The organism is Peribacillus sp. TH27 (assembly GCF_016650915.1).
Taxonomy (GTDB): domain Bacteria; phylum Bacillota; class Bacilli; order Bacillales; family DSM-1321; genus Peribacillus; species Peribacillus butanolivorans.
The window spans coordinates 980,418-1,038,088 of the sequence record NZ_JAEKEV010000002.1 but is presented as its reverse complement, the minus strand read 5'-3'; the positions used below and the strand labels follow the sequence as shown (position 1 = coordinate 1,038,088).

Annotated in this window: 53 protein-coding genes and 3 pseudogenes (2 of these 56 cut by a window edge); 43 read left to right on the top strand and 13 right to left on the bottom strand. The window is 36.6% G+C overall.

Going from position 1 to position 57,671, the window contains the following annotated elements:
• Window positions 1-903, top strand: the 3' portion of a protein-coding gene (locus tag JFU24_RS06305) for an esterase/lipase family protein (RefSeq protein WP_397444178.1). It extends 630 nt beyond the left edge of the window; only the last 903 of its 1,533 coding nucleotides appear in the window; the start codon falls outside the window, past its left edge; the stop codon is at window positions 901-903.
• Window positions 904-1,161: 258 nt separating this feature from the next.
• Here the strand turns inward: JFU24_RS06305 and JFU24_RS06300 are convergent, their stop codons facing one another.
• Together JFU24_RS06300 and lexA are read right to left on the bottom strand one after the other, a co-directional pair.
• Window positions 1,162-1,449 (bottom strand): hypothetical protein, encoded by a 288-nt coding sequence (locus JFU24_RS06300; RefSeq protein ID WP_098174826.1) that lies wholly within the window; start codon window positions 1,447-1,449, stop codon window positions 1,162-1,164.
• Window positions 1,450-2,257: 808 nt separating this feature from the next.
• Window positions 2,258-2,881 (bottom strand): transcriptional repressor LexA, encoded by a 624-nt coding sequence (gene lexA, locus JFU24_RS06295; protein ID WP_053345509.1) that lies wholly within the window; start codon window positions 2,879-2,881, stop codon window positions 2,258-2,260.
• Window positions 2,882-3,036: 155 nt separating this feature from the next.
• Here lexA and yneA point away from each other — a divergent pair, with 155 nt between their 5' ends.
• The 7 genes from yneA (at window position 3,037) to JFU24_RS06260 (ending at window position 8,528) form a co-directional block, all read left to right on the top strand.
• Window positions 3,037-3,348 carry a cell division suppressor protein YneA gene (yneA, locus tag JFU24_RS06290; RefSeq protein WP_201181210.1) on the top strand — a complete coding sequence of 104 codons (312 nt, stop codon included), beginning with the start codon at window positions 3,037-3,039 and terminating at the stop codon, window positions 3,346-3,348.
• 19 nt (window positions 3,349-3,367) lie between these two features.
• A complete protein-coding gene (locus JFU24_RS06285) occupies window positions 3,368-4,024 on the top strand; it encodes a YneB family resolvase-like protein (RefSeq protein WP_201181209.1) in 657 nt (218 codons plus the stop codon).
• A 64-nt stretch (window positions 4,025-4,088) separates the two neighbouring features.
• Window positions 4,089-4,322, top strand: coding sequence for a DUF896 domain-containing protein (locus JFU24_RS06280; RefSeq protein WP_201181208.1), 234 nt, complete (start codon window positions 4,089-4,091; stop codon window positions 4,320-4,322).
• 233 nt (window positions 4,323-4,555) lie between these two features.
• Window positions 4,556-6,559 (top strand): transketolase, encoded by a 2,004-nt coding sequence (gene tkt, locus JFU24_RS06275; protein ID WP_201181206.1) that lies wholly within the window; start codon window positions 4,556-4,558, stop codon window positions 6,557-6,559.
• A gap of 296 nt (window positions 6,560-6,855) precedes the next feature.
• The gene (sirA, locus tag JFU24_RS06270; protein ID WP_201249729.1) at window positions 6,856-7,296 is read left to right on the top strand and encodes a sporulation inhibitor of replication protein SirA; all 441 of its coding nucleotides are present in this window, start codon (window positions 6,856-6,858) and stop codon (window positions 7,294-7,296) included.
• An 84-nt stretch (window positions 7,297-7,380) separates the two neighbouring features.
• Complete coding sequence (locus JFU24_RS06265) at window positions 7,381-7,596, top strand: YneF family protein (RefSeq protein WP_034312934.1); 216 nt, start codon at window positions 7,381-7,383, stop codon at window positions 7,594-7,596.
• A gap of 776 nt (window positions 7,597-8,372) precedes the next feature.
• On the top strand, window positions 8,373-8,528 hold the full coding sequence (locus JFU24_RS06260) for a hypothetical protein (RefSeq protein WP_201181202.1): 156 nt from the start codon (window positions 8,373-8,375) through the stop codon (window positions 8,526-8,528).
• An 849-nt stretch (window positions 8,529-9,377) separates the two neighbouring features.
• Here JFU24_RS06260 and JFU24_RS06255 read toward each other — a convergent pair.
• Entirely contained in the window at window positions 9,378-10,139 is a 762-nt protein-coding gene (locus tag JFU24_RS06255; protein WP_056523817.1) for a GTP cyclohydrolase II, read from the bottom strand.
• 837 nt (window positions 10,140-10,976) lie between these two features.
• Between JFU24_RS06255 and JFU24_RS06250 the strand changes: the two are divergent.
• Window positions 10,977-12,274: pseudogene (locus JFU24_RS06250) on the top strand (MFS transporter).
• Between the two features lie 21 nt (window positions 12,275-12,295).
• Window positions 12,296-13,282: a 2-hydroxyacid dehydrogenase gene (locus JFU24_RS06245; protein ID WP_201249728.1), complete on the top strand. Its 987-nt coding sequence runs from the start codon at window positions 12,296-12,298 to the stop codon at window positions 13,280-13,282.
• Window positions 13,283-13,900: 618 nt separating this feature from the next.
• Here JFU24_RS06245 and JFU24_RS06240 read toward each other — a convergent pair.
• Window positions 13,901-14,461: pseudogene (locus JFU24_RS06240) on the bottom strand (MsnO8 family LLM class oxidoreductase); the annotation flags it as partial.
• 310 nt (window positions 14,462-14,771) lie between these two features.
• Between JFU24_RS06240 and JFU24_RS06235 the strand changes: the two are divergent.
• The 4 genes from JFU24_RS06235 (at window position 14,772) to JFU24_RS06220 (ending at window position 17,308) form a co-directional block, all read left to right on the top strand.
• Complete coding sequence (locus tag JFU24_RS06235; protein ID WP_056523814.1) at window positions 14,772-15,191, top strand: RrF2 family transcriptional regulator; 420 nt, start codon at window positions 14,772-14,774, stop codon at window positions 15,189-15,191.
• Window positions 15,192-15,296: 105 nt separating this feature from the next.
• Window positions 15,297-15,683: an IDEAL domain-containing protein gene (locus tag JFU24_RS06230; protein WP_201224941.1), complete on the top strand. Its 387-nt coding sequence runs from the start codon at window positions 15,297-15,299 to the stop codon at window positions 15,681-15,683.
• Between the two features lie 57 nt (window positions 15,684-15,740).
• Window positions 15,741-16,055 carry a thioredoxin gene (gene trxA, locus JFU24_RS06225; RefSeq protein WP_098174818.1) on the top strand — a complete coding sequence of 105 codons (315 nt, stop codon included), beginning with the start codon at window positions 15,741-15,743 and terminating at the stop codon, window positions 16,053-16,055.
• 128 nt (window positions 16,056-16,183) lie between these two features.
• Entirely contained in the window at window positions 16,184-17,308 is a 1,125-nt protein-coding gene (locus JFU24_RS06220) for an NADH-dependent flavin oxidoreductase (RefSeq protein ID WP_201249727.1), read from the top strand.
• Window positions 17,309-17,604: 296 nt separating this feature from the next.
• Here the strand turns inward: JFU24_RS06220 and JFU24_RS06215 are convergent, their stop codons facing one another.
• The 7 genes and pseudogenes from JFU24_RS06215 to JFU24_RS06185 form a co-directional block, all read right to left on the bottom strand.
• Entirely contained in the window at window positions 17,605-19,266 is a 1,662-nt protein-coding gene (locus JFU24_RS06215; RefSeq protein ID WP_342214673.1) for a LamG-like jellyroll fold domain-containing protein, read from the bottom strand.
• Window positions 19,267-20,549: 1,283 nt separating this feature from the next.
• Entirely contained in the window at window positions 20,550-21,041 is a 492-nt protein-coding gene (locus JFU24_RS06210; RefSeq protein ID WP_201181188.1) for a DinB family protein, read from the bottom strand.
• A gap of 150 nt (window positions 21,042-21,191) precedes the next feature.
• Window positions 21,192-22,242, bottom strand: a pseudogene (locus JFU24_RS06205) (IS1595 family transposase).
• Window positions 22,243-22,645: 403 nt separating this feature from the next.
• Window positions 22,646-23,044 (bottom strand): DoxX family protein, encoded by a 399-nt coding sequence (locus JFU24_RS06200; RefSeq protein ID WP_201181186.1) that lies wholly within the window; start codon window positions 23,042-23,044, stop codon window positions 22,646-22,648.
• 734 nt (window positions 23,045-23,778) lie between these two features.
• Complete coding sequence (locus tag JFU24_RS31240) at window positions 23,779-23,943, bottom strand: NlpC/P60 family protein (RefSeq protein WP_446728195.1); 165 nt, start codon at window positions 23,941-23,943, stop codon at window positions 23,779-23,781.
• Window positions 23,944-23,984: 41 nt separating this feature from the next.
• On the bottom strand, window positions 23,985-24,707 hold the full coding sequence (locus JFU24_RS06190) for a polysaccharide deacetylase family protein (RefSeq protein ID WP_201225209.1): 723 nt from the start codon (window positions 24,705-24,707) through the stop codon (window positions 23,985-23,987).
• Between the two features lie 480 nt (window positions 24,708-25,187).
• On the bottom strand, window positions 25,188-25,361 hold the full coding sequence (locus tag JFU24_RS06185; protein WP_082527497.1) for an aspartyl-phosphate phosphatase Spo0E family protein: 174 nt from the start codon (window positions 25,359-25,361) through the stop codon (window positions 25,188-25,190).
• Window positions 25,362-25,619: 258 nt separating this feature from the next.
• Here JFU24_RS06185 and JFU24_RS06180 point away from each other — a divergent pair, with 258 nt between their 5' ends.
• From JFU24_RS06180 to JFU24_RS06150, 7 genes are all read left to right on the top strand, one after another.
• Entirely contained in the window at window positions 25,620-26,327 is a 708-nt protein-coding gene (locus JFU24_RS06180) for a cytochrome c biogenesis protein CcdA (RefSeq protein WP_053345525.1), read from the top strand.
• A 215-nt stretch (window positions 26,328-26,542) separates the two neighbouring features.
• Window positions 26,543-26,902, top strand: coding sequence for a response regulator (locus JFU24_RS06175; RefSeq protein WP_201181183.1), 360 nt, complete (start codon window positions 26,543-26,545; stop codon window positions 26,900-26,902).
• A gap of 107 nt (window positions 26,903-27,009) precedes the next feature.
• Entirely contained in the window at window positions 27,010-27,489 is a 480-nt protein-coding gene (locus JFU24_RS06170; protein WP_223305315.1) for a CcdC family protein, read from the top strand.
• A gap of 215 nt (window positions 27,490-27,704) precedes the next feature.
• Entirely contained in the window at window positions 27,705-28,010 is a 306-nt protein-coding gene (locus tag JFU24_RS06165) for a DUF3219 family protein (protein WP_201249726.1), read from the top strand.
• A gap of 81 nt (window positions 28,011-28,091) precedes the next feature.
• Window positions 28,092-28,520: a DUF2621 domain-containing protein gene (locus tag JFU24_RS06160; RefSeq protein ID WP_053345530.1), complete on the top strand. Its 429-nt coding sequence runs from the start codon at window positions 28,092-28,094 to the stop codon at window positions 28,518-28,520.
• Between the two features lie 160 nt (window positions 28,521-28,680).
• Window positions 28,681-29,826: an exonuclease SbcCD subunit D gene (locus tag JFU24_RS06155; RefSeq protein WP_201181181.1), complete on the top strand. Its 1,146-nt coding sequence runs from the start codon at window positions 28,681-28,683 to the stop codon at window positions 29,824-29,826.
• Window positions 29,823-32,954 (top strand): AAA family ATPase, encoded by a 3,132-nt coding sequence (locus tag JFU24_RS06150; protein WP_201249725.1) that lies wholly within the window; start codon window positions 29,823-29,825, stop codon window positions 32,952-32,954. The genes JFU24_RS06155 and JFU24_RS06150 overlap by 4 nt, the downstream gene beginning before the upstream one ends.
• Before the next feature lie 73 nt (window positions 32,955-33,027).
• Here JFU24_RS06150 and JFU24_RS06145 read toward each other — a convergent pair whose 3' ends face one another.
• The gene (locus tag JFU24_RS06145) at window positions 33,028-33,435 is read right to left on the bottom strand and encodes an Hsp20/alpha crystallin family protein (protein WP_201181177.1); all 408 of its coding nucleotides are present in this window, start codon (window positions 33,433-33,435) and stop codon (window positions 33,028-33,030) included.
• A gap of 348 nt (window positions 33,436-33,783) precedes the next feature.
• Window positions 33,784-34,554, bottom strand: coding sequence for an IclR family transcriptional regulator (locus tag JFU24_RS06140; protein ID WP_201181175.1), 771 nt, complete (start codon window positions 34,552-34,554; stop codon window positions 33,784-33,786).
• A 255-nt stretch (window positions 34,555-34,809) separates the two neighbouring features.
• Between JFU24_RS06140 and JFU24_RS06135 the strand changes: the two genes are divergently transcribed.
• The 22 genes from JFU24_RS06135 to JFU24_RS06030 all read left to right on the top strand — a co-directional run.
• Entirely contained in the window at window positions 34,810-35,571 is a 762-nt protein-coding gene (locus tag JFU24_RS06135) for a dimethylarginine dimethylaminohydrolase family protein (protein WP_201249724.1), read from the top strand.
• Window positions 35,572-35,651: 80 nt separating this feature from the next.
• Window positions 35,652-37,268 (top strand): M20/M25/M40 family metallo-hydrolase, encoded by a 1,617-nt coding sequence (locus JFU24_RS06130; protein ID WP_201249723.1) that lies wholly within the window; start codon window positions 35,652-35,654, stop codon window positions 37,266-37,268.
• A 102-nt stretch (window positions 37,269-37,370) separates the two neighbouring features.
• Window positions 37,371-38,825, top strand: a complete 1,455-nt coding sequence (locus JFU24_RS06125) for a YfcC family protein (RefSeq protein ID WP_201249722.1) — start codon at window positions 37,371-37,373, stop codon at window positions 38,823-38,825.
• Between the two features lie 56 nt (window positions 38,826-38,881).
• Window positions 38,882-40,057 carry an amidohydrolase gene (locus JFU24_RS06120; protein ID WP_446728299.1) on the top strand — a complete coding sequence of 392 codons (1,176 nt, stop codon included), beginning with the start codon at window positions 38,882-38,884 and terminating at the stop codon, window positions 40,055-40,057.
• A gap of 339 nt (window positions 40,058-40,396) precedes the next feature.
• The gene (locus JFU24_RS06115; protein ID WP_056523504.1) at window positions 40,397-41,200 is read left to right on the top strand and encodes an enoyl-CoA hydratase/isomerase family protein; all 804 of its coding nucleotides are present in this window, start codon (window positions 40,397-40,399) and stop codon (window positions 41,198-41,200) included.
• Between the two features lie 88 nt (window positions 41,201-41,288).
• Window positions 41,289-41,717, top strand: coding sequence for an acyl-CoA thioesterase (locus JFU24_RS06110; protein ID WP_057219234.1), 429 nt, complete (start codon window positions 41,289-41,291; stop codon window positions 41,715-41,717).
• A 96-nt stretch (window positions 41,718-41,813) separates the two neighbouring features.
• Complete coding sequence (locus JFU24_RS06105; RefSeq protein WP_056523501.1) at window positions 41,814-42,695, top strand: PaaX family transcriptional regulator; 882 nt, start codon at window positions 41,814-41,816, stop codon at window positions 42,693-42,695.
• A gap of 17 nt (window positions 42,696-42,712) precedes the next feature.
• Window positions 42,713-43,492: an enoyl-CoA hydratase-related protein gene (locus JFU24_RS06100; RefSeq protein ID WP_201224934.1), complete on the top strand. Its 780-nt coding sequence runs from the start codon at window positions 42,713-42,715 to the stop codon at window positions 43,490-43,492.
• Between the two features lie 2 nt (window positions 43,493-43,494).
• The gene (locus tag JFU24_RS06095) at window positions 43,495-44,475 is read left to right on the top strand and encodes an MBL fold metallo-hydrolase (protein WP_201181165.1); all 981 of its coding nucleotides are present in this window, start codon (window positions 43,495-43,497) and stop codon (window positions 44,473-44,475) included.
• Window positions 44,476-44,622: 147 nt separating this feature from the next.
• Window positions 44,623-45,561, top strand: a complete 939-nt coding sequence (locus tag JFU24_RS06090) for a Phenylacetic acid catabolic protein (RefSeq protein ID WP_116821863.1) — start codon at window positions 44,623-44,625, stop codon at window positions 45,559-45,561.
• Window positions 45,562-45,888, top strand: a complete 327-nt coding sequence (locus JFU24_RS06085; RefSeq protein WP_057217669.1) for a metal-sulfur cluster assembly factor — start codon at window positions 45,562-45,564, stop codon at window positions 45,886-45,888.
• Window positions 45,885-46,115: a hypothetical protein gene (locus JFU24_RS06080; RefSeq protein WP_057217666.1), complete on the top strand. Its 231-nt coding sequence runs from the start codon at window positions 45,885-45,887 to the stop codon at window positions 46,113-46,115. The genes JFU24_RS06085 and JFU24_RS06080 overlap by 4 nt, the downstream gene beginning before the upstream one ends.
• A gap of 1 nt (window position 46,116) precedes the next feature.
• Window positions 46,117-46,767, top strand: a complete 651-nt coding sequence (locus tag JFU24_RS06075) for a Phenylacetic acid catabolic protein (protein WP_201181161.1) — start codon at window positions 46,117-46,119, stop codon at window positions 46,765-46,767.
• On the top strand, window positions 46,757-47,785 hold the full coding sequence (locus tag JFU24_RS06070; protein WP_201249721.1) for a 3-hydroxyacyl-CoA dehydrogenase family protein: 1,029 nt from the start codon (window positions 46,757-46,759) through the stop codon (window positions 47,783-47,785). The genes JFU24_RS06075 and JFU24_RS06070 overlap by 11 nt, the downstream gene beginning before the upstream one ends.
• The gene (locus JFU24_RS06065) at window positions 47,778-48,569 is read left to right on the top strand and encodes a 3-hydroxyacyl-CoA dehydrogenase family protein (protein ID WP_201224931.1); all 792 of its coding nucleotides are present in this window, start codon (window positions 47,778-47,780) and stop codon (window positions 48,567-48,569) included. Before JFU24_RS06070 ends, JFU24_RS06065 begins: the two co-directional genes overlap by 8 nt.
• 150 nt (window positions 48,570-48,719) lie before the next feature.
• Window positions 48,720-50,198 carry an aldehyde dehydrogenase family protein gene (locus JFU24_RS06060; protein WP_201249720.1) on the top strand — a complete coding sequence of 493 codons (1,479 nt, stop codon included), beginning with the start codon at window positions 48,720-48,722 and terminating at the stop codon, window positions 50,196-50,198.
• Between the two features lie 91 nt (window positions 50,199-50,289).
• The gene (locus tag JFU24_RS06055; RefSeq protein WP_201224929.1) at window positions 50,290-51,870 is read left to right on the top strand and encodes a benzoate-CoA ligase family protein; all 1,581 of its coding nucleotides are present in this window, start codon (window positions 50,290-50,292) and stop codon (window positions 51,868-51,870) included.
• A gap of 203 nt (window positions 51,871-52,073) precedes the next feature.
• Window positions 52,074-53,864, top strand: a complete 1,791-nt coding sequence (locus tag JFU24_RS06050; protein ID WP_201183328.1) for an adenine deaminase C-terminal domain-containing protein — start codon at window positions 52,074-52,076, stop codon at window positions 53,862-53,864.
• A 230-nt stretch (window positions 53,865-54,094) separates the two neighbouring features.
• Window positions 54,095-54,520 (top strand): SRPBCC family protein, encoded by a 426-nt coding sequence (locus tag JFU24_RS06045; RefSeq protein WP_201224928.1) that lies wholly within the window; start codon window positions 54,095-54,097, stop codon window positions 54,518-54,520.
• 19 nt (window positions 54,521-54,539) lie between these two features.
• On the top strand, window positions 54,540-54,653 hold the full coding sequence (locus JFU24_RS31005; RefSeq protein ID WP_342214671.1) for a thiolase family protein: 114 nt from the start codon (window positions 54,540-54,542) through the stop codon (window positions 54,651-54,653).
• Window positions 54,654-55,124: 471 nt separating this feature from the next.
• Window positions 55,125-56,735 (top strand): long-chain-fatty-acid--CoA ligase, encoded by a 1,611-nt coding sequence (locus tag JFU24_RS06035; protein ID WP_342214670.1) that lies wholly within the window; start codon window positions 55,125-55,127, stop codon window positions 56,733-56,735.
• Between the two features lie 232 nt (window positions 56,736-56,967).
• A protein-coding gene (locus JFU24_RS06030) for an MFS transporter (RefSeq protein WP_056523475.1) crosses the window boundary here: on the top strand, window positions 56,968-57,671 show its 5' portion. 568 nt of this gene lie beyond the right edge of the window; only the first 704 of its 1,272 coding nucleotides appear in the window; it begins with the start codon at window positions 56,968-56,970; its stop codon lies beyond the right edge, outside the window.

Sequence of the window (57,671 nt, the reverse complement as noted above, 5' to 3'; positions counted from 1 at the left end):
AATAGAGGTCCAGCTCTTTCCGCTTTATCAATGGGAGGACAATATTTATCTTCTTATGGAGAAAATGATGGTCTAGTAAATGTATGGAGTGCAAAATTACCTTATGCTTTCCATTTGTTTACTGATCCAAACTTAGATCACGACAACATACGCATAGGTTCTGCTGTCTTTTCAAGAATTGAACCATACTTAAGAAGTGATTCAATTGCTGGAGTTCCAAGTTTAAATACTAAGTCAACACAACAAGTTCAAGATGAGATTATTAAAACTGATATTTCTCAAACAGTTCATGGAGGAATGCTGCAACAACATGCCTGGATCGAGCAAACCTTCAATGTTAATGAACCAACCTCTGGTAATGTAACGATATACACAGCCTCAGATGATGTAGAGGTGGAATTAATTTCTCCATCTGATCAAACATATTTACCCTCCTTACAAGTAATCTCTACTGAGAATAAATCATCCTTTTTTTCTGGTGCAACTATCCAAACATTTAAAAGAAATAGCCTTGAAGTTGGAAACTGGAAGGTACGAATGAAGACTAAGTCACCAAAAGATGCATTCCTGTTAACAGCACAATTTAATGAAATGGATCCCATTACATTAAGTATGTCCGGGAAAGTAAAACAAAAGGATGCAAAATTCTTAATAAAGACTCCGATGAAAAATAAATATAAGTCAACTAGCACCACCTTTACTGTTCATCTTATTGATGAAGATGGAAATGAAATTGCTAAAAATAGCTCAATAAAAGAAATTGATACAGAGAATTTTTCGGGTGCCTTTCCAGAAGTGCCTAAATCAGGTGTTTATAATATAACGATTGATGTAAAAGAAAAAAATATAGATGGTACTGAAAGAACTCGTACTTTGATTCGCTCAGTCTATATTGAAAAATAGAATAAAAAAATTAGGAAATAGCCCTCTCTTTATTGAGAGGGCATCTTGTTTAGGGGATACAGGGAGAAGAGCGTTATGCAGAAGCAATAAGGCTCTCTTTATTTTATTTAAAGATTTCTACTTAGGAAAATTTGTTAATAAAACAATTCGATGTGTGTATTTTTAGGAATTAACTATGTAGCTTAAACTTGAATTCAAAAGGAGAATAAGGTTTAAGAATACTTGCATCTGCAGAAAAAGCTGCAAACCGCTGTTTACTTAATCCTTATTTTGATTAGAATCTCTATATGACAAAATGGCAGTTTTGAGCGCAGCATAATTGCCTATGCTTGCGTAACCATAGAACCAGCCCATGAAAATGCCTGCTACAAAGTGATGACGATGGCTAATGAAAATGGAAATGATTAATCCTAGAACTATAGCAATTGTAGGTATGAATTTTGGAGGGATATGAAACATGATCTTCAAAATTTGAGTCAAGATTATGATAGTTGGGATGGCTATTACTGCATCCCAAAAGTTTGTATGGATGGTTGGGAAATCCAAATAATAACACCACTTTCACGAGAAAGTAAAGGAAGGTTTATTTAATTAATTTTTACCATCAATAAAGTATTTATACCTTAAGATTTAGACCGATTAAGAGGAATGTTTAAATGCTCTTGATTTGACTTGGTTTGAGGGTTTTTCATGGTTCAAAATAAAAAACTTTGAATCCATTACATAATGGTGGATTCAAAGTTTTTTTTGATGTAAGTCATCCCAAAGTTCTTCCATTAAACCATCCATTTCTTTTCTTTATTTATATTGTTCTTCCTAGGATACCTCGATAGTAATACCTTCAAAAGTCAATACGTCTCCGACTTGAGTATTTTTCGGAAGTGAGTTTCTGGACAGTCTTTCCTTTCCCCGTTTACTTGAGCTAGTTCACCTACAAAACGTTCAATTATCTCATAAATCATCCTTTTTCACCGTCTTTACTCTTAAAGATTTAAAGATTGCCCGATACACCTTTTGGACAGTTATTAAACGTTTAACTACAGTAGAAGTAGGAGAGCAGTAAAAAAATGAGTAGGGAGCAAGATTTGGTTTTATGAGTAAAAACTTTCCTTAAGCACTTTCATCCGTACTGAAAGATCGAAACGAGGTATTTTGCCTTTTTAATACATAGGTACTGTTAACTGAAATATGAAGTCAAAGATCGCTTGATAGATTAAAGAGAAAAAGTAGATACTCCTATTAAAAACGATTTCTACTAAAAAATAAAAAATTCACAAAAACATAGTCTTCCATATGCATATTGATGGAATATGGGACATAAATTAGACAAACAAAAAAAGCGCAGTTAGCGCTTTTAGTGTATTTGTCTATACAGGCCTATTACTTTTCCAAGTATCGTGACACCTCTTAAAATAATTGGTTCCATATTTGAATTTTCAGGCTGAAGCCGTATGTAATCCGGTTCCTTAAAGAATCGTTTTACCGTGGCTTCATCATCTTCAGTCATGGCTACTACGATATCTCCATTATTGGCATTGCTCTGTTGTTTCACGATGACATAATCCCCATCATGAATTCCTGCTTCAATCATACTTTCTCCCATGATTTCGAGCATGAATACATGATCATCATGAGGAACCATACTTTCGGGAAGTGGGAAGTATTCTTCTATGTTCTCAATGGCGGTTATCGGCATGCCTGCTGTTACTTTCCCAAGCAACGGCACGTTAACGACATTAGTCTTAGGTATAGTGTTGGCTTCCTCTATGTTTAAGATTTCAATGGCCCTCGGCTTAGTAGGATCACGTCTGATTAGTCCTTTACTTTCCAAACGAGATAAATGTCCATGTACCGTTGAACTTGATGCAAGTCCCACTGCTTCGCCAATCTCTCTTACGGAAGGTGGATACCCTTTTTGGCGAACCTCTTCTTTAATGAAATCAAGAATATCTTGCTGCCGTTTTGATAGTTTAGTCATATGTGCACCTCTTCTCCAAAGTTCTTTGCTTTATTATAGCATGGCCCCTATTTCTATACAAACATAAGTTCGAATTTTGTTGTTGACTGAAACAAACGTTCGTACTATAATCTGGGTATAAGATACGAACGAACATTCGCCTTGGAGGGATATTTATGAAAAAGTTGTACAAAAATTATATTTATACGATTCTATTAGCGGGATCAGTATTTATCTTTTCAATTTTATTCTCCTGCACATTAGACAAAAATCAAAAAAATAATTTTCTTTCAATAGAAGTAAATGAAGGTGATACCTTATGGGAGATTGCAGAAAAATATGAAGAAGCTGATTTGACAAAAAAAGAATTCATTGGTTGGATAGAAGAGCACAACGAAGTCAGTGCAGATTCAATTAAACCTGGTCAAGTCATCGTCATTCCGGTTAAAAGTGAAAAGCTTGTTCAGAATTTGGCAAGTCAGCAGTAAGTAGTAAAGGTAGGGTATTATGAAAGCAGTAATTTATTGTAGAGTAAGTACGGAAAAAGAGTCGCAGGAAACATCGTTAGCTAGGCAGGAAGATGAATTAGTCAAATTGGCTGAGAAAATGGATATGGATGTAGTATCTATTATAAAAGAGCAAGCAAGCGGTTACGAATTAAACCGTGATGGTATTTTTGACATGCTGGATCTATTTAAAACTAAAGAGGCTGAAGTTCTATTAATTCAAGACGAAACGAGACTAGGCAGAGGAAATGCAAAAATTGCTCTGTTTCATGTTGTTCTTAAAGAAGGCGTTAAAATCTATACACTTTCCCATGATGGGGAACTTGAGCTATCGGATTCAGATGCTATGGTTATCCAAATAGTCGGCATTGTAGAAGAATATCAAAGGAAACTACATAATTTAAAAATTAAACGCGGGATGTTACGAGCAGTGGAAAAGGGATATCGCCCTCAAAAAAACCTTCAAAACCAGAGTAATTCTACTGGAAGAGACCGTAAGGAGATACCTATTGAAGAAATTGTTAAACTTCGGGTAAATGGATTGACGTTTGCAGAAATCGCAGCCACGTTAAGGGGCTTTGGCTATAATGTATCCAAAGCTACAGTTCACAGGCGCTTTCTTGAATATCAACAGAATACACCTGAAAGTCAATCATAGAACTTGTAATTTCGCTTTTTTTTTAATACGATGTCAATATCCGTACATTAGAAGGAGCGAAATTATGCTATCAAAAGAAAAACTAGCCCGTATTAATGAACTTTCTAAAAAGGCTAAGGCAGAAGGCTTAACAGAAGTTGAGTCTAAAGAGCAAACCCAATTGAGAAGTGAGTACTTGGAAACATTCAGACGTTCTATGTCCGATACGCTGGAACATGTGAAAGTTGTTGATCCGGAAGGAAATGATGTCACACCTCAAAAAATTAAAAATATAAAGGAAAAAAGAAACTTACATTAATGAATGGGGCTATCTGATGGAACTTTTCATTGGCGGGCCTTCTTATGGTCTTTAGAATTAAAAGGAGAATGCATTCATGTATGTATTCTCCTTTTTAGCTTAACCTAAATAGTGGACTTCTCTAGTTACTAGAAAATTGAAATATTGGGGAAGGATTTAGTGATTTTAGTTGTGATATTAAGCAGGTCACTATAATATAAAGAGGTACATTACAGGAAGGGATGTTTTACAATATGTTAGATAAATTAGATGCACTTTCTATCAATACAATTCGTACATTATCGATTGATGCAATTGAAAAGGCTAATTCTGGTCATCCGGGAATGCCAATGGGTGCAGCCCCGATGGCGTATAAACTTTGGACTGAATATATGAATCATAACCCTAAAAACCCTGATTGGTTTAATAGAGACCGTTTTGTTCTTTCTGCTGGTCATGGATCTATGCTGTTATACAGCCTTCTTCATTTGTCAGGGTATGGCTTATCCATCGATGATTTGAAGAATTTCCGCCAATGGGGTAGCAAAACTCCTGGACATCCGGAGTTCGGTCATACAGCTGGAGTTGATGCGACCACAGGACCACTAGGACAAGGGATTGCAATGGCAGTAGGGATGGCGATGGCAGAACGTCACTTGGCTGAAAGTTACAACCGTGATTCTTATAATGTGGTTGATCATTATACATATAGCATTTGTGGAGATGGAGATTTAATGGAAGGCGTATCTGCAGAAGCCGCTTCATTAGCTGGACATCTTCAGCTTGGAAGACTTGTTGTTTTATATGATTCAAACGATATTTCACTTGACGGCGATTTAAGCCAATCATTTAGTGAAAGTGTAGCTAACCGTTTCAAATCGTATGGCTGGCAATATCTGCGCGTAGAAGATGGAAACGATCTTCAGGAAATTGCGAAGGCAATTGAAGAAGCAAAGACTGACGATGCACGTCCAACATTAATAGAAGTGAAAACCGTAATCGGTTATGGTTCACCAAACCGTTCTGGTAAGTCTGCTGTTCATGGTGCGCCGCTTGGTGCAGATGAGTTGAAACTGACTAAGGAAGCATACAAATGGACATTTGAAGAGGATTTCTATGTTCCTGAAGAAGTGTACTCCCACTTTAATGAAGCTTGCGTCGAAGCAGGCAGTAAAAAAGAAGAAGCTTGGAACGAACTGTTTAAAAATTACAAAGAAGCACATCCTGAGTTAGCTGAACAATTAGAGCTGGCTATAAAAGGTGAATTACCTCTGGAGTGGGACCAGGAAATTCCGGTCTACGAAGAAGGAAAAACATTAGCTTCCCGAGCTTCAAGTGGAGAAGTCTTAAATGCGATTGCCAAAAAGGTTCCTAGCTTTATTGGTGGTTCAGCAGATTTAGCCGGATCTAATAATACAGCCATTAAAGGTGAGACAGATCTATTACCGGGTAATTATAGTGGACGTAACATTTGGTTCGGTGTTCGTGAATTCGCTATGGGAGCAGCTTTGAATGGGATGACCCTTCATGGTGGTTTAAAAGTGTATGGCGGAACTTTCTTCGTATTCTCTGATTATTTACGCCCGGCTATACGTATGGCAGCATTGATGGGTCTTCCTGTTACGTATGTATTTACTCATGACAGTATTGCTGTAGGGGAAGACGGACCGACACATGAGCCTATTGAACAATTAGCTTCATTGCGGGCAATGCCGAACCTTGGGGTAATCCGTCCGGCTGATGGTAATGAAACAGCAGCAGCTTGGAAAGTGGCGATGGAGTCAACTAACAAACCGACTGCCCTTGTTCTAACACGTCAAGGATTGCCAACGATAAAAAACACTTCTGAAACTGCTTATGAAGGTGTTTCAAAAGGGGCTTACATTATATCTGCTTCTAATAAAGATGAAGCGGATGCATTACTTCTTGCGACTGGCTCTGAAGTAAACCTGGCTGTTGAAGCACAGAAAGCATTAGCATCAGAAGGAATTGAAGTTTCTGTTATCAGCATGCCATCATGGGATCGTTTCGAAACTCAATCTAAAGAATATAAACAAAGTGTAATCAACCCGGCTGTTAAGAAACGTCTAGCAATCGAAGTGGCTTCACCGTTTGGTTGGGATCGTTATACTGGCGATGAAGGCGAAATCTTGGCAATTAATCATTTCGGTGCCTCTGCACCAGGTGGTAAGATCATGCAAGAGTTCGGATTCACTGTAGAAAATGTAGTTGCTCGTGTGAAAGAAATGCTTAAATAAAATTCGGAACTGACACCAAACTAGTTTGGTGTCAGTTTTTTTATCGAATCTTCTTAAAGCATGTTGAAAGTGCCCATTATTTACGGTAAATCTTCTATTCGACAAAAAAAGAAAAATATTTCTCCAGCAAACAACATATCTTGTTGGTTTGTCAATATATAATAAGAATAAATAATTTTCGTTTAAATATGTCAATTAAAGGGGAGTAGCCATTATAATATAGAAAATAATGGCGGGTTATCGAAAAATAAAAATGTTCTGGTTTCCAAAATAGGAATGCTAGGAGGCATTGGCTAATGAGAACCTATCAAATTTTTTTAATCGAAGATGAATTTGCCCATCATTATTATGGAAGAGAAAAGCTATTTTTCAATTTGTTTTTGGAGTATATTCAAGCAAGGGGCAGACTGAAGAGTATTTTGCAAAAACAAATCGAATTTGTCACCAAGACAGTCCCTATTATCCAATTGCAGGTAGCCATTGAACAGCGTTTGCAAAAAAAGATGAATTTTTGGTCTCAGAATGGAAAATACTATCTAGAAAAAACGAGTGGATCAAGCAAAGCAGTATTAACCATCCATGATGATTCTATTACCCTTAAAGCTGATGGAGACTATGAAGCGGAGACAGCATTCTTTGAATGTATTCGCAAATACGAAGCGAGTTTTCTGGCCATTGATTTTGAACACGAAAAATATGGTTGGTTAAAACCGATAAAAGAAAGAAAATTTGTCTAAATGGGGGACTTTTCAGTAGCGGGTATTGTATAATAACCTTTGGTCTAGTACACTGATGTTAGACAACATGAAGGAGGAAATAGTATGTGGGTTTACATTCTAGTTGGCGTACTGGCATTGATTGCTGGAGTAGTGCTGGGATTTTTCATCGCTCGTAAATACATGATGGATTACTTAAAGAAAAATCCGCCAATTAACGAACAAATGTTGAAAATGATGATGATGCAAATGGGTATGAAACCATCCCAAAAGAAAATTAATCAAATGATGAGCGCCATGAATAAACAACAAACAAAGTAAACCTTTAGCTTTAGGGTTTATCAATTGATTGATAGCAATTATAAGATAAGCAAATCATAAACTACCTTATAGAGTGAAACTTTCATCATAAATGGCTATTGTTTTTGCTTTATCTTTTATCAGACTAATTCGAAACCTCTTTCTCTGACTGAAACTAAACCAGAGAGAGGGGTTTTTTGTGTTGTTCGTGGAATATGCCAAGAAAGGGTTTACCGAGAAAATCTTGAAGAACAAAAAGCAAGAGATTAAACAGTTGAAGAATTTCCTGTAAAAGAGCTATTACTGAATTAGAAAGTATAACTACTCATGACTTAAAGGCATATATAAGGGTGAAACAAAAAGCAGGTTACAACCTCAAAGTATCGTTTCTATGTTTAAGATGATTAAGGCATTTTTGAGTTGGTGTGAGCGAGAGGAATATATAAAGGTAAACGTTGCGACAAAGGTTGAAGCTCCAAAAGTACCACGGAAATTGTTGAAGGGTTTCACTGCTAAAGAAATGGAGGCGACGATGGAGGCCTCTTTCTATAAAAAAACTATCTGGAAACTAGAAACAAAGCCATACTAGCAGGCTGTGGACTGAGGTCAATGGAGATTAAAGGTTTGCGGTCAGAGAATGTACGAGAAACATTTATCTTAGTTAATGGTAAAGGGCAAGGAAAGAATGGTTTTGATCAGTCCTAATCTTAATTAAATACGAAAGGATCAAGAAGGAATAATTCGATGATAGTGATACCACTAATATTTATTTTTTATCCTACACAGGGGTGTCTCATGTGGCTTTAGACAATGTAAATGGAGATAGTGATACAACTTTTAAGAAACTGAAAATTATTATTAATGAAGGAGCAACCATTGTTAAGCCAACCTCATGCAAGGGATGTCTACTAACTGATGAAAGTAAACCTATAAGTGTAACCATTTCACTTTAGGGGGAGTTACAGGTTGCATTTCATGCTTTCAGTCTCAATTTAAAATTAGTTAATCCTAAAATAATCCAAATTTCATCAACTGTATTTACACTCAAGTTGCCTAGCAAAACAACATACGGTTGTCAGTCTATCAAAATTCTTAAAAAATGAGATGCCCAAAGAAACTTATTTAAGTCTGTGGAGAAAAAGCTAAATGAGAGCATGATTCAGCGGGAAGGGAGTATTCGCAAGGCTGCAAGGTATTGGGCGTTACTATAAGACATTAATCCGCAAAATGAAAAAACACGGTCTTAAACCTCTAGTCAGGGGGGAAGTCTCGCCTGCAACCCTGCCATTCACACTGAAGAAAGCTAGTTCCTTATTTGGACTATAGCTAATATCGATTTCATCTTTGCAACTCAAAAATATTATCCAGGCAATAGCTTCAACACAAGATGATGGTAAGGCTAAGAAAGCAAGAATGTATGCGGGTTTCCTTGTAATTACCCATTGGTATCATTGCAGCCTTGATTGGGATGAATGCCTCAATCGTTTTTCAAAACATCTCGCTAACAGAAGAAACGCTGCTGTCTTTGGGACAGTTGCAGTTTCAACAATTTGGTCGGCAATCCCATTTTTAATAAAGATAATAATGACAAGGAATCTCTGAATTTTCACGATTTGCTACAATTTTTATGGGACTGATTCCAATCCCATTATCGATCTTTGCACGAGAAATATTAAGTACGATCTTCATTGCTAGACTCTGATTCCAACAATTCGGTAAACAATCACAATGACATATACATCAAGGGGATTTGAAACGGTTTTGCCATTCATTAGTACAGCCAATTTCATATAAAAATCAAGTCACTCATTTAGATATACATCTTTTAAATGACCGGAACGTACGACTTTAGTTTCTAAATATTTTTCATTATACTCGGAGATATCTCCCCATAACGGAACTCTCCCTGCAACATTGGCACCTGACTTTTGAAGGGCTGCTAATTTTCTCGGATTGTTGGTGATAAGAGTCACTGGATTGGACCGCAGTTTTTTTAACACTCGAATGGCGTCATCATAGTTACGAGCATCATCAACAAACCCAAGCTCCAAGTTCGCTTCCACCGTATCCAATCCATTTTCTTGAAGAACATAAGCCATGGCTTTACTAAATAAGCCGATGCCTCTTCCTTCGTGATTCGCTAAATAAAATAAAGCACCGGTTCCTTGAGCCGCAATCATTTTCATAGCCTGCTTTAATTGAAATCCACAATCACACCGTTTGCTGCCAAAAATATCGCCAGTATGGCAAATACTATGCATACGGATAAGGGCATCGGCAGAATGCTGAAAATCTCCATACAGTAACACACTGGATTGCTGCATTTCCGCTAAATTGGAAGAGGCCAAAGTTTCAATGATCTTTTCCGTATTATAAGAGCCGTCATCACAAAAATGACCTGCCATATTCTCACAACGTAACCAGCAATACCATTGGAATATGGTTGTTTCGCCTTCTAAGTTAACGGGTAATTTGATAGGGCCTACTAAATAAATGGATTTTTCACCACTTTTAATAACGTTAATTTTATCTTCTAATATCAAAGCCACTTTTTCATTAATCATATAAACTTCCTCCTGATGCTTCAAAATATTATTTTGGGCAATTTATACTACGCTTAACAGTTCTGTTCATATTGTACCCAATCCATTCTTTTGTGAATCTTTTGTTTTAATAAGAGGCAGGAAAGAATAATCTAACCGTTTAAAAGGTTTTTGGATGCTTTCTTTCCGAATTGTTTGAGCATATAGGCATCATCTACAAGTTGAAATAAACCCACGGGGCTGAGAAATAGAAAGAACACCTATGCTACGTGTTCAGACATGTAGTTTAATTTTGCAAAGAATGCTTATTTCGGAATAATAATACATCCATGGATTTACTATGGCCACTCTTTTACAATTAGAGAGAGATGATCTTCTTTGAGCTTTGAATCCTTCCGACTTTTGCGCGGAGTGAAGGATCCTATTTCAGACATTTCCATGACAGTTTCCCTTACGGTATATGCTCTAATCATGCCTTTTTCTTATCCAGGCTATGCCCTACCGGTAGTAGAGAAAGTATCTAGAGGTGAAATGGATTGTGATTTTAGTTAGTTTATAAACAATTATCACTTAAAGTAAAAATGGGCGATCAATTCCCCATTGATATAAAATCTTTTCTGGGAATATAATCCTAAAAATAAGAATAAAGATTGACAATCATCCATCATCATAATACGATATTTTACAGAATAAAAAGAATTATTCGTTTATTTTTTGTTGCAATTCCAAAACCGGGTTTTATATTATAAAACAAAAACCTCCTTGTATATACATATTATCCAAGCGTTAGCTCTGGCTTTTTCTTATTTTGGAAGCGCTGCCAATTATGGCGTTTTAAATATCAAGGAGGGATAAGGTATGGAAGCAAGAATAGAAACAAAGCAAGAAAAGCCATTAAATATTGGCCGGAAATTTCGCTGGACCGTCGTCATCTGGTTATTGATCGGAGGAATAATAAACTATCTAGATCGGGCTAACCTCTCCATTGCAGCTCCTGAAATGATGAAAGAACTCGGACTAAGCGTAACCGAAATCGGGTTATTGGGAACCTTTTTTTCTTGGAGTTATGCATTAATGCAGCTTCCTTCCGGCTGGCTGATCGATCGGTTCGGTACAAAAAAGTGTATACAATCGCGCTTATTTGGTGGAGTGGTGCGACCATTTTAACGGGAGCTGTTCATAAAATGAGTTCATTTATTGCTGTACGGATTTTACTTGGAGTAGGTGAAGCACCTTGTTTTCCGACGATGGCTAAGATCACATCGTATTGGTTCCCTAAAAAGGAACGAGGCTTGGCGACTGGAATTTGGGATTCTTCGTCCAAATGGGGCCCAGCCATTGCACCGCCACTGCTCGTTTTCATTATGGTGACTTTTGGGTGGAGAGCACTGTTTTATATAACTGGTGTGATCGGTATTATATTCGCGATCGGTTTTGTGATTTTTTATAAAAATCCTGAAAAAAGTCAAAGACTTTCCAAGGAGGAATTTGAATACATTAAGTCGGAAGGAGGTGGAGTGGAGCAAGGCATTCAATCATCAAAAATCAAATGGGGTTCGTTATTTAAATATCGAAGCGTATGGGGAATGATTCTGGGCTTCTTCTGTACCATCTGGATCTGGAATATTTTCCTTGTCTTCTTGCCCCTTTATTTGTTCGATGTCCATCATGTCTCACTAAAAGAAATGGGTATATATGCTGGTATCCCCTGGCTTGGCGGAATCTTTGGTAATATTTTCGGAGGATATCTTACTAAAAAATGGGTGGACAAGGGAATTACTACACCTATTAAAGCAAAGCGTGCCTTAATTAGTATATGTGCCATCTCGGCCGCCATTGTTGTATGTGCAGTTCCTCTTGTCAAAGGACTCGCTATTACCTTAACATTACTGACCCTTGCTCTTTGTTTTATTTCTGCCATTACAGGTAGTGCGTGGGCACTTGCTGGTGACATTGCCCCTCCTTCTATGGTTGCTTCCGTAGGTGCCATTCAGAATTTTGGCGGTTATTTTGGTGGAGCCTTTTCCCCCGTTGTGGCAGGCATGATTGTGGATGCAACTGGATCTTACTCCCTTGCCTTTATATCTGGCGGTTTAATCGCCGGATGCGCCGCAATCTGTTATTGGTTTATTGTAAAACATCCTATTCAAGAATAGTGTAACGAAGGAGGACATAAATTGATTCCAAAAGTGTATATAGCAAGACAAGTACCGGCTGAGGTGGAAGCATATATTTCGCAGTATTGCCAGTGTGAAAAATGGAATGGCCCTGAACCGATTACCCGAAGCCAGCTGTTAAAGCAAATTTCCGATGCTGACGGACTGCTCATCACCGGGGAAAAAATTGATGATGAATTTCTGGACCATGCACCAAACCTAAAGGCTGTCAGCAATATCTCAGTAGGCTATAACAACTATGATCTAGAGGCAATGAAAAAGAGAAACGTAATCGGTACGAATACACCGGATGTGCTCGATGAAACCGTGGCCGATTTAGCTTTAGCCTTAATGCTCTCAGCAGCCCGCCGCCTTCCGGAACTGGACAAGCTTGTAAAGGACGGCAAGTGGGGAAGTAAAGGCGATGAACCCCTCTTTGGCGTTGATGTTCATGGAAAAACATTGGGCATCATAGGTATGGGTAGGATTGGAGAATCTATTGCAAGACGAGGGAAATTCGGTTTTAACATGGAGATTTTGTATCATAACCGGCGAAGAAAACCAGAAGTAGAGAAAACGGTATGTGCAACCTATGCCTCTCTAGAGCACCTTTTGCGGGAATCAGATTTCGTTCTTTTAATGGTTCCTTATACCCCTGAGACGAAGAAGCTAATAGGACGGGAGCAATTCGCACTGATGAAAAAATCTGCAATCTTTATTAATACATCACGCGGCCAGACGGTGGACGAAAAGGCCCTAATCGAAGCACTGCAAAATAAGGAAATCCTTGCAGCTGGTTTGGATGTATTTGATCAGGAACCCGTAGCGCCTGACAATCCGCTCTTAACCATGCCAAACGTGGTAACACTGCCGCATATAGGTTCAGCTACTCATCAAACACGATATGATATGGCTATGCTAGCAGCGAAGAACCTTGTAGCAGCGGTTACAGGAAGGGAGATAGTGAATGTCGTTCCTGAATTGAAAGGACTTCAGTCACTTAAATAGTAAAATTGGTGCAAGGCACCAAAATGGAAATAGGAGATGTCCTCACAGGTATCTCTCATACCATTTATTATCCAATCTATTAGGCCACTTGGGATTTTTGAAATATATCCAATTTATTACGCATCGTTTTAAACGATCTTCCCGGCTCTTTATTACATGTAAGGATCGCGGTAATGATTAATGAGAAATACTGTTTTTCTAAGTTTCTCGAATGTTGGAACAAATTGGTCCACCTTGAAAAAATCGATAAATCAGCAAATAATGAGAAGACTTTAGATGGTGTTATAAAATGATTTTTTCTGATTGGACAGAGGAACCTTCCAGCTACTAATCTATTCTAGTAGGTAAATAATTGTAGTAAAGCATTAAAAGAAGATATTTGCTTATACACCATGATTTATTAATGGTGTATTTTTTTGCATGAGTGCAATATTAATCATTGATTAAACGAAATTAATAAGAGTAGGTTTGTCTGTTGCATCAAGCATTATTCTCAAAAATAACATAGAAGATTTCGAAGGAGATGATCAATGAAAAGAATGAAATACGTAGTAGACAAATTCTCTAATTCCATCATTAGTTATTCGTAATAGTTGCGGATATTGAGAAAAAAGCTTATATCTCTAGATCAGGGAGTGTTCCTTCAGGGGAAAAATGGCTTGCAAACGCAAAAGTCAATCCAAGCATCCCAGCTAGTTGCGAACTGAAGCCGCTAGAGCCAAATAACCAAATCGGAATGTTTAAGCCATTTCCCGGTATAGCTTTTACATACATTTTTTCAGAAGCTAAAGCTGGATTACGCTGCCAGTTGTTCTGAAAACTCTTGACCATTACTTTGACGGACACGTCTTAGAGCATATGCAGTACGTTGATCAGTACCAGGAGCTCGCCCAAGTCCCAAATCAATTCGACCAGGAAACAAGGATTCGAGCGTTCCAAATTGTTCTGCAATAACTAATGGAGCATAATTCCTCCTGAACCTACACGAATCTTTGAAGTACCTGCTGCTACATGTCCAATCACTACCGATGTAGCGGAACAAGCGATAAAGGGCATATTATGATGTTCAGCCAGCCAGAAACGATTATACCCTAAGTTCTCACATGTCTTGCAAGATTAAGTGTATTTCTTTAAGATTGAGCAGTATTTCCTCCAAGTACAATGGGAGAAAGATCGCATGGAAAAGGGAATATCTTTTATTCGTTTCGAACGAATATTATTAGAGTCACTCAATAAATTCAACTTCTTTCTATAAAAAAACTTGATGTTACGGAGGATGGAAGGGTGTTACTCATTCAGCCCCCCGAAACAAAAAAACATTCTAACAGTTATTCTTATTGTTTCAAAAAAAAACGATTTGATTAAATAAAAACCTGATAAAATAAAGTTAGGCATAAAATAGAGATAATCATTAGTGAGTTTTTTAGTTGACATAGTTAACTGTAAATATTAAAATTACAGTAATCTTCTTGAGGAGGATGCGAAAAAAGTGAATAGTGATTTTACAATAGCTGTGCATAGTTTAGTCTATTTAGCATATTTACCAGATCATATGGCAAGCAGTGAGTCTATCGCAGAAAACGTTTGTACAAACTCAGCTAGAATACGTAAAATGATGAGTTGCTTACGAAATAATGGATTTGTTAAGACAAAAGAAGGTGTGGGCGGCGGCTATATTCTTGACTGTAACCCTCAAGAGATAAGTTTGGCTGATATTTATATTGCAGTCTCACATGGAACCCTGAAACCAAATTGGTGTACAGGTGATCCGAAAAAAAAATGTGTTATATCGTCTAATACCCAGATGGTTATGGATCAAATATTCGATGAAGCTGAATTATATTTTGAAAAATATTTAGAGAATATTACCCTTAGCACTTTTTTGGAAAAAATTAAACAATGTCCTTGATATTGATTTAGTTTTTTCTTTTATGCTTACTGTATATTTTATTTTTACAGTTAAAAGCTTTTAAATTGAACTGTGACTAAACATTTAAGGGGTGTATTTATAGAGATGGCCGATAAAATTCGATTTGAAAATGGGGATTGGGTACAGGGAAGGTCCAGAGAAGGAGAACTTATCCACGGCTTTGTTGAAATAGTTAACTCTAATCGAGAAATTGTAAAAGTGAATGTGGTGGAAAGTGACAATGAAAAAGCGGTTGGAAAATCGATTTGGATTCCAAGTAAATGGACTGAAAAGCTTCCCGATTTATCAATTAGTAACGAAGCTCATCTTTTAACATTAATTGATTTGGCCTTACTTTCAAAAGATGAGGCGTGGTTTATGGAATTGTCCGAAAAATTAGCATCTATTAAAAAACATCCAAAAATGATTACTAGAAAATCTGAGGTTCTTATCCCAGAAAATAGGATTGGAAATCTGGATGTAAATAGATAAAGTAATTAAAAATATAGATTGATATTTTAATGGATAATATTAGAGGGGGAAATGATTATGTCAATAATGCATGTAACAGATCAAACTTTTGCTAGTGAAATTAAAGAAGGTTTAGTGTTAGTTGATTTTTGGGCTCCTTGGTGCGGACCTTGTAAAATGATTGCGCCAGTGCTTAATGATATCGATGTTGAAATGGGTGATCAAGTTAAGATTGTTAAGCTTAATGTAGATGAAAATGGAGATACTACAAGAAAGTATGGAGTCATGGGTATTCCAGCACTTATTCTTTTCAAAGATGGAGAAATAGTGGATCAGGTAGTAGGCTATCAGCCTAAAGAAGCTTTAACAGAATTAATTGCAAAGCATGCATAATTTGATTCTGATATACAAGTTATTACCTGGATCTGTTCATTCCACTGCACAAGAAAAAAATATAGCCAATCTTAACCAATACCTGTCACATGGTGAGATAACATAATTAAAATGGAGGAATACAACTAATGAATTCTAAATTTACACCATTATTTGAATCGTTTAATTTAGGAAAAGAGGTACATTTAAAGAATCGATTGGTTATGGCACCAATGACAAACTTCTCTTCGAATCCTGACGGTACAGTTACCGATGCTGAAATTAACTATTATGAACGCAGGTCAAGCGGCGTGGGTATGGTTATTACAGCATGTACCTATGTCACGGCAAATGGTAAAGGATTTCATGGTGAATTTGGCGGTGATCGGGATGATTTGATTCCGAGCTTACGACGCTTAGCTACAGCGATTAAAGCGAAAGGGGCAAAAGCAATTTTACAAATTTTCCATGGCGGCCGCGAGGTTCCACGTGAATTAGTACCAAATGGCGATGTTGTAAGTGCCAGTAATATTCCTTCACAAGGCGATGGTAAACCTGTTCCACGTCCACTATCTGAAACAGAAATTAAATCGATTATTACTGATTTTGGAGAATCCACTCGACGTGCTATTGAAGCAGGTTTTGATGGTGTCGAAATTCATGGTGCCAATGGATACTTACTTCAGCAATTCTTTTCACCGCATTCTAACCGTCGAGAAGATATGTGGGGTGGAACTCTAGAAAAACGTCTAACTTTTCCAATAGCGGTTGTAGATGAAGTGAAAAAGGCAGTTGCTAAACATGCCAAAGAGCCGTTCATTGTAGGATATCGCTTTTCACCAGAAGAGCCAGAAACACCTGGAATCACTATGGATGATACACTGGTATTAATAGATGCCCTCGCAAAAAAAGATCTTGATTATCTTCATGTTTCATTAATGGATTTCTGGTCAACAGCTAGACGAGGAGCCGAGGCTAACCGTCCTCGAATAGAAATCATAAAAGATCGTGTAGGGGATCGAGTTCCTGTCATAGGTGTTGGTTCCATCTATACAGCAGATGATGCGATCAAAGCTCTTGAAACAGGTGTTCCTTTAATCGCATTAGCCCGTGAACTCATTATTGATCCTGAATGGGTTCAAAAAGTGGAGCAAGGCAGAGAAACAGAAATTGTTACTAAAATAAACAAGAATAATCAGCAGCAACTTGATATTCCAGATCCATTATGGCAAGTGATTATCAATTCTCCAGGATGGTTTCCAGGTGTTGAATAAAGCATAGTGGTATACCGAGTTACCAATTCATATAGCTAAACAAAAAGGCTGTCGTAAATACACGACAGCCTTTTTGTTTAGCGGAAAACCAGATGAGAGTAGGGATTTTTATACAGAAATTATCCCCAATACATTATTGAAATTGTGCCAAAAAGTATAGTGTGGACAAAAAATTAAAATTAATATAAAAATAAGAATAACTCAAAACAAACAATCTCCTCAGGCTGATGTTATAGCGGTAGGAAATAAATATTGGCTATGGGAAGTTAGTTCTTATGAGTTATCCTCATATTTGATTAATTGAAATTAAATCTCTCTTTAAAATGGAAATCTAATTCAAATAGATTGTTTTCATCTGTTAAATATTTATAATCGATATAGGTTTTTTCTTTCTTTGGCATTTCATCTACAAAAGGCGAGTAAGTACGGAAAAACATTTTGTTTTTCTTTTCATCGAATTCTACAAGTCTCAGCCAGCCATTTCCTCCTCGGTAATTTGCTTGATAATTGACTAGCATTTGAATGACATCGTTCCCCGCTGCGTTTTGTTTGACTTGGTGTGCTATCCCAAAATAATGTCCATTAACCGTCATAAACACTTGGTTGTAATCCTTTATAAGTTCATCCCAGATCAGTCGGCCGTTAGTCGACTCAACGGCAACAGTTTTATTATTTTCAACCTCAGGATAAATAACATCATGAGAAACGATAATAGTCGGTTTATCTTTATGTTGATTTAAAACATCTTTTGACCATTGCAAGTCTTTTTGAAGATTTTTCATATCAACTATTAAGACTAAGTATTCATAGCTTCCTGCTTTAACAATTGCATAAGAGCCATATCCCGAATCAGAAGAGCCCTTATAGTATTTTTTATTCGCAAAACGTTGCGGTCCATAATATGTTAAGAATGGATCTCCGTCAGCATAGTCATGATTCCCTGCAGCCATCATATAAGGAATTTCTTTTTTATCTATATAGGAAATGGCTCTGAGGGAATTCTGCCATTGCACTTTTGAATTACTATCGACAATGTCTCCAACAAATGTGTTCATTACAATATTGTTCTTCTTAGTGTTTTTTGCAATCCAATTCATTTGGCTATTAAATATCTCTGGATTCTGGCTAGAATATTTTTGCGTATCTGGGACAAAAAGAAAATTATAATTATTTTTGTTTGTTAGAAATGGAATTCTATCATTTGTTCCTTTGAATGGTTCATCGTCTCGAGCACCTTGAACAAGCCATTCTTTTTCAGTCAAAGCCTCATTAGCAATTCGTATTTCTTGGATGTTACCTGCAAATAGTGCATCTAATTCATTTCCCCACTCAGATGCCCCGATATTCCAGCCTTTACCTTCTACAGCTGCAATGCCTACTACCTTTTCTGACTTTCCATAATCACTAATGCCATTTACAGTTAAAGTGGTCGTTTTACCGTCATTAACAACCGCCAAATGATACCATTCATCAGCATTTAAAGAACGAGACCAGTTTCCCACGTTATAGTTTAGATTAGAGGGATGACTTGTCCATTGAATTTCTTTATCACTAGATATAGATAATGTAGTAAGGATTTCTTTCTCGCCTTCCACTTTATTAAGATCAGCAGCCTGCCCTTGTCTTGTTAAAATTCCCATCCAGCTATGTAAACGGTCTTCAAAATTATATGGTAATTTAATTACAGCCTCGATTGTAAATCCTTTATCAAATTGCTCCTTATTAATAGGTGCTTCCTTTATTGTTTTGAAATATCTTCCTGAAGGGGCATTTTTGTAATTAGCGAATTGCAAGCTATCAACTTTTTCTTGATTATGATAATCTTCTTCAGACCATTTAATCATATTGTTTAATTCTGGCGTGGCTTGATCTCCAATCGTTACTAACTCTAAATCATTTCCTTGTTTACTTGCATCTTCAATAATTAAATTGCCTTTATCGATTGAACCGCTTTTCACATGTTGTTTCGAAAATTTCCAATCTGCCACGATATTACTTCGATCTTTTTCAGCAACAGAATTTGAGGCATTGCCGAATTAGCAAAACCAGGAGCAATCATACATAAGAGCGATAAACCAATAAATGCTTTTTTCATTCTCATAAAACATTCACCTCATTAAATTTTTATAACATAATAAAGGATATCAATTATAAATTTATTCTTTTATGAAAATAAGTAAACGTTTTGTAAAAAAAAAGCTGGTTCAGAAGGTTCTGCTTTTTACTGCCATCTGTGATAGTCCACTTAGTTCTTTATAACTTATTAGATGGAATGAATAAAATAATGAAAACTATAGGATTAAAAAAGACAGGTGATGAGAAGAAAGTCAAAGGAGACAAGGAATTATAAAGAAATATAGAGAAATTTAATATCAAATTTAGTTGCGACTTTGGAAGAAAAATATAAGAAGTCAAATTAGCATTTGATTTGATTTTTTATTACAAAATAAGTAAGTTTAATGGCTAAGATGCACCAAACTGCCATCTATCATTCAGGGATATAAATAATATAAATAAAAATAATTAGAAGCAAAAACAGGGAGCGGGTTATTCCCCCACTCCGTTTTCTTATTGTAAAGAATGAATAGTGCATAGCCTAGAAGTTCAATGCATTATGGATTCTCTGCTTAATTCCTATATCCTTACAATTTCTATACTCTTAATCGTTCAACTTCTTTAATGGAAAAAGGTATTCATTGTTATATATATCTTTGCAAACCCTCTTAATCATAATTGTTAATATAATGTACAAAAAAAGCAAAATAACAATTGGTTATTTTTTCTGCTTCAGGTAACAAGCGTAATGTCGTATCTAAACGAATTGGTTTGCAACATTATTGATCCATTAAGCGAGGAAGTCGAGGGTAGTCCAATAGTACAGTTAGCGAATGACACTTTTCTAGAATTTATTGAAAAGATTGTGATACATAGTACACGTTCGAGAAAAAGAATAATGGTTAAATACAAAAAGGCCATAGAGTGTATTACATAATCAATGAATGATCTGTTTGTAATCACTAAACAAAATAAATGAAGAGGAGGAGATGACGGGATGCAGCCATTCAAACCAGGAACGAAAGTTGAAACAAATGAAGCTTATTACAATCATTTAAAAGAAAGGCTTTGTTAAGTAGTATTGTTTTTCAGGTATAAAATATGGGAACGTCCGATTTGGACGTTCCCGTTCTTATTCCATTAAAGCCCCCTATAATGGAATAACTGTAAAGCTAATGAAGCTTTTTTAAAAACTGCGTTTCCCTGCCCAAGCTCCTTGCATTTTACTTAGGAATACAATTTGCCCAATATGATATGCGTCGTGCAATGCTAAACTCTTCAGTTCAAGCACTAATGATCTTTCTCCAGGGATCTGTCTATACATATCTTCATGTTCTGATTTTGCTAGTATTTTTTCAAGTTCACGATGAACATAAAAGTATTCTTGTTTTGTTTCCTTCCAATTTTGAAACGTCTCAGTTGGTAATCTAAATGTAGATTCATTATCTTCTGCCTGGGGTTCATTCGCTGTTTCACCAAGAAATCGCATCAGAAGTCTCTTTTTATAGAAAAGTAAATGACAAACTAATTCCCAAATGGAATTCATTGCCCCCTCAACCGGTTTCCAAATTGCCTGTTCAAAAGTAATATCCTCTAGCACTTTTTCAAGTGGTGGAAACCAGTCTTCTTCATCTAAGCAGCTTGCCCATTGTTGTAACAAAAGTGTCTTTACATCCATTTTCTATTCCCTCCACTTTAATCCCTTTAATAGATAATCCCTTTGGTCAAAATTCATTTGAGGCGTGTTGTAGATAGCTCACTAATTAAGGTGTCATGCCAATTCCTTGTTCAATTAAACTGGCCCTTTAACGGAACAATGAACGTTCTGTTATTTGGAAAATTCTGATAATCTTAGTTTATCATAAGTTGTGTTAACTGAGAAAGAACAACTGTCTAAAACCATTTTGGTTATCGTAAAGTTATCTTTTATATGTTTGATGGTGTCTAAGAATTGGAACCAGCTCAAATAATGGTCTAGATATTTAGTCGCTACACCATTAAAACGCTCCATCCAGCTCTTTAAACGGCTGTGATAACTATTTACATTCTGGATGTGATAAATCCCTTTAACTCGCTCCCTACCATTTGCTTTAAAGCGATGATGCTCAATTCCTTTTTCTTTGGCATAAGTCATAACGCCCACCAAACATCCGTGCATAGAACATTTTGTATTGATAGCTTGGAACCTAACGCTTCGTCCAAACTCTTTATTATAATACGCCCTTTTCCTATTGTTTTGGAAAACGTTCTCTTTTGGCGGTCTCTGGCTACAAGAACGCATACTTGGTCCTTACTTATTCCTCTAAACTCCGAACTACCACCGCGTAACCTTGGTTTTCGACCTTGGATATTCCGTTTTCCTTTCTCTGAATAGAGGAAATAGGTTTCATCCATTTCTACTATGCCTTCGAAAAGTTCAAAATCCATCTGTTTCATGCAGTTAGAATTTTATGCCTCCAATAAAAAAGCGTCACATAATGAGCACCAATGAGTTTAGCTGATTTCCGAAGGGAATACCCTTCAATCATACATTCGATGAACTGAAGCCATTTACTAGGCATATGAGTTCTTTGAAGAGGAGTGTTCGTCATATCTGTGAATGTTTTACCGCACTCTTTGCAGCGGTATCTTTGACGTTCAATGGTATTGATTGTAGTTTTTACCTGATATTTACCGAAGCGAATGACATTAGTGGATTGACAATGGGTGCAGGTGTAGCCGTCTTTGTGTTTCTGTTCTGATACATCAGTGAATACAGACTCTGTTTCTCCCGCACTCCCTAATGAGTTTGTCAAGAACTTCAATTTAAAGGGTGCTTTATTGGAATATATTGACTTGATTTTAATGTGAATGTTATAGTAATATGGTAAAATATTCATATAGAAAAGAGGAACAATATGATACACGAAATAGTATGGGGCAGTCCAGGAAGCCTATTATGTTTAGGCTTTTTCTTTGCGGGTCTTGGTGTTTTTATTAGATTATCGAATATTAAAGGGAAGAAGTGAAAGCTACTACTTCAAAAGATCATTAGTGTTTCGGTCTCTTTTAATCTCGCTTATACTTTGTGACCATTTACGGTAACAAAATGACTCTTAAACTATATACAATTTAACTAGTTAAAAAGAGCATCGAATATACGATGCTCTTTTATTTTTCCATCTAATACCTGTACTTATTAGGAAACACTTTATCGGTAAGGCTTTTCTGTTGACAGTATCTTGTTGATAATTACTTTTCTCGTTATCTTACCTTTACATTTACTTAAAACTTTAACAGAAGCTAAAATAATAGGGCATCAAGTGAGTATTGGCCAGCTCCTGTAATCGCTACACCAATCGCAACGGCAAGGATGGCAAGATTATATTCATAGCCATTTTGAGTTGACCAGTAGCCATTTGCTCCGTGAACTTTAACGATAGCAACCAGCATTGTAAGGGCAATTAAAATACCTGCGAGCGGTGTAAAAAGACCTAAAGCAAATAAAGCACCGCCAATAAGCTCTGATAGACCAGCAAATAGAGCCATTGTAACTCCCGGCTTCATACCAATTGAATCAAACCAGCCGCCGGTGCCCTTTAAACCATAACCTCCAAACCAGCCAAATAGTTTTTGTGCACCGTGTCCTACAAACGATAAACCAATTATTACCCGTATAACTAATAAACCTATTCCAATCATATTTAATTCCTCCTGGAAATATTTTTAGATATCTTTGATTCGAGATATATATGAAAAAAATATTTACATTAATAAATAACGAATCTTTGGACATTATCTCGAATTAAATTATCTTTAATTAAAGATAATAGTTTATTATCTTTTTGTCAAACATAATTTTAGCGCGATAATATTATTTACTAAACTCAAGGGGGCTATTTAGAAAAATCTTTTATCACACTTTTTTTGCTGTATTCGTTAACTAGTCATTATTAAATAAAACCATAAACTAGTTGTTCCAAAGCCTCGAAACAGCTTGTAGGAAAAATTGTTCAGGAACGATGAAAAAGAATAAAGGATAGTAGATAGTAGATAGAGGGGAGACTTTGTCAATCATTTTCAGTTCTAGTGAAAAATTGATGGAAATATTGAATGCTCCCAATAATATAATGTATTCTAGATCTTTCTTTAGCAGGGGTACTATAACAACATCATGAAAAGGAAGATATAGTCTAAATTAAGAATTAGATGAGAATTGTGAGGAACTGCTGAATCATTAGTTCTTAAAAGCGATACCATCTTCACCAGGGGAACAGGGGTGCATCATCATAGGCATACATCGTTAGAGAATCCTAGCGTATTTTATGGAATGTGAAAAGAATGAAAAGCACTAGAGAAACAAAAAGCGTTATCAACAGTATCGAAGTAATTCAGACGGTTAATTAGCACAAGCCAAGGTGTTTGATTAGAACTTCTTATAAGAATAAAAGAAAATTTAGATCACCAACTTGTAAGCCCTTTTCTGGTACTCGTTTACCTTGTTTTACGAGTGTGTCTGTAATTTCTATCGCCCACATGATACCATTCGGTCTGAGCATGGCATATATGAATCCACTGCAATCAAAATGACCTTTTTCAATATCTTCTGGTAATCGACCTGCTCCACATATTCGGAAGGATCTTATTCAATAGGAAAAGTCCTAAATAAACCGGGTGAGCTATTATTTGAGCGAAATAGCAAGTCAGATACCGTTACACATTCATAGCCATTTTTATATAAATAATCCAAAGTTGTTTCTAGTGCTTTTACAGTTTGGGGACGATCGGTCCAATCATGCAAGAGAATGATGTCACCTGCTCGTAAGGATTTAATAATATGATTCGAAATTTTATTAGCTGCAGGTCTTTTCCAGTCTTGTGGGTCTTGACTCCAGGACCAAAGAACAACTTTAAACCCTTTGTTAACAGCTGTATTAATGATTAAATCGTTATGATAGCCTCCTACAGGACGATATAGAGAAGGTTTATATTTGGCAATTTCCCAAATCACTTTATCTGTTTGATCTAATTCAGAGGATAATAAAACAGCACTCATATTTTTGTCATAAATATGATTATAAGTGTGATTAGCAATTTCATGACCTTCTTTTACTTCTCTCTCTAAAATATCGGGATAACTTTTCACTTTATTACCAGAAACAAAAAACGTTGCTCTAGCATTATATTTGGCCAGTATATCAAGGATTTGAGGGGTGTATGAAGGATGAGGGCCATCATCAAAGGTTATTGCAACGATTTTCTCCTGGGTATTCCCTTCCCAAATAACATTTCCTGTTTTTTCGTAAACTTCCCGACTAGCGGTTGTAGCTTGAATGTAATTACAGTCGTAAAAGTAAAAAAGCATGAAAACTGAAAAAGCCAAAAATAAAGTTCTCAAAATAATGCCCTCCTGTACATGTATTTACGACATAGTATATGGAGTTCAATTTTTTTTATTAAAATGAGCAAATTACTTCTTGGAAAGAGAAATTAGGGGAAAACAACAATTGTTTCATGATTCCTGTACCCGAAGATTCATCTATCTTAGCTGGATCCTCAGTTATTCTTGTTGTGGCAATCCTCGAATTGACTTCCATTTCGATATAGAAACATGAAAGTATGTAATATCTTATAATGAAACAAAAAATAGGCCTTAGCTTACAAAGACGGTTGCCTATTTTTTTATGATAATGGTTATAGAAAATGTTACTTAAGTGATTATTTACTAAGTGGAAATTGGAAGGGGAACACATAAAAGAGGGGGGAGAATGACTGCTAGCAAAAAGCATATAATGAAAGAAGTATTATTAATAGGAGATAAACTGGTAAGAAATTAATGGGATAATTAAAAGTCTATACCAGTTTTATAAAAGAGCTCATTATACTTATTTAATAATTGATCAAGCTGCTGGCTATATTCTATCGCAACCTTAGAGTTTAAGCCGTCTTTAGCGACAATATTGATAAGCTCATTTCTCTTTAATTCAATCTGTTCGAGAAACTCATTTTTTTTCGCCATTTATATATCCTTCCTGTACCCAACTATTCTTAAGGTATCCTTTTATGAGCTAGTTGTAAATTTTGTATGAATATAACAATTATATAGGGTTGGTCTAATGAATTCAAATAAGTTACCTTAATGGTAATAAACAACAGTTTAACCTAATTTTTGTAATTTGGTTTTGAGTTTGTCATGAAATATTCACAGTTCCAAAAATGTATTTTTTTATCTTATTTGTTACAATGTTTATAGGTACTTACATAGGAGTGAGGGTTATTGAATGATATTAATATTTTCTTAGCTTTTGGAGCCGGTTTTTTGAGTTTTATATCTCCGTGCTGTTTACCGCTATACCCAGCTTTTTTATCTTATATCACTGGTATGAGTGTTGGTGAGATTAAATCAGAGAACGCCATGCTCCAAAGAAGGAGCATGTTGCATACTTTGTTCTTTCTACTAGGTTTTTCTTTGGTTTTTATTGCAATAGGGTTTAGCACTACATATCTAGGTTCTTTCTTCTCAAATTACAAGGAATTAATTCGTCAAATTGGTGCCATTTTAATTATCATTTTTGGGTTATTTATTGTGGGGGTCTTTCAACCAAAGTCCTTAATGAAAGATAGCCGTTTCGAGTTTAAAAACCGTCCTAGCGGATATATTGGTTCGATTTTGATTGGACTTGCTTTTGCTGCTGGATGGACGCCGTGTGCAGGTCCTCTTTTGGGTGCTGTCATCACTTTAGGTGCAACCAACCCAGGCGCGGCCATGAGCTATATGACTGCTTATATATTAGGATTTGCCATACCATTTTTCATTTTATCCTTCTTTGTCGGAAAATTGAAATGGATTAAAACATACAGCCAATATATTATGAAAATTGGCGGATATTTAATGATTCTAATGGGCGTGATTTTATTTTTTAATTGGATGACCAAAATTATTGCAGTCCTATCTAGACTATTCGGGGGATTTACTGGGTTTTAGTCCATGGATAAGTTAATTTTTAAAAATATTTTAATAGGATATTCTGTCTGTGGTTCTTTATACCTATTCGTGTGTAAAATTACTTAAATTATCACATTAAATCATTTGATTTTAGGTCTTAAGTCAGATATCCTATACTTATTATTGAAAATTATCATTACATTTCAATACGATTAGATTTCGCTTTCTGTTGTTTGAAATGAGGAGGAACGGCTATGGCCCGAATATTAGTAGTTGATGATGCTAAGTTTATGAGAATGACACTTTCGAATATATTATCAAAAGCAGAACATGAAGTAATTGGTGAAGGTGAGAACGGGAAAGAGGCAATAGAATTATTTCGTAAACTAAATCCCGATCTTGTTACAATGGATATAACAATGCCAATCATGAGCGGGCTAGATGCGGTTAAAGAAATTAAGAAAGATTTTCCTTACGCAAAGGTTATAATGTGCTCAGCGATGGGACAACAAAAAATGGTTTTCGAAGCTATTGAGGCAGGGGCAAAGGACTTTATTGTAAAGCCGTTTGACGAATGCCGAGTAGTAGATGCTATCAATAGGGTGCTTGATTAAAACACTCTCCTTGTTTATCTGATTTAGGTAATATATACTTTGTTTAATAATTGAAGTGATATAATTTTTCATGGTACTTACCTATTTTAGCTAAAAGGATGATAAAAATGATGATATATATATCAACAGGTATAGCGATTGTGATGGCTATGGGTGTTTTCATGTTTCGAATGAAGGAAACAAAAAAACCAGTGAATGAAAAAAAAATCATATTACCCCCACTCTTTATGAGTACGGGTGCTTTGATGTTTCTTTTCCCAATGTTTAGGGTCACTAGATACGAATTTCTAGAAGCTCTTGTAGCAGGGATGGTATTTTCTATCCTCTTAATTAAAACATCCAAATTCGAAGTTCGAAATGAACAAATTTATATTCTGAGGTCTAAAGCATTTATATTCATTTTAGTTGGACTAATGGTGATACGACTTGTTGCAAAGCTTATTCTGGGAAGTACAATTGAAGTTGGCGTGCTTAGTGGAATGTTTTTCCTTCTTGCTTTTGCGATGATTGTTCCATGGCGAATAGCGATGCTATACCAATACAAAAAAGTCAAAGCGGCTTACTTAAGCGAAAGTAATATGGTGTAAGTTTTAATTAAACTAAATATAACAAAAAACAACACCTGCCATTATGTCGGGTGTTGTTTTTGTACAATGGATTAGAAAAAGGAAATTAATTCAAAGAAACATGTCAGGTTTTCCTGTGCACGTTTTTTTTGATATTTTCAAGGCTGAATCGTTGGCGTGGGACGCCTGAGGTGATAACATAACTTTAATCACAAATAAAGGAGATGTTTAGTAAGATGGTAGATGAAGTCATTTTGGACGATGTATCACTGCATGTTACTGATTTTCATGCAGAAGTTATAAAAGATTCTGAAGGTGGAGAATTCAGAAAAGTCAGTTTTAATTTCGAGGTAACTAATAGTGAATATCATGATATAACAACACTTCTATATCAAATGGTATTTGATATAAAGATCCCTCAGTCAAACGAGGAATTTCGCGGAGAGATTTTTAACTATGCTACTTCGGTTACGAATCTTTATGAAGAAAATGCTGTGGGAGATTTTTCACTGGTCTTATTGGAAGTAAACGAACAAGAATGATTCTATTGCCAGCCTTGTAAAGAAATGGGTTACTGTCTATAATACATAGTAACAATTATTCTATACATATGAGGTGGTTCTTTGCTTGGAGGCTGGTTTTTATGGTTTATTCTATTTTGGGTAGCCCTATTAATAATTTTGATGAGCATCGGTGGCTTTTTCATGTTTCGGAAATTCTTAAAAAGGTTTCCTAAAGAGGATGGAAAATCCGATATGGATTGGGAAGAATATTATTTGGACCAAACAAAGCACTTATGGTCAAAGCAGCAAAAGGATTTACTTGAAGATTTAGTGAGCCCTGTACCAGAACTTTTTCGTGATGTTGCACGACATAAAATTGCTGGTAAAATCGGTGAATTGGCGTTAAAGGAAAAAGCGGGAGATATTACAGAAGATTTAGTAATTCGTGGCTATATCATTGCCACGCCCAAACGTGATCATAAATTTTTACAAAAAAAATTAGCTGAACGAAAAGTAAATATGAGTCCATATGAACATTTATTTAGCTGATATTAGGAGAAGGTAGACTCTTTAGAGTGTGCCTTTTTTTTGTTTGAAAAAAGATGTGCTTCAAATCATGGTAAAAATTAGAACGTTTGTACCCAATCCATGCTATCCTTTCAATTTTTGATATAATAATAGTAAGTAAAAATGAGGACGGAGTGAAACTATGAAATTTATCCATACGGCTGATTGGCATTTAGGGAAAATTGTTCACGGGGTACATATGACAGAAGATCAAAGACATGCACTCCTGCAATTTATTGAAATAGTAGAAGAAGAGAAACCGGATGCAGTTGTGATTGCCGGTGATTTATATGATCGTTCTGTTCCACCGACGGAAGCGGTAGAGCTTCTTGATGAAATTCTTTATACCATTAATGTGAAAATGAATACACCGATCGTTGCGATATCGGGAAATCATGATTCGGCGGAGAGGCTGTCATTCGGTTCATCATGGTATCGTCATAGCCAGCTATACATTCATGGGAAATTGACAAAAACATGTGAACCGGTCCGTATTAAGGGCGTGAATTTTTATTGTGTCCCATATGCAGAACCTGGTACCGTTCGCCATCTTTTTGAAGATGAAAGTATTCATTCTCATCAAGAAGCAATGAAACGAATAACTGGAACTATTGCGGAAACATTCAATCCGAATGAACCAAATGTTTTCGTTGGACATGCCTTTGTATTAGGTGGTAAAACGAGCGATTCAGAACGTGTTTTGTCAGTAGGCGGTTCTGGGTGTGTTTCATCTGATTTATTTGATGCGTTCAATTATACGGCACTTGGACATTTACATAGCCCAGATGCGATACGCCATCCAAAGGTATATTACTCCGGCTCACTATTGAAGTACTCTTTTTCTGAGGCAAAGCAAAATAAGTCGTTATCCATTGTCGAGATGAAAGAAGATGGCAGTTTCGATATGCGATATCGATCTTTGATGCCTAAGCTTGATATGAGGGAACTGGCAGGCACAATGGAAGAGTTACTTGACCCTGCTTTTTATCAATCACAAAAAATAGATGACTATTTAAAAATAACACTAAATGATGAGGGATCACTCATCGATCCGATTAATCGCTTACGTCAGGTCTACCCGAACGTACTTCACCTAGAGCGGAAATGGGATTTGGCTGACCTGAGAAGAAAAAAATCCTTTTCTTCTGTAAAGGATGAACGAAAGTCCGAATTGGATTTGTTTGAAACGTTTTACCAAGAGATGACAGATCGAGACTTTGATTCTCAAAAGCAAGATTTGATGGTTTCGGTAATTGAAGCTGTGAAGAAAGAGGAGGCTTTAAAATGAGACCTCATATTTTAACGATGCAGGCATTCGGCCCATATGCCGGAAGAGAAACTATTGATTTTAATACCCTTGGAGAAAGAACTATGTTTGTCATTTCTGGAAAGACGGGTGCAGGGAAAACAACGATTTTTGACGGGATTAGCTTTGCGATATATGGAAAAGCAAGTGGTGAAGATCGAAGTGGGCAAGATTTACGAAGTCAATTTGCCGAAGATGATATGTTGACGGAAGTCTCGCTACAATTTACACTGCGTGGAAAAACTTATTTGGTAACTCGTTCACCACAACAGGAACGAAAGAAGAAATCGGGCGATGGCACGACGACAGTTGGTGCGAAAGCTGAATTATATGAGCTGTTGCCAGAAGGAAAAAAACTGCTAGGTGCCAATGTACGCGAGGTTGAAGAGAAAATCAAATTACTTATTGGACTTGATGCCAATCAGTTTCGGCAAATTCTGATGATTCCTCAGAATGAATTCAGAAAACTGTTAACATCCGACAGTAAGGATAAAGAACAGATACTTCAGAAATTATTTCATACCGAACTTTATAAACGAATAGAAGAAAAATTAAAAGAAGAAGCTTCAATTCTTAAAAAGAAAAGTGAAAGAAGTGCACAGCGGCGAATTGAATTAATGAAAGGAATCAAGCCGGGTAATCATGAAGGACTGCAGGAACATTTGGAGGCAGAAGAGCCAAATGAACAACAGATTTTGCCGCTCTTACATTCTGTTATTTCGGCAGCAACAGAAAGAAGTCAGTATGTTAGCAAGCAAATACAGGAAAAGCAAGAAGCTCGAGATCAAGTTAACCAAGAGCTTTCAAAAGCGGTGGATTTGTTAAATAGGTTTACTGAAAAAGAAAGACTGAGAAAGGAAAAAGAGATCCTTGAAGCGAAAAAACCTGAAATAGATGAAGTAAAAGAACAAATTAAAATGGCGCACAAAGCGGCTTCTCTAGAAAAGCAAGAGCAATATTATTTGCGGATTGGTAAACAAGTACAAGATGTAACTACAGAACTCCAAAAATTAAGTGAGCAGGAAGAGAAGTTAATGGCTGAGCGGATTAAGAAACAAGATTCCTATGAACAGGAATTATTGAAGGAAGACGAAAGGGAACGGGCGGTTCGAAATGTGCATCAACTTGAGCAGGTAAAAGATGCTGTGATGACATACGCGAGTTTAAAAGCGCAAGTTCTTTTAGATGAAAAAGAGTGGCAGACTAGTAAGCAGCTTCGTGAAAAAAATGTATCAGAGCATAGTTCAATTGAAGCGGAAGCAGAAAAAGTTGGTCTTGAAAAATCAGAAGCGGAAAATGCAGCTTTTCTTTATAGTGATATGGAAAGAGAAGTCGAAAAAAATCAGCATTTGTTATCAGAAATGAAAAAGCTTCAAGATGTTCTTTCAGAATCACAGGGCACAAAGCGGGTGTTAGATGAAAAGAATAACCGGTTCCAAGAGCTTCTTAAAATTCAGCTTCAGGAAAAGGAAAAACTAGAGGCTCTTAATGAAAAGTGGCGCGCTGGTCAGGCAGGGATGCTAGCGTCCATGTTGCACACTGGTGAAAATTGTCCTGTGTGCGGATCGGTGAGTCATCCTAAACCCGCCAAAATGCATGATGAGATGCCATCGGATATGGAATTGAAACAGCAGGAAAACTATCTGAAGTCTGCAGATCAACAAAAAAGTCTAGCTGAAAGTGAATATTATCAAGCAGAATCTAAGTTCAATGCACTAATAGAGTCCTCTCAAGAAAAATTGGCTGACTTACAACAGGGTTTGCCACAGCTTTCTTTCGATCAAATTGATGCTTACTTGAATCAGTTCGAGCAAAAAGGAAAAGAGCTGCAAGAAAAGTTACGGACATTGAGGCTTAAGAAGGCCGCGTTTAGTGAATTGGAAAGCAGGTTGCTTGAATTAAAAGAGAAAGCAGTCCACCTAAAAGCGAATAGAATATCTTTAGAAGAAGTAGAAGATCAAGTCAAAACCAGGTATATTGAAAATTCTACAAAGCTTAAAGGATTAACTGATTCTATGCCAGAAGGAATCAGGACTGAGGAAGAATATACTGCAGCATATCAAGCGGCCGTCAAAACGCAGAAACGTTTACAAATTGCATTAGAAGAAGCACAAAAGAATCTTCAAATGGTTAAAGAAAAAGAGTCGGGCATCAATGCGAAAAAAGAATCACTAACTGGAAATATAAAAGCCTTAAATCGTGAATTAACAGAGGAACGGGAAAAGTTGATTACGGATATGACCAAACAAGGATTTGCCAATTATAAAGAATATACAACAGCCAAAAAGTCAGAATCGGCTCTCGAATATATAGAGAGTCAAGTTCTGCAATACAATCAAAGTTGGCAAAGCGTTCTAAGTCTATTTCATGATTTGGAAATGAAATTAAAAGATGTGGTCAAACCGGACCTTGAAGGGTTGAAAAAGACTTTTGAATTCATAGATCGTGAATTGGAATTGTTGCGCAGAAATCAGAATGAATTACTGGCTGACAAGCAAATAAACGAAGAAATTGAACGAAAACTGGAGCTAATAAGGGAAGAGCAGAAAAGTCTAGATGAAAGATACAGTATCGTTGGTCATCTGTCCGAGATTTCTAAAGGTCAAAACTCCTTCCGTATTACTTTTGAACGGTATGTATTGGCGGCCTTTTTAGATGATATCCTAAAAGAAGCCAATCTAAGATTGTTGAAGATGACTAGCGGTCGTTATCAGCTTTTACGAAAACTGGACCCAACGCGAAGGAATATTCAAAGCGGTCTTGAGTTATCTGTATATGATCAATATACAGGCCAGGAACGGCATGTCAAAACGCTTTCAGGAGGCGAAAGCTTTAAGGCGTCGCTTGCACTTGCTCTAGGGCTTGCTGATGTTGTCCAGCAGAATGCAGGTGGCATATCACTTGAGACCATGTTCATTGATGAAGGTTTCGGTACGCTTGACCCTGAATCACTCGACCATGCAATTGAAGCATTAATGGATATACAGAGCACCGGAAGATTGGTTGGCATAATTTCTCACGTTCCAGAATTAAAGGAACGAATCGATGCCCAGCTTCAAGTCATTTCTACACAAAAAGGAAGTCGAACTTCATTTTACTTTGCGGGCTAATCAAGATAAAAAAAGAATGGCTAAGGAAGCAGGCAGCTTCCTTAGCCATTCTTTTTATTATGAAGAAAGAAAACTACTCAATATTAATATCGTCAGCTGTTTTTCCGGGGGAAAACTTATGGATGCGAATCACCAATAACGGATTTGAAAATTCCGCGGTAATCCTACGTGAGCAAATTGAAAAGGGGAAGGGGATTTTCCTCTGTGTGGGTAATGTATCCGCTTTATTTTCAAGAAAGGGTTTATGAGTATCGTCAACGATGATCGATAGCTCATTATCACTTAGGCATACTTTAATATCTTTAACATCATGATTTTCTAAAACCGCTTCCACCATATACTCATCTTCACTTTCGTATATATCAATTGAAAATAGTTGATGATCCAACGCACTTGTTTCCGGGTCCAGAAAAAACTTTTTCACCCATTCATCAAACTTTTCAACCTCATTCATTTGCGATCCATGTAAATTGTCTTGCATGTTGATACCCCCGGTTTTTCCTTTGTATGTATTATATGTTTGAAGTATGAAGAATGGTGATTGAAAAAAATAAAAAGTGATGACATAAAGTTCACAATCTGAAAACGATTTAAACTATAAATATATCCTGTTGGTCTGTTGTTAGAGGACAACTTAGTGTGAGTATAAAAGGGGTAACTTTAGAGAGATGCGAAGTAAAAAATCAGGTAAAATGAAATAAAAAGCATACCAACGAAATTAGACTACTTCAGTCTCAAGAAAACAGAGATAAAGTAGCCTGAAATAATTTTTTTGTATTTTTTCTTTATACCCCTCGATTACTTACTTTTTTAAATAAAATACCATGATTTAGAAAGAACGATTCATTGCCTTCGTATGTTCAGACCCGTTATATCCTAATTTTGCAGACATGCATTGACTCGTTTCCATCACATTTTTAACGAGGATATTGAGTCTTTCAGGTGTCAAATTAAAACTTACAAAACCAATACTTATGGCACCTGATACTTCTCCAAAAAAATTCAAAATTGGGGCAGCGACGGAAGATGTCCCTTCAGTTCTTTCACTGTGACTAATCCCATATCCTTTGGAATTCATATCCTTTAAAACTTCTAAAAACTCTATTTTTTCCTTTTCAGGTACAAGGGTATCTATAACTTTTTTTGCCTGTTTTTCTGGCATGTAGGCAAGCATCACCTTATTGGCAGCACCGACATGAAAGGGTATCCGTGAACCAAGTTGATCATAGACTCGAATAGGATTTCTTTCACTATCAATCCGTTCAATAATAAGGGATTCCAATCCCATCGGACGGTAAAGAAATACGCTTTCCTCTACTTTATGCATAAGCCTTTCTAATTCTGTCCTTATTATACTAATATAATCCAAAGTGTCATACATTTTCAGACCATATTCCATCCAAATATCTCCTAATCCGTATCGTTTAGATTGCTCATCCTGCTTAATTAAATCGTGCTTACTCATCGCTTTTAATACACGATGAATGGAACCAATAGGAAGATCACATTCTTGAGAGAGTTCTGTAATAGATAAACCGTTTTCTGATGATTTAGATACCAGCATGTTAACTACATTCATAGCCCTATCAATTGTTTGCATGTATATACCACCATTCTTCAAGGGGTTGATTTCAGATAATTCTTAATATATTGACATTATACCATTTTAAAATTTATAATTTAATAAAATTTCCATTTCAAGAAATATAATTCCATTATGCGGAAAAGGAGGAGGTAATAATTTATTGTTCATCTATGAATAAGCCCATAAAACGAGTAATTATTAAACATCCAAAAGAAAGATCTATCAGTCAAGAACATTTAAGGAAAGAGTGAGGGGGAAGGGGAATTATCAATGTACAAAAATGTAATTGTAAAATTACCAAGCCAAAGTTATGTAAATGGACTAACAACATCCAATTTAGGAACTCCGGATTATGAGTTATTACTAAAACAGCATGAAAGTTATGTAGAGGCTTTGAAAAGCTGTGGTGTCTCCGTTACATGTTTGCAGAAAAGTGAAGAATTTCCTGATTCAGCATTTGTTGAAAATGCAGCGGTCTTAACTCCAGAATTCGCTGTTATTACGAACCCGGGAGCAGATACAAGGAATGGAGAAATAGTAGAAATAGAATCTGTGTTAAAGGATTTTTATGAAAAATTCCACTACATAAAAACACCTGGAACATTAGATGGAGGGGATATTCTTCAAATTGAAAATCATTTCTATATTGGTATTTCTGAACGTACAAACGAGGAAGGAGCACGCCAACTAAAAGAAATAGTAGAATCAGAAGGTTATCAAGCAACGATTGTTCCACTGCAGAAATTTCTCCATTTAAAAACGGGCATTGCTTACCTTGGTAACAACGCTATTATTGTTGCAGGCGAATTTATTAATCATCCTGAATTTGATCAATATAAAAAAATTATCGTTCCAGAAGAAGAAGAATACACCGCTAACTGCATTTTAGTAAATGGTTCCCTTATCATACCGAAAGGATATGAGAAGACAAAGCGACAAATTGAAGAGGTAGGCTATAAAACAATTGAATTAGAGATGACAGAGTTTCAAAAACAAGATGGAGGCCTTAGTCGCTTGTCCCTGCGTTTTTAATCCAAATTAAAGAGATGAGTTTTCAAACCTTGAAAAAAATAAATTCCAGATTTTATTTAAATTGAAAGAGGTGATATTTAATGAGCCATTTATTATGGGGATCAAAAGAAACACTTCGAAATCTGTTATGTGAACTTGTTAGTTGGGACAGCCGGACACTCACAGATGGAGAACGGAATTTTGCGTATAGATTAAGAGATAAATTATACGAAATTGAATACTTCCAACAAAATCCTAATTACGTATCCCTTCATGAAGTGGACCTGGGGAGAAACTATGTCACAGCCTTTTACAGAAATCCAAAGGTAAAAGATACCGTTGTATTGATAAGCCATTTTGATACGGTCCAAACTGAAGAATATGGTGATTTAGAACCTCTTGCATTTTACCCGGAAGAACTCACGAAGGCACTTCGTACGCGAAAAGCCGAGTTGCCAAATGAAGCATGTGATGATCTTGAATCAGGAGAATATTTGTTTGGCAGAGGAACAATGGATATGAAAATGGGGCTTGCCCTTCATATGTCAATAATAGAAAAAGCTATTTTCGAACAATGGCCTCTTAATCTTATCCTCCTTACCGTTCCTGACGAAGAAGTAAATTCTTCAGGAATGAGAGCGGCAGTTTCGAGACTTGTCCAGATGCGGGATGAATATGACCTTTTTTATAAACTGTTTTTAAATGGCGAACCTTCCTTTTCACAGAAGCCTGGCGATTCTAAATCGTATATTTATTCTGGAACAATGGGTAAAATCATGCCGGCTGCTCTTTTTTATGGAAAAGAAACTCATGTTGGTGAACCTTTTAAAGGAATAACAGCTCCCTATATTTCAAGTTTCCTTACTCAGCTCATGGAGTGGAATGCCCTTTTTAGGGAAAAGGATCTAGGTGAAACTACCCCGTTACCAATTGTATTACAACAAAAAGATTTAAAATCACAATACTCTACACAAACGCCTTATAGGTCCGTTGCGCTTTATAATGTCTTTGTCATGAAGCGAAGTGCCTCTGACATAATGAATCTGTTTGAGAAAGTTGCACAAGAAGCAGCCGCAGCATGCAATGCATCCTATAAAACATTGTGCCAACGTGAACAATTGAATGGAGTAGGCGAGATCCAAGTATTACGCTACGAAAAATTGATAGTATATGCAGAGCAGAAGTTAGGAAAGAGACTTGTAGAAGAAATAAAGAATGAGGTGAAGGCGAACTTTCATTGGGATGAGCGGGAAAAGTCTTTACGAATTGCCGATAAATTGTTGATTCAATGCCAGGAACTTGCACCAGCGATTGTCATATTGTTTGCGCCACCTTATTATCCTCCAGTCAATACATCACATGATCCGCTTATCATCGATTCTATTAAAAAAATAAAAAAAATGGCAAACAAAATTTCTATGGAAATCAATCATATTCACTATTTTAATGGTGTTTGTGATTTGAGTTATGTCCATTATAACAATCACGATGATGGTTGGTCTGCTTTTGAACGAAATACGCCCGTTTGGGGAAAAACCTATAATATTCCCTTTAAAGACATGATGAAACTTCAAGCACCCGTTTTTAATGTAGGGCCTTTTGGAAAAGATGCACATCAACGTACGGAGCGACTTCATATTGAAAGTGCCTTCGTTCAGACCCCGATGATGATTGAGTGTTTACTGAAAAATATGTTTACAGATGCTAATACCATTTAATGAATCTTGCAATCTGATTGCACAAGTCTATAGTGCATTTCCATTAGATAGACGGAAAAAGAAAGTAGTAGATTTATTTTAAACTTTAACTGGGGGTCAAATATGAGTAATTCAACTATTCAGCAAATCACATCCAATTCTCTTGAGCATCAACCTATACCAGACAAACAACCAAAAAAAGCGAAAGGAAAAGAAATCAATCCTTTTGTCTTAATGTTCATCGTCATTATCATTGCCACCGTTCTAACCTATGTTTTACCCGCAGGTCAATATGAACGAGTTGAAAAAGACGGTCGTACAATCGTGAATCCTACTTCGTTCGAATTTGTTGATTCGTCACCAGTTGGACTACTAGATATGTTTAGCAGTGTACATTTAGGCATGATTGAAGGAGCTTCCATTATTCTTTTTGTATTTTTGTTCGGAGGCGCTCTTGGAATAATGCAAGCAACTGGTGCACTGGACTCCTTAATAAAATTTGTTGCAGCACGATTAGGAACCAAAGAAAAAGTGTTAATTCCGTTAATGGTATTAATATTTGCTTTATTAGGTACGCTGATCGGTTCTGCGGAAGATGCCTTAGTGTATATTGCAATTGTCGTGCCTATGAGTATAGCGTTAGGGTTCGATGCAATGACAGGTTTCGCGATTGTGGTGCTCGGAACTTTATCAACGGGTTTTACTTCTGGTATAACAAATCCTTTTAATGTGGGCATAGCTCAAAGTATTGCTGAATTGCCCATGTATTCAGGTATGGAATTACGAGTTGCCATTTTCGTCGCTTTTTATATCGTAACTGTAGTATATATTTATTTTCATGCGATGAAGGTAAAGCGTAACCCGACATTGGGTGAATTCGGTAAATTCAAATCTAGTGCGCATACGGAAATTGATTTGAATTTCAAATTAAGTAAAAGACATCTTCTTGCGTTACTTCTTCTATTGGTAAATTTCATTGTGTTAATTTATGGCGTTATTAAATTAGGTTGGTATATTAGCGAAATTAGCGGGTTATTCTTAATGTGTGCAATCATAATGGGCTTTATTGGAGGGCTGTCACCTTCTAAGATGGCTAATGGTTTCATTTCAGGAGCGAGTGACATGGTTTCTGGAGCACTTATAATTGGTGTCGCACAAACAATCTTGGTTATTTTCACGAATGGTGGTCTACTGGATTCAATTTTATATTTTACGTCTGGATTAGTTGAACAATTGCCCCCTGCAATTAATGCTTTAGGAATGTTTATTTTACAAATGCTCATTAATTTTGTTGTACCATCTGGAAGTGGACAAGCTGCACTCACCATGCCAATTATGACACCGTTAGCAGATTTAGTCGGTATGTCAAGACAAACCGCTGTGTTAGCATTCCAATTAGGGGATGGCTTATCTAATATGATTTTTCCTACTTCCGGAGTACTATTGGCCGGTTTAGCAGTAGCAGGGATACCTTTTACCAAATGGGTGAAATGGATCTTTCCGTTTTTCCTAATTCAAATGGCCGTATCGATAATCTTTTTAATTATTGCCCAAGCTATTAAATATGGTCCTTTTTAACGGAAAATATGAAATAATAAATAAATATATATATATAAGGAGGTCTTTCATTAATGATGACAATGGAAAAGGCGATTATGAATCAGGTAATCTCATGGAGGCGCCATATACATGAAAACCCCGAGCTTTCCTATCAAGAGCATAATACATCTGATTATATTTACAATCTATTAAGTACATTTCCAGGATTAGAAGTAACGAAACCAACAGAAACAAGTGTATTGGCAGTATTAAGAGGATCGAAGAAAGCTGATCAGAAAAACTATACCATTGCGTTTCGTGCAGATATAGATGCATTGCCTATTCAAGAAGAAGCTGATGTGGACTTTAAATCGAAAAATCCAGGAGTTATGCATGCCTGTGGACATGATGCACATGCTGCCATGTTATTGGGTGCTGCAAAGATTCTTTCTGAAAAAAGGGAGGAGATTTTTGGGGAAATCAGATTTATCTTTCAACATGCTGAAGAATCCTATCCAGGAGGGGCATCAGAATTAGTGAAAAGCGGTATCATGGAAGGAGTTGACTATGTATTCGCTCTTCATGTTTCACCCTATGAACGAAAAGGGACAATTTGTATCAGAGATGGGGTATTCTGTGCGGCTGCTGATGACTTTGAAATTAAAATAATTGGCCAAGGAGGACATGCTTCTACTCCTGAATTAACAATCGACCCATTAATCATTGCAGCTGAAATCACAACCAATCTTCAACATATTATCTCTAGAAAACTTTCTGCACTTAAAGCACCCGTGATTTCCGTTACTACATTTCATGCTGGAAGTGCTCTAAATGTAATACCAGAATATGCAGAGCTTGGCGGGACAATTCGATCTCTAGATGGAGATAGTCGCGTAAAATCTAGAGAATATCTAGAGAAAATTGTAAAAGGGATTACTGATGCACATGGAGCAAACTATGAAATGAATTGGTTATTAGGTTATCCTGCTGTGGTCAATAACAAAACAGTAGTAGACATCTCTCGGGAAATTGTAGAAGAAATTTGCGGGAAAGATAACCTGATAAACGTCGAACATCCAATGTTTGGGACTGAGGACTTTTCTGCCTACTCCGAAATTGTTCCAGCTTCGATGCAATTTATAGGTGTTCACAGTGATGAAATAGGAAAAGCGTATCCGCTGCATCATCCTAAATTCAAGATTGACGAAAGTGCCTTGCAATACGGAGTAGAATATTTCGTAGGGGTTGCAAAGAAAGTGTGTGGACACTAAATAGGAATCAATAAGTAGAATATAAGCTATTAAAAATGACCAATTCATATTTGAGTTGGTCATTTTTTTGATTAATTAGCCATTTGATCTTAATCAAATATTCCATCACAAAGAATTTAAGACCTAGATATTATCAATTGAAATAGCTGTACTAGTGTTTAACCTGAAGCAGTCTATTAAGATATTTAATTATTGAAAAAACAGTATAAATATCTTAATAAATATATTAATTTAAAAAATTTACCAAAAATAATTGCAATTCTGAAAATTCCATAGTATATTATGTAATATAAACGGAAGTAAATAAAACATAATACTAAAACTAAGGAGTGTTGATGAATGAGTACAGCAGTTGAAACTAAGAGAACGCTTACAATCCAAAAAAACAAAGAAACTGGGGTTGCAGAGGTACATCTTCATATTAACAAGACGAATGCTTACACACTTGATTTTTACAAAGAGTTAAATGAGGCAATTGATGATATTCGTTTTGATCCAGATATGAAGGTAGCTGTGTTAATGAGTGATATGCCTAAATTTTTCTCGGTGGGGGCAGATATTAATTTCCTTAAAGCTGCTGATCCCGTTTTTAAAACACAATTCTGCTTGTTCTGTAATGAAACACTTGATAAAATTGCTCGTTCACCGCAAATCTGGATTGCTTGCCTAGAAGGCCATACAGTAGGTGGAGGTCTGGAAATGGCGATGGGCTGTGATCTACGCTTTATGGGTGATAAAGCAGGGAAAATTGGTTTACCAGAAGTTAACCTTGGGGTTCTTGCTGGGACAGGCGGTACGCAACGTATGGCTAGGTTGGTTGGACACTCAAAGGCAATCGACTTGAATATCACAGGAGAATCGATTCTACCTCAGGAAGCTAAGGAAATTCGTCTGGTTGACCGCGTTTACCCACAAGAAGAAATTCGTGAAAAAACATTGGAATATGCAAAAAATGTCGCCAGTAAAGCAAGTTATTCAGTCACTAATATCAAGCTTTCGATTATGAATGGTAAAGAAATGCCATTAAACGCGGCGATTCGTTACGAAGGAGAAATACAAAATCTGTTATTCCGTTCTGAGGATGCTAAAGAAGGTTTGGCTTCATTCCTTGAAAAGCGTGAACCACAATGGAAAGGTAAATAATAAATTTATCCTTTGAAAAAGCGATATCGGTTTCTGCCGATATTGCTTTTTTAATACCAATGCTAAAAGGAAGCTGGTGAAATATATAATGGAAGAAACTCATTTAAAAAGACGCATAAACGAAACAAAATTTCAAATCCAATGGGGTGATACAGATCGAGCAGGGATCGTCTATTATCCCAATTATTATAAATGGTTCGATTTAGCAGGTCATAATTTTTTTCGCTCGATAAATATGAGTCCTAAATATTTAGAAGAAGAAAAAAAAATTATCATTCCTTTACTAGAAGCAAAGTGTACATTTGAAAATCCCCTTTACTATGACGATGAAGTGACAGTGTACACCCATGTGGAGGAAATGAAAACGAAGACAATTCGTTTTCATCATGATGTATTTTGTGGAGAGAGAAGGACTGGCCATGGCTATGAAATTCGCGCTTGGACTTCTATTGAGGGCGATAAGTTTAAGGCGGTGCCAATTCCTGAAGATATTAAAAGATTATTGAAAGTTAGATGATAGTTTAATATTGGATAATCCTCTAACAAGTTTGAAAATTGAGCTAATTTAGATTACATTAAGAAGAAAAGGCTTTATGAGAACAGGAGAATCAACATGAAACCAAGGTCATTATTGTATACTCTTTTTGGTGATTTCGTTCAATTTTATGGAGGGGAGGTATGGATTGGCACCCTTATTAAAATGATGAATCATTTTGGTATTTCTGAATCATCTGTACGCGGTGCCATTTTACGACTCGTACAGCAGGATCTAATAATTGGGCGGAAAATAGGCAATAAAAGCTATTATTCATTAACACCAAAAGGAAAGCGCAATATGGATGATGGTGTCAAACGTGTTTATACAATCAGAAATCATCAATGGGATGGTTTATGGAGAGTGGTAACCTACTCAATTCCTGAGGAAAAACGTGTGCTTCGAAATCAAGTACGTAAGGAATTGAGTTGGACTGGTTTCGGGCTTATGTCTAATAGTATTTGGGTCAGTCCTAATCCATTAGAAAAACAAGTGCTAACCCTCATGGATACATATGATTTAAAGGACTATTTAATTGTATTTAGTTCGAGCCAAGTCATCACTCATACTAATGAAGAGATTTTACGCACTTGTTGGGATTTAAAAGAAATAAACAAAAACTATTTAACCTTTATACAGCAATATGAATCGAAGCTTCATGACATGCAGCAGGCTGTTTGGGAAGATACCATTTCCAATGAGCAATGCTTTTATGAACGAACCAAGATTGTACATGAATACCGGAAATTCCTTTTCCTGGACCCCGGTTTTCCGCTAGATTTGCTGCCTGATGATTGGCATGGAATAAAGGCTAGGGAGTTGTTTTGGAATATCCATCAACTGACTTCAGTCAAAGCAGTGAAATATTTTGAATCGATAATGGAATATCCGCCTGATAAAGCAGGCTATGTTAATCGTGAGAAAGCAATCAACCCTTTTTCAGAAATCTATCATGATTAATTAGGAGGAGAGGTTTTATGCCAAAAGTTTATGTTACAAAAATAGAAAGTATCGCTTATGTCATATTAAATCGACCTGAAGAGTTAAATAGTCTTGATTATGGGTCGTTAAAGGAATTGAATGAAATTGTTCTGAACTTAAGTACCGATTTAACAATAAAAGCGGTGGTTTTTTCCGGAACTGGTATGAAAGCTTTTTGTGCTGGAGCTGATTTGAAAGAGCGAAAAACATTGTCAGAGCAAGAGACACGTAGAAATGTTTGTCTAATTCGAGATGTTTTTAATAGAATAGAAGACTTGCCGCAGCCTACAATAGCGATGATTAATGGATATGCACTTGGAGGTGGCTTGGAATTAGCCCTTGTCTGTGATTTTAGATTTGCGGTATCGGAGGCGCAGCTTGGTTTAACTGAAATAAACTGGGCTATCATTCCAGGTGCAGGCGGAACACAGCGTTTACCGAAGCTGATTGGCATTTCGAAAGCCAAGCAACTTATTTATAGCGGTAAAAAGCTTAATGCCATCGAGGCGAAAAATATTGGATTAATTGATGAAACCTTTGATGACCAGGAGTCACTTGAGGCCTATACACTTGAATTCTTGGAGCCGATATTGCTAAAAAGTTCGATTGCACTCCAACAAGCAAAATATGCAATTAATAAAGGGCATGCTACTGATTTGCGAACAGGGATTGCCATCGAATCAAAGGCCTATGAGTTAACAATAGGGACTGGGGATCGAAAAGAAGCATTACTCGCCTTTCAAGAAAAACGGGACCCAGTTTTTAGGGGGTCCTGACAATGGCTGTGCTTTCAGGAAATCATCAACAAATAACAGATTATTTAACACGTATCGGGATACCTGTACCGTTCCCTATGAAGTATGTCTATTGTTATATATTCCGCACGAGAGAAGAAATCATATTAATTGATGTTGGTTTTCCAACAACAGACGCGAAACAGTATTGGGAAGAAGTCTTTGAAGAGTTGTCTATCAATCCAACAGATATATCAAAGATTATCCTGACTCATTTTCATCCTGATCATTCAGGATTAATTAGTTGGATGCAACAAAAAACCGGTGCACATGTTTATATGAGCAAAGAAGAAGCTAAGATGATTAAAACTGTTTTTGGCGGCAGCACGAAGCAGGCTGAGGCAACATATGAATTATTTCAAAAGCATGCTGTTCCAGAGCCATTGTTGACGAAAGTTAAAGAGAACGTATTGTTTCTTTCAAGTAAAGTAAATCCACTTCCCGAAATTAATAATTTCAATGAATCGCAATTAGATAGTCCTGATGGAAGATGGGCCGTCCATAAATATAGTGGACATGCTGAAGGACATCTATGTTTTTATCATGAAAGTCAGAAAATTATGTTAATAGGCGATGTTGTCTTGAATCGAATCACTCCGAATATTAGTCTTTGGCCCAACTCTGATCAAAATCCCTTAGCTAGTTACTTTTCAACTTTGCATTGCCTTGTTGATCAAGATATAAGCATTGCTTATCCAGCCCATGGAACACCTATTGAAAATCTCTCACAGAGAGCTAAGGAAATCATTGTACATCATAAGGAACGTTTAGCGACTATTTTAACCATTTTGGAAACGAATCAAGTAGCTTTTGAGATTACAGAGAAGCTGTTTCATCATAAAAAGCTTACTGATCATCAGTGGCGATTCGCCATTGCGGAAACATTAGCACACCTGGAGTATCTAGTGGAATCAGAGAGAATTCATAAAATCTCAACAAATGGTACGTTCCAATATAAATTATAAGGAATAAACGAGATGTATTTATGTACATCTCGTTTATTTGTTTTCTGAAAAATCTGATAAAGTCTTGACTAACCATATAAAGTAAATTATTATATTACTTATATAAGACGATAGTTCAAAAAACATAATATGATAGGAGAGGGAGATATGGCAATATCTGCGAATGATTTGATGAGCAAGGTCCAATCTGGGTTTGTGGTGGAGAGATTAGAAGATATGGATGAAAATTATAAAAAGGCATTGAAACAAACTCTGATGATAGTTGGGGATACAGAGCTACTAAGTGTGCCACCACTTCTGACTGTTTACAAAGATGCTCCTAATTTAAATTACAAAATCACAGCACTTGCTGTTATGCAGGATGAAATTGGGCATGCGCATATTGCCTACAGGTTATTAAAGGATTTAGGAGAAGATGTTCAATCTTTGTTATACAAACGTCCGCCAAATAAGTGGAAAAACCCATTTGCCTTTGATTTTAAATTAAATAATTGGGTTGAACTCGGTGTGTTTAATGGATTGTTTGACCGTGCAGGTTACACCCTGTTGGGAGATGCACACCAGCATACATCATACGGACCATGGAAACGTGCGTTAGTCAAAGTAGATAAAGAGGAATTATTCCATTTGAGAAACGGCGAAATTATCATGAAGGCAGCTATGAAAGAACCGGAAACGGCTAAGCAGGTCCAAGAAGCAATTGATTGGATGTTTATAATGTCACTGGAGTTCTTTGGTGTAGCGGATAACTTAAAAAGTCGTTCATCCCAGCTTGATTATAAGTTGAAAGGAAAAACAAATGATGAACTAAGGCAAAAATGGATGTCAACGGCTGTTCCTTTCTGTGAATCTCTTGGACTTAATGTTCCGGCCCAATACAACGAAGAGACTGGGAAATATGATTTGCTTGTTCCCTTTCCTTGTAAATTCGATGTTGAAAATAAGCGATGGAAATATGATGAGCCAGATACATGGGATAATGTCATCCAGCGCTTTAAGCAGAGAGGTCCGCAAAATCAGGAATTTGTTAATCGAATTCAAAAAGGATATCAACAACTTGAAGAATATCGAAATGAGGCGATCTAGATGGAAAAGGTTTTTTATAAAGATCCCGTTCTTATCAATGCGTTACAAGACGTTACTGATCCTGAATTTCCAATAAGCATTGTTGATATGGGATTAATTTATGGGGTAGAAAAACAAGAAAATAAGGCGCTTGTTACGATGACCTATACTTCAACAGGCTGTGGGTGTATGCAATGGATTGAAAGCGATATCAAAAATCGACTGCTTCAAGAAGAGAATATAAATACAGTGGAAATTGAAGTGGTTTGGAGTCCTGCCTGGACGGTCGATCAAATGAGTGAAGCAGGTAAACAAAAATTAAAGACTTGGGGGGTTAGTTCTAGATGAATAATAAAGCAGTTAAACAGTTTGAATATAATGTGTTTTCCAGAATTAATCGAGGTGATGATTTAATGCATATTGGAACCGTCGAGGCCAGCAGTGATGAGTTGGCGCGTGTTTATGCAAGATATATTTACGACGAAGAAAAATGGGTGGAAATGTATATAGTCAAGAGGGAAAATATGATTTGCATTAGAGAAGTAGAACCATTTTTTAAGAAAAGGGTGGTTTAATATGGTGAATTCCACAAATGTCAATTATGAATTAATTTCTTTAATAGAAACGATTGCTGATAACAAATTTATCCTAGGAGACCGTCTTGTCGAGGTCGGTGTGAGCGGACCTGACTTAGAAGGAACACTTGCAGCGATTGCGATGGCACAATCAGAGCTTGGACATGCGCGCCTTCTCTATAACTGGGGAGCGAATTTAAAAGGTGGAAAAGGTAACAAAAATGATGTGAAGGAACAAACAGGAAAAGCATTCGATAGCATAGTTAAAATCGAGGAATGGATATCACTTATTGCAGGACTCTACTGTATGAACACAGCGCTTAACATATTGATAACCGCTTTAACCAGTCATCAGAAAAGCAGTGATATCGGGCTGCAATTTAATAAATTAGTAAAAGAACAGGAAGAACATATTTTGTACTCAAAAAGCTGGGCACTCAAGTTGCTAAATGATGGCGGATCTATACCAGCTCGATTCGTTAATGCTTTTAAGCTTTGTGAACAAGAAGTCATTACATGGTTGAAGCAAGTGGAAAACAATATTGTTCTTGTTGAGAGTGATGTTCTTCTTAAAAATAGTAATCTAGCTGATTCGTATAAGAATGCATTGATCCCAAGCTTGAGGGATGAGGAAATTGTAAATGCTCAGTGAAAAGGAAAAACCAACTTGTCCTTTTTGTGATGGAAAAAATGTTGAGTTATATTCATCCTTCGGCACTGCACAGCTAGTTAGGCAGTACTATTGCCAGAACTGTAAAACTGTATTTGAAAGTATACGTTGGAGTGGAACTGCTGATGCATCTCCTGAGAAAACTCAAGGAATCCAAACAGTCGGTGTAGTTGGTTCGGGGACAATGGGAAGTGGAATTGCCCAAACTTTTTTACAAAGTGGATTATCAGTTACTTTATATGATATAGAAGACGAAACCCTTGAAAGAAACTCTAGAAATATTATTACTAATATCGAAAAAATGAAAGTAAAGGGTAAAATTACCCCAGAGCAGGCAGAGTCAGCAAATCGAAACCTTAAGGTGAGTACAAAACTCACTGATTTATCGGGTTTAGACTTAATTATTGAAGCTGTACAGGAGATTAAATCTTTAAAAATAGAATTATTTAAGAAGTTAGATGCAGTTTCCGACCCTGAAACAATTCTAGCAACCAATACGTCATCTTTTTCAGTTACAGAATTTGCAGCCAATTTAAATCATCCTCAAAGAATGATTGGTATTCATTTTTTTAATCCAGCACCTCTAATGCCACTCATTGAAATTGTAAAAAGTCAATTAACTGATCAAACCACCATCGATAGAACTAGAGACCTTTTCCTCCTAATTAAGAAAAGGCCGGTAATATGTAAAGATACACCAGGCTTTATCGTCAATAGAATTGCCCGTTCTTTTTATAATGAGTCCCTTAGAATTGTCGATGAAGGTTTAGTTACACATGAGAAAGTTGACCGAATCATGAAAAAGGCTGGCGGGTTTAAAATGGGCCCATTTGAATTACAAGATTTAATTGGTATTGATATTAATTACAATACGACTCAATCATTATTTGATAATTTTCAAAATGAGAGTAGATTTAAACCCCATTATTTACAAAAAGAAATGATACTAGCTAACAGGCTTGGACGGAAAACAGGAAAGGGGTTTTACAAATATGAGTAGCTTCCAGAAGGTGCTCATTGTTGGCTCTAATCAATTGGCCGCTAGACTTCATAAAATTTTTGAAGGTTCGACAAAAATTAATACTGCTGATCACTTAGCCGATTGTGAAACAGAATTTTTTGATTTCATTTGGGAAACAGAGCATGGTAATCTAGAAAACAAGAAAAAAACAATTCAGGCACTTGAAAAATTTGTTTTAAATAAACATTCAATTGTTATAACGAGTGTACTTTCTGTTACTTGCACAGAAGTATCTAATTGGACAAATGGACATTTGAAAATTGTAGGATTTGCTTGTTTTTCAGACTTGGATTCTCAAAATCTAGTTGAATTAACTTTGCCGTTAACTGGGGAAACGAACAATTTGGAAGCGGTTACTAAACAACTTGAAAATGTAGAATTAGAAACGGAATTTGTTGAAGACCAAGTAGGACTAGTTTTTCCAAGGGTGCTTTCAATGATTATTAATGAAGCATTTTATGCTTTTACGCAAAAAATAGCTACTAAGGAAGATATCGATATAGCGATGAAGCTTGGAACAAACTATCCCAATGGGCCGCTAGAGTGGGGAGAGCGTATTGGGCTTGATGAAGTGTATTCTGTCTTACAAGGGTTATACAATAATTTACAGGAAGAACGATATCGGCCAGCTCCATTGTTAAGAAAGTTTGTTATTTCTGGTTGGAACGTTGAGGCATTTGCCCGGTATGAAAATTACAAACAGAAGATTAAGTCATATAACTTGTCACAAATAGAGAATAAAGAACTTCCTTTTACCACCTGATAATCAATGAAAATGACAGTGTGTGAGATTTATGGGGTAGATGAAATGGAGTCCTTTGACAGTTCGGAATGCTGTGACTGAGATATGAAATCGAATTGGTTTTTGAATCTCCGCGCCAATATATATACAAGATAGTAGGAGGAAAGTTACATGCTGAAAGACTATTACAAACTTTATATAAATGGGGAATGGGTTGAAAGTGAATCAGGAGAGTTTTTTGAAGCATATAATCCAGCAACAGGTGAAGTATTATCAAAGGTAGCTAAAGCAAGCAAATCTGATGTAGATACCGCTGTGACTGCAGCAAGAATTGCATTTGAAACAGGGAAATGGAGTCGCTTTTCACATAGTAAACGAGCACAGGTATTAAATAAAATCGCTAGTATCATGCGCGAAAGATATGATGAACTTGTAAAAGCAGAAATTTTGAACACAGGTAAAAACATTCCTGCGGCTAGAGGTCAAGTTACTCAAGCCATTGAGGATTTCGAGTTTTATGCAGGAGTTGCTTTAACTACAGGTGGACGCACAAATCCAATGCCGAATAATTTTTTTAACTATACCTTGAAAGAGCCTGTAGGTGTCTGCGGTCAAATTATACCTTGGAATTATCCATTAATGATGGCGGCTTGGAAAGTAGCCCCAGCACTCGCTGCGGGTTGTACAGTGATTCTTAAGCCTGCTAGCTACACGCCAATTACTGCGTACCTGCTTGCTGAAATATGTACAGAAGCGGGAGTTCCTGCGGGAGTTGTGAACGTAATTACTGGAAGTGGTTCGGAAATTGGACCATACATGACAGAGCACGAAGGCATTAATAAAATTGCCTTCACAGGTGAGACGGAAACAGGAAAAGATATCATGTCTAAAGCATCTGGGACATTAAAACGCGTTACTTTAGAATTAGGAGGGAAGTCACCAAGCATCATCTTTGCTGATACAGAAATAGAAGATGCGGTAAATGGATCTTTATACAGCATCTTTTATAATACTGGACAGTCATGTGAAGCCCGCTCTAGAATTTTTGTAGAAGAATCGATTTACGAGGAATTTTTAAATAGATTCGTAGAAAAGACGAAGCAACTAAAAGTCGGTGATCCATTCGACAAAGGAACACATGTAGGGGCAGTCATATCCTCAAGTCATGAAAAAGTAATAGACGACTATGTAAAGCTTGCAGTAGAAGAGGGAGGAACCGTTCTTTGTGGAGGGAGCAGACCTGAAGGTAAGGAGTTTGCAAACGGTTATTGGTATTTACCGACTGTTATTAGTGATGTCACAAATGAAAGCAGAATTGCTCAAGAGGAAGTATTTGGTCCAGTTGTTGTTGTCATGAAATTTACAAATGAAAAAGAAGCAATAGAAATGGCAAACCACTCGATTTATGGTTTAGCATCTGCAGTTTGGACAACAAACCATGCAAAAGCGAATCGGGTAGCAGCAAAAATTAACGCCGGGATTGTGATGATTAACAGCCCGATTTCTGCATTCCCTGGAACTCCATTTGGAGGTTATAAGCAGTCAGGCTTTGGTAGAGAACTATCTCTTGAAACCCTTGATTTATATACTGAAACGAAAAGTGTAGTCTCCTATGTAGGTGAAAAGCAGTTAAATATGTTTGGTCTGTAATAGAATAATAGGTGGGGAAAATTTTTATCAGAAAATAAAGGATTTTAGAAAAAGGCAGGAAATTTATTAAGGTTATTGGAGGGAAATATGTGTGATAAAAACCGAGCATAAAATTAGAGGTTTGGGCGCGAGGTATAATGCTTCTTATAATTTCTTTCAAAAAAATATAGAAGTAGGCAGAGGTGATAAAGCGGCGATTTATTATGAAGATCGTTTTTACACCTACCAAGAAATCGATACATCTGCTAACCAATTTGGTGCTGCCTTAAAAGAGTTAAACATAGAGATGGAACAGCGCGTTTTACTATTATTACATGACTCTCCAGAATTCATAATTAGTTTCTTTGGTGCAATTAAAGTTGGAGCAATTCCTATTCCTGCCAACACACTTTTACCGTTAAAGGATTATGAGTTTCTATTGAATAATAGTCGTTCAAAAGTGTTGGTTACAACTTGTGAGCGCTGGGAAGAATTAAAAGTTATTAAGAACCGTTTACTCTTCTTAAAACATGTAATCCTAGTTGACGGGGAAAATCAACCCTTGAAGGAAGCAGATGAACACTCCTTTCGCGATCTAATAAAAGGCAAAGATAAAGAATTGCCTCCCTGTTATAGCAATATTAATGATCAAGCGTTCTGGCTTTATACATCAGGCAGTACGGGTGAGCCAAAGGGTGTGATTCATCTTCAAACAGATATGGAAGAAGCCTTTAAAAATTACGCCAAAAATATTTTACAGATCACTGAAAATGACATTACTTTTTCTGCTTCGAAGCTTTTCTTTGCCTATGGTTTGGGAAACGGGATGTATTTTCCGCTTGGAGCCGGAGCTACTACTGTTTTAATGCCGGACCGACCAACTGCAGAGAAAGTGTTTGAGACGATTGAAAAGTATCGTCCTACCATCTTTTTTGGGGTTCCTACCTTGTATGGATCTATGCTCAATTACCTTGAGAAGACGAAAAAAAACTATGATCTCTCTTCGATAAGACTTTGCGTATCTGCTGGAGAGGCGTTGCCTGCCTCTTATATAGAACAATGGAAGAATGTTTTTAATTTAGATATTATCGACGGAATAGGCTCAACGGAATCTCTTCATATATATCTGTCTAATCAAGTTAATCAAATTCGGCAAGGGAGCACGGGAAAGGTTGTTCCAGGTTATGAAGCTAAAATTGTGGATGAAGATGGTCAGGAAACAGCAGTGAATGAAGTAGGTGATCTTTTAATTAAGGGTGAAAGTATTGCGGCATCGTATTGGAATCTTAATGAAGAAAATAAAAAGAAATTTATTGGTGATTGGCTTGTGACGGGAGATAAATATTTTAAGGATGAAGATGGTTTTTATTGGTATGCCGGCAGAATTGATGACATGATGAAAGTGAATGGAATCTGGGTATCGCCAATAGAAATTGAAAACGCTCTCTTATCCCATCCTGATATATTAGAAACTGCTGTTGTCGCGGTAAATGACGAAAATAATTTAATTAAACCAAAAGCCTATATTGTATTAAAAGCTGGTGTCGAACCGAAGGAAGAACTGAAACTTGAATTTAAAGGATTTATCAAAAAGGTGTTGGCACCATATAAATATCCCCGTGTCATTGAATTCGTGAATGAGTTGCCAAAAACTACAACTGGAAAAATTCAAAGATTTAAATTAAGAGGCTGAAACAAGTTAATTATTAAAGTGTAAAACCTAAACAGAAAAAAGTAATGATTAACCTTTGATAAAAGCTGGTCAAGTTTGCTCTAGAATAAGGGATCAACGCAGAAGCGTATCATTGTGTGTTTGATATTCAACCGTAGTTTTCCATTAGCAGAATTATTTTAAACGAATCTAAAGAATCTTAAAATATGGATGGGGGGCGAAGAATAGTGAAAACAAGAGCACTGAGAGATGAATTAATTGAAGTGGCGCAAGGGAAACGCCCCGCTGATATGTTAATTAAAGACGGAACAGTGATTAATGTGTATTCTGGTGAATTCCTAAAGCAAAATATTGCTTTGTATAAAGATTGCATTGCATATGTCGGGGAAAATGAAGTAACCATAAATGACGACACCACTGTAATTGATGCCAATGGTTTGTACGTGTCTCCAGGATTTATCGAAACTCATGCACATCCATGGGTTGTATACAATCCGGTAAGTGTTACAGAAAAGGTATTGCCGTTGGGAACCACGACGACTGTAAATGATAATTTGTTTTTTTATTTACACATGGGTGCCTTAGGGTTTAAACAACTTGTAGACGATTTAGAGAAATTGCCAGGGAACTTTTTTTGGTTGATTAGATTAGTTTCGCAGGCCATATTCCCAGGGGAAAGAGAATGGTTCAACCAAAAGGATATTATTGACCTACTTTCGCTAGAAAATGTCCTTGGAACAGCAGAAGTGACTCGCTGGCCGTTATTATACAATGGGGACCCAGTCTTATTAGATATTATAGATGCAGCGAAAAAGATGGGAAAAGTATCTGATGGACATAATGCCGGGTGTTCTTATGATAAATTAAATTCGATAGCAGCTTCTGGAATTAGTGCCTGTCATGAAGCTATAACAGCGGAAGAGGCTTTGGACCGTTTACGTTTGGGATTGTGGACAGTACTTCGAAATAGTTCGCTGCGTCCAGATTTGTCAAATATAATCAAGCTGATTACAGAGGGAAATGTAAGTACGAGCAGAATCTTAATGACAACAGATGGCCCGCATCCATCTTTTATTGAAAAAGAAGGATTTGTTGATGGACTAGTAAGGCAAGCGGTGGAACTAGGAGTCCCGGTTATGGAAGCAATTCAAATGGTAACCATTAATGCAGCTACATATCTCAAACAGGACGATTATATTGGGGGAATAGCTCCAGGAAAAAAAGCTGATATTTTATTGTTGCCTGACCTCGACCAGTTCCGTCCGGATTTAGTAATCTCAAACGGAGAAATAGTGGCTGAAAAGGGTAAATTAACCATACAGATGCCTGATATTGATTGGAGTAAATATTTATCTGAAAAACCATTTACATTTCCAAGAGAGATTTTAGAAAACCCAGATCTGTATATTTACCCAGAAACATCTTCAAGCAACTCAGTGCCGGTTATTTTTTTTCGAAGTAATGTAATAACTCAACGAAAAGATTTGGAGCTTCCAACTAAGAATGGATTTGTAGATCTAACAGATCAAGAAGGTCTTATGTATGCAACTCTAATCCATAGAAATGGGGAGTGGGTGACAAAAGGAATATTAGAAAAGTTTGCGATTAATTTGGATGGGATGGCCTCAACCTTTAATACAACTACTGACTTGCTTACCATCGGTAGAAACCCTGAAGCTATGGCTAAAGCTGCTGCACGTGTTTATGAAATGGGTGGTGGTGTGGTAATAGTTGATGGTGAGGAAATCATTCTTGAAATCCCTTTACAGCTAACCGGTATGATGACCACTGATCCCTCCTTTGATAAGGCAGTAGAATTTAATGATAAATTATTATCGGCACTCCAAGCACGAGGATTTCCTTTCCATGACATTTTATATACTTTATTGTTTTTAACTTGTGATTTTCTTCCGGGGCTCCGTTTAGTTCCCTTTGGGTTATACGAAGTAAAAACCGATAAAATCTTGGTACCTTCCATACCCATGACTTACTTATCAAACGAAATTAAAGCTTAAGTTAGACAAGATGATAGTAACTTAATTAAATGGAAAGCAGAATTCATTTACCCGTACAAAAGGGCGCCATTGTTAAGAAACGAAAGCCGGATTTCTCAGTGATATCAGTGAGGAATTCGGCTTTTTAATATTTAGGTATTGTTAACGTTATAAATTCTCGTATCAAAGAGTGATATAAAGCTCAATCTTAGAGCTAACTATAAAACTAAAAGAAGAAAAGAGGATAAATGATGATTAACATGCTACATCAAATTATGATAAACGCCCCTGCTGAAAAAGTATACGAAGCCATAACCACGACTGAAGGATTTAAGGGGTGGTGGACAACAGATGCTAAAGCTGGACCTCAAGTAGGAAGCATTGCTGAATTTGGCTTTTACAATCGTAAAGCTATTTTCCCAATGCACATTGATCAGCTTGAACCAGGTAAGTTGGTAGTATGGACAGCTCAACATGATATGCCAGGATGGAAAGGTACAAAAATTCGTTTTGATTTGAATGTAAATGAAAACGGAGTGACGATTGTAGACTTTAATCATTCTGGATGGGAGTCAATGGAAGGACCATATGCGATGATTAATACAACTTGGGGTTCACTTATGTACATTCTTAAGCATGTGGAAGGAAAAAAACCAGGTGTGTGGCATCAAGGATAAATAAGATATAACACAGAAAATGTATTTTAATAGAAGGACAGCAGAAAACGTAGCAGAAACATATCATATTTCCCGTAAAGCTCAAGATGCATTTGCATTGGAAAGCCAAAGGCAGGCAAATACTGGTGATTGATTCTAGAGATTTCAATTCACAAATCGTTCCATTGCTTTGTTTTGTGATTATTCTAAATGTCGGCGGTAGTTGAGTAAGTATCACTATACCAATTTCAGGTTCAGCCTCAGAATAAGACTTCTATATTGCCTCATTCATTATTCAAAAGCAATTACAGGTATAATCAGTGCTTGCTATAGAATTGTATGCTTTCTAGAAGATTGAAAATCCCATCTCCGAAAAATCCCATCCTTATCTATTAAGAATTATTCTTAACTCTATTAAAAATTCAAAAATGAATTATTGGTTTTAACATGAATCCTTAAAAGTAAGGCTTTTTAAGAGAATAAAATTCATTAATGAATTGACTCATTTCGTAAAATCAAGCTGTTTACACCTATATATGTCTTGGCATGCAAGTTGCATTGATAAATAAGTATAAATCGAAAATGGAAAAATATGAAGATTTGTTACTAAGAGGAGGGATAAATGGTGCGAAAAACAGTAACTCAGCCATGGAAGCAATGGTATGAAGAAAGAATGAAGTTCTTACAGCTACCGGAAATATCCGTCTATACACTACTTGATAAAACAGCCAAAAGGTTTCCTGATCATACAGCCATTATTTTTGAAGACAATTTAATAGACTATAAAAATCTGAAATTGCAGGTAGACAAACTTGCAGGGAAATGGAAAGAGTTGGGTTTCGTGAAAGGAGAACGAATTGGTCTGATGATGGCCAATCATCCTTATTTTATTGTCAGTTATTACGCTGCTCAGGCGCTTGGGCTTATTGTTGTACAGCTGAATCCAATGTATAAACCGAGAGAACTATTGCAAATTTTAATAGACTCAAATGCTAAATATATTGTGTTTGATCAAACTGCTGCGAAGACAGTTGAAGAAACGAAAGGGATATATGACTTTGTAGCTTGCATTAATACAGATGACGAACAAAATGACTCTCATTCTCTTCGTTCAATGATTGAATTTGGAGAAGCAATTAAAAAGCCTGAATGTATAAATCCCTATGAAGATACTGCTGTTATTCAATACACCGGTGGTACCACTGGGAAGATGAAGGGGGTTATGCTTACTCATTATAACTTGACCTCCAACGTTGTACAGAGCTTTGAAATGTATGGGGATTCAATGATACCAGGTGAAGAAATCGTCTTGGCATCGACACCTCTATATCATGTTTATGCAATGACAAGTGCAATGAATCTAGGTATCTATATTGGAGCCTCTATTCTATTATTTCCTAAATTCGAGGTCCAAAATGTACTTGATAACATTAAAAAGTATCGTCCTACTTTTTTTCCAGGAGTTCCAAAGATGTATAACGCTTTTGTCAATCACCCGGAAATCGAAAACTATGGACTGGATTGTTTAAGAAATTGTTCTTGCGGATCAGCTCCACTTCCAGTTGAGGTAATGAAGCGATTTGAGGTGCTGACCGGTGCCAAAATTGGTGAAGGCTTTGGTTTATCAGAAGCTTCTCCATCCACTCACCGTAATCCACCCTTTGGGAAAAGGAAAATAGGAAGCATTGGCATTCCCTTTCCAGGCACAGACTGTTTGATTATTGATGATGATAATAATGAAGTTCCAAACACAGGTGTTGGAGAATTGCTTATAAAAGGCCCACAAATTATGAAGGGTTACTGGAATAATGAATCTGAAACAAAAAAGGCATTACAAAATGATTGGCTATACACTGGTGATCTCGCAGTGATGGATGAAGAGGGTTATTTCTACATTGTCGGGAGAAAAAAAGAAATGATTATTGTTAGCGGGTTTAATATTTATCCCCAAGAGGTGGAAGGAGTGCTATATGAACATCCGACTATTAAAGAGGCTGCTGTGGTGGGTATACCTCATAAAGAAATAGGTGAGGTAGTAAAAGCATTTATTGTACCGAAAGAAAACGCCTCCATTGATCTTGATGAAATAGAAGGATATTGCTATTCCCAGTTGACCCCCTACAAGGTGCCAAAAGAATTTGAAATTAGAACAGAACTGCCGCGGAACACAGTCGGAAAACTTTTAAAAAGATTGCTTATTAAAGAAGAACTTGAAAAGGAGGAGAAAAGTGATTAAGGAAGAATGCATAGTTTGAAAGAGTAGCAGAACGGGATCCAACATGCATATTTTGTATACTCCCACGATTTAAAGTCATTTTATAAGGTATTCATTCAGAAAGATAGGGGCAAGAAGAAGTTGTCATTGGGTGAACAGATGATGAAAGTAGTTTGTTTAGTATTAATTAAAGAATCAATTATTAGATTAAATTCGAAGTGTGTGAACACACAAAAAGAAAAGAGGAATTCAAATGCGTTGGGTTGTTCTCATTCTATTATTCTTTGGTGCCGTTATTAACTTTGCTGATAAATCAATCATCGGACTTGCAGCTGTACCTATCATGAAAGAATTTGATCTTTCTTATGCTGAGTGGGGACTTGTCGGAAGTAGTTATTATTGGTTATATCCAGTAACAGGTATTTTCGGGGCAGCGTGGGCGGATCGGCTTGGGGCAAAAAAAGTACTTGGATTCATCATGCTGACATGGACGGTTTTGCAATTCGGGGTTTTGGCCATTGCAGCGTTGCCGTTTCTGATTCTCTACAGAATTTTACTAGGTGCATTTGAAGGGCCGTATAGCCCAGTTGCTTACAGTCATGCGGATAAGTGGTTTCCTCCCAAACTAAAAGGGTTTGCTAATTCGGTAGTGGTTGGCGGGGGAACTGTTGGGGCAATGATTGTTGCACCAATCCTCGTTTCTTTAATTACCATTTTCGGATGGAAGGTTGCCTTTGCCGCTCTTGGTGTAGCAAGTCTTGTTTGGTTCTTCCTATTTCAATTTTTAACAAAGGAAAATCCTGTTGAAGTTTATGAAAATGTACAGAAGAAAAAGAAAGAAAAACTAGAGAAAATTAAAGTGAAAGATTTTCTGGTGCTTCTAGCGTCACCTACTGCTTTATTTACTACCCTCGCTTACTTTTCAACCTATATTCTTGTTGTTTGGTTCTCAGTGTG

What these genes read in the sequence shown, in the direction of transcription:
- lexA (WP_053345509.1), bottom strand. Translation starts at nt 2,881, where the DNA reads ATGACTAAACTATCAAAACGGCAGCAAGATATTCTTGATTTCATTAAA.
- yneA (WP_201181210.1), top strand. Translation starts at nt 3,037, where the DNA reads ATGAAAAAGTTGTACAAAAATTATATTTATACGATTCTATTAGCGGGA.
- JFU24_RS06285 (WP_201181209.1), top strand. Translation starts at nt 3,368, where the DNA reads ATGAAAGCAGTAATTTATTGTAGAGTAAGTACGGAAAAAGAGTCGCAG.
- JFU24_RS06280 (WP_201181208.1), top strand. Translation starts at nt 4,089, where the DNA reads ATGCTATCAAAAGAAAAACTAGCCCGTATTAATGAACTTTCTAAAAAG.
- tkt (WP_201181206.1), top strand. Translation starts at nt 4,556, where the DNA reads ATGTTAGATAAATTAGATGCACTTTCTATCAATACAATTCGTACATTA.
- sirA (WP_201249729.1), top strand. Translation starts at nt 6,856, where the DNA reads ATGAGAACCTATCAAATTTTTTTAATCGAAGATGAATTTGCCCATCAT.
- JFU24_RS06265 (WP_034312934.1), top strand. Translation starts at nt 7,381, where the DNA reads ATGTGGGTTTACATTCTAGTTGGCGTACTGGCATTGATTGCTGGAGTA.
- JFU24_RS06255 (WP_056523817.1), bottom strand. Translation starts at nt 10,139, where the DNA reads ATGATTAATGAAAAAGTGGCTTTGATATTAGAAGATAAAATTAACGTT.
- JFU24_RS06230 (WP_201224941.1), top strand. Translation starts at nt 15,297, where the DNA reads ATGGCCGATAAAATTCGATTTGAAAATGGGGATTGGGTACAGGGAAGG.
- trxA (WP_098174818.1), top strand. Translation starts at nt 15,741, where the DNA reads ATGTCAATAATGCATGTAACAGATCAAACTTTTGCTAGTGAAATTAAA.
- JFU24_RS06220 (WP_201249727.1), top strand. Translation starts at nt 16,184, where the DNA reads ATGAATTCTAAATTTACACCATTATTTGAATCGTTTAATTTAGGAAAA.
- JFU24_RS06210 (WP_201181188.1), bottom strand. Translation starts at nt 21,041, where the DNA reads ATGGATGTAAAGACACTTTTGTTACAACAATGGGCAAGCTGCTTAGAT.
- JFU24_RS06200 (WP_201181186.1), bottom strand. Translation starts at nt 23,044, where the DNA reads ATGATTGGAATAGGTTTATTAGTTATACGGGTAATAATTGGTTTATCG.
- JFU24_RS06190 (WP_201225209.1), bottom strand. Translation starts at nt 24,707, where the DNA reads ATGCTTTTTTACTTTTACGACTGTAATTACATTCAAGCTACAACCGCT.
- JFU24_RS06185 (WP_082527497.1), bottom strand. Translation starts at nt 25,361, where the DNA reads ATGGCGAAAAAAAATGAGTTTCTCGAACAGATTGAATTAAAGAGAAAT.
- JFU24_RS06175 (WP_201181183.1), top strand. Translation starts at nt 26,543, where the DNA reads ATGGCCCGAATATTAGTAGTTGATGATGCTAAGTTTATGAGAATGACA.
- JFU24_RS06170 (WP_223305315.1), top strand. Translation starts at nt 27,010, where the DNA reads ATGATGATATATATATCAACAGGTATAGCGATTGTGATGGCTATGGGT.
- JFU24_RS06165 (WP_201249726.1), top strand. Translation starts at nt 27,705, where the DNA reads ATGGTAGATGAAGTCATTTTGGACGATGTATCACTGCATGTTACTGAT.
- JFU24_RS06155 (WP_201181181.1), top strand. Translation starts at nt 28,681, where the DNA reads ATGAAATTTATCCATACGGCTGATTGGCATTTAGGGAAAATTGTTCAC.
- JFU24_RS06150 (WP_201249725.1), top strand. Translation starts at nt 29,823, where the DNA reads ATGAGACCTCATATTTTAACGATGCAGGCATTCGGCCCATATGCCGGA.
- JFU24_RS06145 (WP_201181177.1), bottom strand. Translation starts at nt 33,435, where the DNA reads ATGCAAGACAATTTACATGGATCGCAAATGAATGAGGTTGAAAAGTTT.
- JFU24_RS06140 (WP_201181175.1), bottom strand. Translation starts at nt 34,554, where the DNA reads ATGCAAACAATTGATAGGGCTATGAATGTAGTTAACATGCTGGTATCT.
- JFU24_RS06135 (WP_201249724.1), top strand. Translation starts at nt 34,810, where the DNA reads ATGTACAAAAATGTAATTGTAAAATTACCAAGCCAAAGTTATGTAAAT.
- JFU24_RS06130 (WP_201249723.1), top strand. Translation starts at nt 35,652, where the DNA reads ATGAGCCATTTATTATGGGGATCAAAAGAAACACTTCGAAATCTGTTA.
- JFU24_RS06125 (WP_201249722.1), top strand. Translation starts at nt 37,371, where the DNA reads ATGAGTAATTCAACTATTCAGCAAATCACATCCAATTCTCTTGAGCAT.
- JFU24_RS06120 (WP_446728299.1), top strand. Translation starts at nt 38,882, where the DNA reads ATGACAATGGAAAAGGCGATTATGAATCAGGTAATCTCATGGAGGCGC.
- JFU24_RS06115 (WP_056523504.1), top strand. Translation starts at nt 40,397, where the DNA reads ATGAGTACAGCAGTTGAAACTAAGAGAACGCTTACAATCCAAAAAAAC.
- JFU24_RS06110 (WP_057219234.1), top strand. Translation starts at nt 41,289, where the DNA reads ATGGAAGAAACTCATTTAAAAAGACGCATAAACGAAACAAAATTTCAA.
- JFU24_RS06105 (WP_056523501.1), top strand. Translation starts at nt 41,814, where the DNA reads ATGAAACCAAGGTCATTATTGTATACTCTTTTTGGTGATTTCGTTCAA.
- JFU24_RS06100 (WP_201224934.1), top strand. Translation starts at nt 42,713, where the DNA reads ATGCCAAAAGTTTATGTTACAAAAATAGAAAGTATCGCTTATGTCATA.
- JFU24_RS06095 (WP_201181165.1), top strand. Translation starts at nt 43,495, where the DNA reads ATGGCTGTGCTTTCAGGAAATCATCAACAAATAACAGATTATTTAACA.
- JFU24_RS06090 (WP_116821863.1), top strand. Translation starts at nt 44,623, where the DNA reads ATGGCAATATCTGCGAATGATTTGATGAGCAAGGTCCAATCTGGGTTT.
- JFU24_RS06085 (WP_057217669.1), top strand. Translation starts at nt 45,562, where the DNA reads ATGGAAAAGGTTTTTTATAAAGATCCCGTTCTTATCAATGCGTTACAA.
- JFU24_RS06080 (WP_057217666.1), top strand. Translation starts at nt 45,885, where the DNA reads ATGAATAATAAAGCAGTTAAACAGTTTGAATATAATGTGTTTTCCAGA.
- JFU24_RS06075 (WP_201181161.1), top strand. Translation starts at nt 46,117, where the DNA reads ATGGTGAATTCCACAAATGTCAATTATGAATTAATTTCTTTAATAGAA.
- JFU24_RS06070 (WP_201249721.1), top strand. Translation starts at nt 46,757, where the DNA reads ATGCTCAGTGAAAAGGAAAAACCAACTTGTCCTTTTTGTGATGGAAAA.
- JFU24_RS06065 (WP_201224931.1), top strand. Translation starts at nt 47,778, where the DNA reads ATGAGTAGCTTCCAGAAGGTGCTCATTGTTGGCTCTAATCAATTGGCC.
- JFU24_RS06060 (WP_201249720.1), top strand. Translation starts at nt 48,720, where the DNA reads ATGCTGAAAGACTATTACAAACTTTATATAAATGGGGAATGGGTTGAA.
- JFU24_RS06045 (WP_201224928.1), top strand. Translation starts at nt 54,095, where the DNA reads ATGATTAACATGCTACATCAAATTATGATAAACGCCCCTGCTGAAAAA.
- JFU24_RS31005 (WP_342214671.1), top strand. Translation starts at nt 54,540, where the DNA reads ATGTATTTTAATAGAAGGACAGCAGAAAACGTAGCAGAAACATATCAT.